The 57671-nt window shown below is 60.1% G+C and carries 50 protein-coding genes, 1 tRNA gene and 3 pseudogenes (1 of these 54 running past the window's edge); 23 read left to right on the forward strand and 31 right to left on the reverse strand.

Annotation, left to right across the window (positions count from 1 at the left end):
* Nucleotides 1-79: 79 nt before the first annotated feature.
* The 9 genes and pseudogenes from tnpC to EFR00_RS16160 form a co-directional block, all read right to left on the reverse strand.
* Nucleotides 80-1344: pseudogene (gene tnpC, locus EFR00_RS34230) on the reverse strand (IS66 family transposase).
* A gap of 68 nt (nucleotides 1345-1412) precedes the next feature.
* Nucleotides 1413-1592, reverse strand: coding sequence for an IS66 family insertion sequence element accessory protein TnpB (tnpB, locus tag EFR00_RS16125; RefSeq protein ID WP_245435262.1), 180 nt, complete (start codon nucleotides 1590-1592; stop codon nucleotides 1413-1415).
* Nucleotides 1593-1683: 91 nt separating this feature from the next.
* The gene (locus EFR00_RS16130; RefSeq protein WP_125864849.1) at nucleotides 1684-2025 is read right to left on the reverse strand and encodes a transposase; all 342 of its coding nucleotides are present in this window, start codon (nucleotides 2023-2025) and stop codon (nucleotides 1684-1686) included.
* Between the two features lie 175 nt (nucleotides 2026-2200).
* Nucleotides 2201-4210: an acyltransferase family protein gene (locus tag EFR00_RS16135; protein WP_077991114.1), complete on the reverse strand. Its 2010-nt coding sequence runs from the start codon at nucleotides 4208-4210 to the stop codon at nucleotides 2201-2203.
* Nucleotides 4211-5121: 911 nt separating this feature from the next.
* A pseudogene (locus EFR00_RS34235) lies at nucleotides 5122-5288 on the reverse strand (IS3 family transposase); the annotation flags it as partial.
* A gap of 650 nt (nucleotides 5289-5938) precedes the next feature.
* A complete protein-coding gene (locus EFR00_RS16145; protein WP_077991113.1) occupies nucleotides 5939-6289 on the reverse strand; it encodes a hypothetical protein in 351 nt (116 codons plus the stop codon).
* A gap of 60 nt (nucleotides 6290-6349) precedes the next feature.
* Entirely contained in the window at nucleotides 6350-6706 is a 357-nt protein-coding gene (locus EFR00_RS16150) for a hypothetical protein (protein WP_125864850.1), read from the reverse strand.
* A 198-nt stretch (nucleotides 6707-6904) separates the two neighbouring features.
* Nucleotides 6905-7564 (reverse strand): class I SAM-dependent methyltransferase, encoded by a 660-nt coding sequence (locus tag EFR00_RS16155; protein ID WP_077991111.1) that lies wholly within the window; start codon nucleotides 7562-7564, stop codon nucleotides 6905-6907.
* A 72-nt stretch (nucleotides 7565-7636) separates the two neighbouring features.
* Nucleotides 7637-8068, reverse strand: a complete 432-nt coding sequence (locus EFR00_RS16160; RefSeq protein ID WP_167482291.1) for a GtrA family protein — start codon at nucleotides 8066-8068, stop codon at nucleotides 7637-7639.
* 127 nt (nucleotides 8069-8195) lie between these two features.
* Here EFR00_RS16160 and EFR00_RS16165 point away from each other — a divergent pair, with 127 nt between their 5' ends.
* The gene (locus EFR00_RS16165; protein ID WP_167482292.1) at nucleotides 8196-9104 is read left to right on the forward strand and encodes a glycosyltransferase family 2 protein; all 909 of its coding nucleotides are present in this window, start codon (nucleotides 8196-8198) and stop codon (nucleotides 9102-9104) included.
* 232 nt (nucleotides 9105-9336) lie between these two features.
* On the opposite strand, the gene EFR00_RS33035 is transcribed toward EFR00_RS16165, so the two are convergent.
* Nucleotides 9337-9474, reverse strand: a complete 138-nt coding sequence (locus EFR00_RS33035; protein ID WP_167482293.1) for a hypothetical protein — start codon at nucleotides 9472-9474, stop codon at nucleotides 9337-9339.
* Nucleotides 9475-9684: 210 nt separating this feature from the next.
* Here EFR00_RS33035 and gmd point away from each other — a divergent pair, with 210 nt between their 5' ends.
* The 3 genes and pseudogenes from gmd (at nucleotide 9685) to EFR00_RS16185 (ending at nucleotide 13928) form a co-directional block, all read left to right on the forward strand.
* Nucleotides 9685-10746: a GDP-mannose 4,6-dehydratase gene (gene gmd, locus EFR00_RS16170; RefSeq protein WP_077991108.1), complete on the forward strand. Its 1062-nt coding sequence runs from the start codon at nucleotides 9685-9687 to the stop codon at nucleotides 10744-10746.
* Complete coding sequence (gene fcl / locus EFR00_RS16175) at nucleotides 10747-11700, forward strand: GDP-L-fucose synthase (RefSeq protein ID WP_077991107.1); 954 nt, start codon at nucleotides 10747-10749, stop codon at nucleotides 11698-11700.
* A gap of 1006 nt (nucleotides 11701-12706) precedes the next feature.
* Nucleotides 12707-13928 (forward strand): annotated as a pseudogene (locus EFR00_RS16185) (IS3 family transposase).
* On the opposite strand, the gene EFR00_RS16190 reads toward EFR00_RS16185, so the two are convergent.
* From EFR00_RS16190 to EFR00_RS16225, 7 genes are all read right to left on the reverse strand, one after another.
* Nucleotides 13866-14834 (reverse strand): IS481-like element ISRel2 family transposase, encoded by a 969-nt coding sequence (locus EFR00_RS16190; protein WP_077991138.1) that lies wholly within the window; start codon nucleotides 14832-14834, stop codon nucleotides 13866-13868. The pseudogene EFR00_RS16185 and the gene EFR00_RS16190 sit on opposite strands and share 63 nt — an antisense overlap.
* A gap of 144 nt (nucleotides 14835-14978) precedes the next feature.
* Nucleotides 14979-16943: an acyltransferase family protein gene (locus EFR00_RS16195; RefSeq protein ID WP_077991105.1), complete on the reverse strand. Its 1965-nt coding sequence runs from the start codon at nucleotides 16941-16943 to the stop codon at nucleotides 14979-14981.
* Nucleotides 16944-17158: 215 nt separating this feature from the next.
* Nucleotides 17159-18607, reverse strand: a complete 1449-nt coding sequence (locus tag EFR00_RS16200; RefSeq protein ID WP_077991104.1) for a hypothetical protein — start codon at nucleotides 18605-18607, stop codon at nucleotides 17159-17161.
* A 571-nt stretch (nucleotides 18608-19178) separates the two neighbouring features.
* A complete protein-coding gene (locus EFR00_RS33910; protein ID WP_281040127.1) occupies nucleotides 19179-19310 on the reverse strand; it encodes a hypothetical protein in 132 nt (43 codons plus the stop codon).
* A gap of 263 nt (nucleotides 19311-19573) precedes the next feature.
* Entirely contained in the window at nucleotides 19574-19768 is a 195-nt protein-coding gene (locus EFR00_RS16210) for a hypothetical protein (RefSeq protein WP_125864851.1), read from the reverse strand.
* A 48-nt stretch (nucleotides 19769-19816) separates the two neighbouring features.
* Nucleotides 19817-20107, reverse strand: coding sequence for a CopG family transcriptional regulator (locus EFR00_RS16215; RefSeq protein WP_077991103.1), 291 nt, complete (start codon nucleotides 20105-20107; stop codon nucleotides 19817-19819).
* Between the two features lie 1974 nt (nucleotides 20108-22081).
* Nucleotides 22082-22155, reverse strand: a tRNA-Gln gene (locus EFR00_RS16225).
* Nucleotides 22156-22401: 246 nt separating this feature from the next.
* Between EFR00_RS16225 and EFR00_RS16230 the strand changes: the two genes are divergently transcribed.
* From EFR00_RS16230 to EFR00_RS16240, 3 genes are read left to right on the forward strand one after another with little or no spacing between them, the layout of a single operon-like run.
* Nucleotides 22402-23952, forward strand: coding sequence for a Ppx/GppA phosphatase family protein (locus tag EFR00_RS16230; RefSeq protein WP_077991101.1), 1551 nt, complete (start codon nucleotides 22402-22404; stop codon nucleotides 23950-23952).
* Nucleotides 23953-23962: 10 nt separating this feature from the next.
* The gene (locus tag EFR00_RS16235; RefSeq protein ID WP_039618056.1) at nucleotides 23963-24682 is read left to right on the forward strand and encodes an RlmE family RNA methyltransferase; all 720 of its coding nucleotides are present in this window, start codon (nucleotides 23963-23965) and stop codon (nucleotides 24680-24682) included.
* A 34-nt stretch (nucleotides 24683-24716) separates the two neighbouring features.
* Complete coding sequence (locus EFR00_RS16240; protein WP_077991100.1) at nucleotides 24717-25100, forward strand: VOC family protein; 384 nt, start codon at nucleotides 24717-24719, stop codon at nucleotides 25098-25100.
* A 5-nt stretch (nucleotides 25101-25105) separates the two neighbouring features.
* Here EFR00_RS16240 and EFR00_RS16245 read toward each other — a convergent pair whose 3' ends face one another.
* Nucleotides 25106-26530, reverse strand: coding sequence for a DHA2 family efflux MFS transporter permease subunit (locus EFR00_RS16245; protein ID WP_077991097.1), 1425 nt, complete (start codon nucleotides 26528-26530; stop codon nucleotides 25106-25108).
* 242 nt (nucleotides 26531-26772) lie between these two features.
* Here EFR00_RS16245 and EFR00_RS16250 point away from each other — a divergent pair, with 242 nt between their 5' ends.
* The 6 genes from EFR00_RS16250 (at nucleotide 26773) to EFR00_RS16275 (ending at nucleotide 34729) form a co-directional block, all read left to right on the forward strand.
* On the forward strand, nucleotides 26773-27765 hold the full coding sequence (locus EFR00_RS16250) for an MBL fold metallo-hydrolase (protein WP_039618062.1): 993 nt from the start codon (nucleotides 26773-26775) through the stop codon (nucleotides 27763-27765).
* Between the two features lie 209 nt (nucleotides 27766-27974).
* Entirely contained in the window at nucleotides 27975-29459 is a 1485-nt protein-coding gene (guaB, locus tag EFR00_RS16255; RefSeq protein WP_038687056.1) for an IMP dehydrogenase, read from the forward strand.
* Between the two features lie 2 nt (nucleotides 29460-29461).
* Nucleotides 29462-30016: a hypothetical protein gene (locus EFR00_RS16260; RefSeq protein WP_010060989.1), complete on the forward strand. Its 555-nt coding sequence runs from the start codon at nucleotides 29462-29464 to the stop codon at nucleotides 30014-30016.
* A gap of 86 nt (nucleotides 30017-30102) precedes the next feature.
* Nucleotides 30103-30519: an MAPEG family protein gene (locus EFR00_RS16265; RefSeq protein WP_010060991.1), complete on the forward strand. Its 417-nt coding sequence runs from the start codon at nucleotides 30103-30105 to the stop codon at nucleotides 30517-30519.
* 209 nt (nucleotides 30520-30728) lie between these two features.
* Nucleotides 30729-33827, forward strand: coding sequence for an autotransporter outer membrane beta-barrel domain-containing protein (locus tag EFR00_RS16270; RefSeq protein ID WP_038687059.1), 3099 nt, complete (start codon nucleotides 30729-30731; stop codon nucleotides 33825-33827).
* Between the two features lie 260 nt (nucleotides 33828-34087).
* Nucleotides 34088-34729 (forward strand): TetR family transcriptional regulator, encoded by a 642-nt coding sequence (locus EFR00_RS16275; protein WP_038692257.1) that lies wholly within the window; start codon nucleotides 34088-34090, stop codon nucleotides 34727-34729.
* 6 nt (nucleotides 34730-34735) lie between these two features.
* Here the strand turns inward: EFR00_RS16275 and EFR00_RS16280 are convergent, their stop codons facing one another.
* On the reverse strand, nucleotides 34736-35692 hold the full coding sequence (locus EFR00_RS16280) for a LysR substrate-binding domain-containing protein (RefSeq protein ID WP_038692260.1): 957 nt from the start codon (nucleotides 35690-35692) through the stop codon (nucleotides 34736-34738).
* 203 nt (nucleotides 35693-35895) lie between these two features.
* On the opposite strand from EFR00_RS16280, the gene EFR00_RS16285 reads away from it, so the two are divergent.
* Entirely contained in the window at nucleotides 35896-36195 is a 300-nt protein-coding gene (locus tag EFR00_RS16285; RefSeq protein WP_009991201.1) for a YjiS-like domain-containing protein, read from the forward strand.
* A gap of 88 nt (nucleotides 36196-36283) precedes the next feature.
* On the opposite strand, the gene EFR00_RS16290 is transcribed toward EFR00_RS16285, so the two are convergent.
* From EFR00_RS16290 to EFR00_RS16320, 7 genes are all read right to left on the reverse strand, one after another.
* Nucleotides 36284-37162, reverse strand: a complete 879-nt coding sequence (locus tag EFR00_RS16290) for a DUF937 domain-containing protein (RefSeq protein WP_038687061.1) — start codon at nucleotides 37160-37162, stop codon at nucleotides 36284-36286.
* A 175-nt stretch (nucleotides 37163-37337) separates the two neighbouring features.
* Nucleotides 37338-37826, reverse strand: a complete 489-nt coding sequence (locus EFR00_RS16295; RefSeq protein ID WP_077991095.1) for a GNAT family N-acetyltransferase — start codon at nucleotides 37824-37826, stop codon at nucleotides 37338-37340.
* Nucleotides 37827-37998: 172 nt separating this feature from the next.
* Nucleotides 37999-39372 (reverse strand): glutamate--cysteine ligase, encoded by a 1374-nt coding sequence (locus tag EFR00_RS16300; RefSeq protein WP_038687063.1) that lies wholly within the window; start codon nucleotides 39370-39372, stop codon nucleotides 37999-38001.
* Nucleotides 39373-39519: 147 nt separating this feature from the next.
* Nucleotides 39520-40257 carry a 16S rRNA (uracil(1498)-N(3))-methyltransferase gene (locus EFR00_RS16305; protein WP_038687066.1) on the reverse strand — a complete coding sequence of 246 codons (738 nt, stop codon included), beginning with the start codon at nucleotides 40255-40257 and terminating at the stop codon, nucleotides 39520-39522.
* 113 nt (nucleotides 40258-40370) lie between these two features.
* Nucleotides 40371-41870 (reverse strand): inorganic phosphate transporter, encoded by a 1500-nt coding sequence (locus tag EFR00_RS16310; RefSeq protein WP_038687068.1) that lies wholly within the window; start codon nucleotides 41868-41870, stop codon nucleotides 40371-40373.
* Between the two features lie 62 nt (nucleotides 41871-41932).
* On the reverse strand, nucleotides 41933-42463 hold the full coding sequence (locus EFR00_RS16315; RefSeq protein WP_038687070.1) for an NUDIX hydrolase: 531 nt from the start codon (nucleotides 42461-42463) through the stop codon (nucleotides 41933-41935).
* Nucleotides 42464-42754: 291 nt separating this feature from the next.
* The gene (locus tag EFR00_RS16320; RefSeq protein ID WP_077991094.1) at nucleotides 42755-43651 is read right to left on the reverse strand and encodes a LysR family transcriptional regulator; all 897 of its coding nucleotides are present in this window, start codon (nucleotides 43649-43651) and stop codon (nucleotides 42755-42757) included.
* Nucleotides 43652-43809: 158 nt separating this feature from the next.
* Between EFR00_RS16320 and EFR00_RS16325 the strand changes: the two genes are divergently transcribed.
* From EFR00_RS16325 to EFR00_RS16345, 4 genes are all read left to right on the forward strand, one after another.
* Nucleotides 43810-45249, forward strand: coding sequence for an FAD-linked oxidase C-terminal domain-containing protein (locus EFR00_RS16325; protein WP_038687072.1), 1440 nt, complete (start codon nucleotides 43810-43812; stop codon nucleotides 45247-45249).
* Nucleotides 45246-46445, forward strand: coding sequence for a glycolate oxidase subunit GlcE (gene glcE, locus EFR00_RS16330; protein ID WP_038687074.1), 1200 nt, complete (start codon nucleotides 45246-45248; stop codon nucleotides 46443-46445). Before EFR00_RS16325 ends, glcE begins: the two co-directional genes overlap by 4 nt.
* A 237-nt stretch (nucleotides 46446-46682) precedes the next feature.
* Nucleotides 46683-47993, forward strand: coding sequence for a glycolate oxidase subunit GlcF (gene glcF / locus EFR00_RS16340; RefSeq protein ID WP_039618068.1), 1311 nt, complete (start codon nucleotides 46683-46685; stop codon nucleotides 47991-47993).
* 46 nt (nucleotides 47994-48039) lie between these two features.
* Complete coding sequence (locus tag EFR00_RS16345; RefSeq protein WP_077991093.1) at nucleotides 48040-48480, forward strand: hypothetical protein; 441 nt, start codon at nucleotides 48040-48042, stop codon at nucleotides 48478-48480.
* Between the two features lie 122 nt (nucleotides 48481-48602).
* Here the strand turns inward: EFR00_RS16345 and EFR00_RS16350 are convergent, their stop codons facing one another.
* From EFR00_RS16350 to EFR00_RS16360, 3 genes are all read right to left on the reverse strand, one after another.
* The gene (locus tag EFR00_RS16350) at nucleotides 48603-49277 is read right to left on the reverse strand and encodes an outer membrane protein (RefSeq protein WP_009991158.1); all 675 of its coding nucleotides are present in this window, start codon (nucleotides 49275-49277) and stop codon (nucleotides 48603-48605) included.
* A 122-nt stretch (nucleotides 49278-49399) separates the two neighbouring features.
* Nucleotides 49400-50086 carry a L,D-transpeptidase gene (locus EFR00_RS16355; RefSeq protein ID WP_039618071.1) on the reverse strand — a complete coding sequence of 229 codons (687 nt, stop codon included), beginning with the start codon at nucleotides 50084-50086 and terminating at the stop codon, nucleotides 49400-49402.
* A 135-nt stretch (nucleotides 50087-50221) separates the two neighbouring features.
* Nucleotides 50222-50968: a L,D-transpeptidase gene (locus EFR00_RS16360; protein WP_039618072.1), complete on the reverse strand. Its 747-nt coding sequence runs from the start codon at nucleotides 50966-50968 to the stop codon at nucleotides 50222-50224.
* Nucleotides 50969-51196: 228 nt separating this feature from the next.
* Here EFR00_RS16360 and EFR00_RS16365 point away from each other — a divergent pair, with 228 nt between their 5' ends.
* Complete coding sequence (locus EFR00_RS16365) at nucleotides 51197-51826, forward strand: DNA-3-methyladenine glycosylase I (RefSeq protein WP_009994503.1); 630 nt, start codon at nucleotides 51197-51199, stop codon at nucleotides 51824-51826.
* Nucleotides 51823-52329 carry a hypothetical protein gene (locus tag EFR00_RS16370; protein ID WP_039618076.1) on the forward strand — a complete coding sequence of 169 codons (507 nt, stop codon included), beginning with the start codon at nucleotides 51823-51825 and terminating at the stop codon, nucleotides 52327-52329. The genes EFR00_RS16365 and EFR00_RS16370 overlap by 4 nt, the downstream gene beginning before the upstream one ends.
* Before the next feature lie 13 nt (nucleotides 52330-52342).
* Here the strand turns inward: EFR00_RS16370 and EFR00_RS16375 are convergent, their stop codons facing one another.
* The gene (locus tag EFR00_RS16375) at nucleotides 52343-53047 is read right to left on the reverse strand and encodes an HAD family hydrolase (RefSeq protein ID WP_039618078.1); all 705 of its coding nucleotides are present in this window, start codon (nucleotides 53045-53047) and stop codon (nucleotides 52343-52345) included.
* 253 nt (nucleotides 53048-53300) lie between these two features.
* On the opposite strand from EFR00_RS16375, the gene EFR00_RS16380 reads away from it, so the two are divergent.
* A complete protein-coding gene (locus tag EFR00_RS16380) occupies nucleotides 53301-54350 on the forward strand; it encodes an aldo/keto reductase (RefSeq protein WP_039618080.1) in 1050 nt (349 codons plus the stop codon).
* A 146-nt stretch (nucleotides 54351-54496) separates the two neighbouring features.
* Here the strand turns inward: EFR00_RS16380 and EFR00_RS16385 are convergent, their stop codons facing one another.
* Nucleotides 54497-55246, reverse strand: a complete 750-nt coding sequence (locus tag EFR00_RS16385) for a hypothetical protein (protein WP_038687093.1) — start codon at nucleotides 55244-55246, stop codon at nucleotides 54497-54499.
* Nucleotides 55247-55384: 138 nt separating this feature from the next.
* On the opposite strand from EFR00_RS16385, the gene hisS reads away from it, so the two are divergent.
* Nucleotides 55385-56908, forward strand: a complete 1524-nt coding sequence (hisS, locus tag EFR00_RS16390) for a histidine--tRNA ligase (protein ID WP_077991092.1) — start codon at nucleotides 55385-55387, stop codon at nucleotides 56906-56908.
* Nucleotides 56909-57082: 174 nt separating this feature from the next.
* A protein-coding gene (locus tag EFR00_RS16395; protein ID WP_039618084.1) for an ATP phosphoribosyltransferase regulatory subunit crosses the window boundary here: on the forward strand, nucleotides 57083-57671 show its 5' portion. The gene runs 533 nt beyond the window's last position; the window shows 589 of its 1122 coding nt (coding positions 1-589); its start codon is at nucleotides 57083-57085; the stop codon falls past the right edge of the window.

Below are 57671 nucleotides of genomic sequence, written 5' to 3' on the forward strand. Positions count from 1 at the left end.
GAAAAGTTCTAGTTCCAGAGCTAGGCGCAGACATAGAAGCTCACAGCAGTTCATCGTGTCCGCTACCGATAGCCGACCGCTAAGCTGCTTCGCCAGATGGGGTCTGCTTGTCGCTTACGTTCTTGCGGCTGTCAATCGGCGTCCAATATTCACCCCTTATCGGCATCCAATTTTGACCCCCTTGGTGGCGGATAGTCTTGCGCCTGTCCGGCGGCGCTCCGCGGATGGCATTCTCGATGTCGTAGAGCTCGCCGATCCGGACAAGCGTTTCCTGGGCGATCGAATGCGTTCCGGGGCTGGTGGTCAGATCGAAGAACTTGCGGCGGACATGCGCCCAGCACGCCGCCTCCTGGATGGCGGCGGGTTTGTCGGGTTGGGTTGCTTCATAGAGGTTGCGGAACCCGGCATAGCCATCGGCATGCAAGATGCCCGAGAAGTCTGCGAGGTGGGCTTTCGGATGCTCACCCTGCGATCCGGACTGTAGAAGTAGGCGACGCTGGGTGGCGTCTTGTCTCCCCAAGGGCGACCGTCGCGAACGTAGCTCCACAGTCGCCCCGTCTTCGTCTTGCCCTTGCCAGGCTCCAGCACCGGTGTGTCGTCGCCATGCAAACGGCTGCCGGCGAACACGTGCGCGCGCAGTTTGGCGACGAGCGGCTCGAGCAGCGCACCCGCCTTGCCGACCCAATCGGCCATGGTCGAACGGGAGAAATCGACGCCTTCCCGTGCATAAATCTCCGATTGCCGATAGAGAGGAAGATGATCGCAATATTTGGCGGTGAGCACCTGCGCGACAAGACCAGCTCCCGGCTTGCCGCGCTCGATCGGCAGCGACGGCATCGGCGCTTTGATGTCGGTGTCGCAGCCCTTGCAGGTGAAGCCCGGCTGCACATGACGCACGACCCGGAAGGACGCCGGAACATAGTCGAGCACCTCGGTGACGGCCTCACCGTTGCGGATGAAGTCGGCCCCTCCGCAGGCCGGGCAGGCGCAAGCCGCCTGGTGAACCACCTCCTGTCGCGGCAGATGATCCGGCAATGGCTGACGGCTCGGCTTCGCCTTTTCTCGGCTGCCCGAGACGGAACGCGCAGAGACCTCAATCTCCGCCTCCGCTGCCTCGATGTCTTCCAACGCCAGCTCAAGCTGCTCGATCGAGCGTTCGATCTTCTCCGACGAGGTACCGAAGCGGGCCCGTTTCAGGACGGCAAGCTGGGCCTTCAGCTTCTCGATCAAAGTGTCTCGCGAGCGCAGCCTCTGGCTTTGACGCGCCAGTTCTTCGGCCTGCGCGGCGATGATCGCGCGCAGGCTCTCGACGTCATCCGGCAGCTCGGAAAGGCCTTGTTCCATGGCCGGAACGTATAGCTGATTTGGCCACAGATCACCAGCTATAGCAATGGAAACATTGCATTTTTACCTCATGCGCTGCGCGTCGGCGCAGCGGTCCATGACGGCCGCCGCCAGTCGATCCCTTCCCACAGCATCGCCAGTTGCGCCGCCGTCAGCCGGGCTGTGCCATCGGCAGCCGAGGGCCACGGAAAGCGGCCCTTCTCCAGGACCTTGTAGTAAAGGCAGAAGCCCTGGCCATCCCAGAACAAAAGCTTGATGCGTCACCCCGGTCCTATCATGCCTCTTCCACCGACCGGATCAGCGCCTTCAGCGTTTCTGGCGCAATCGAGGCATCGACTTTCAGGACGCGGCCACCTTTGCAGCCGATCTCAATGCGCGGCGGCTTTGCCGGCCGTTTCGCTGTGGCCTTCTCTGCTGCCGCGGCTCGATCTGTTCGCTTTGCGCATCCGGCCCGATCAGAGCCACCGGCAACAGCCTCACGCCTGATCCACCCGACGACCTGATGTCCCGGCCAAGCTTTTTGCGCCAGGTGTAAATCTGCTGCGGGAGAATATCGTGCCGGCGGGCAATCTCGGCGACGCCAGAACCGCTCGTCTGAACCTCCTCCAGAATCCGAAGCTTGTCCTCGTCCGTCCAGACACGGCGGCGCTCGACGCCCGTCAGAATCTCAACCCGCCCCATAAGTTCACCCTTGGCTACGTCGCTAACTACGGAATTAGCGACTAACTTCAGTGCAATGGGCGAAATCTCAAAGGCTGCTTCACCGGACGCTTACTGTCTGGCAGTACAGCTGCTTGGAACTCGCAAGATGCAAGCGAGCGGACGCGTGCCTACTATCGCATCGTTCCTGGCGGAGCTACCGGAAGTCATTGGGCGGTAAGGGTTGAGCATTCCGGTCAGAATGAAAAATGGCATCGGCCAGCAAGGGCGCCACGAAGGCGGAGCCATCGCGCGACAGATGACTGTCATCGATGTAAAGGCTTTTGTCGGCAACTATGATGGGACAACTGCCATTGCGGCAGAGCACCTCAAAAGGATCCACTATTTTAACCACGGGGTAGCTTCTGGCGAGCTTGGTGATGAAATCCACCTGTGCGTTGCGCAGAGTAAGCGGTTGTGAGGCATCAACGAGGCAGTTCGGTGTGCCCCAAGGCAATGATCTTACGCAAGCGTGCGGATCAAGTGGCAGCTCTGGAAAATCAAGAATGTAAATGATTCTCTTGTTGGCTAATCTCAGGCGGTTGAACGTGGCACGGAAGGCTTTCTCGACGGCAGCGCTCTGTTCATCTGAAAGGGGGTTGACGAAGCGCCTGCCTGCCAGCACGACCGTGGAGATGTGAGGGTTCCCTACTACTTCGGCTAAAGCAGCGTTGATTACGTCGACGCATTCGGTAGTGCGGAATGGATAGCCATGGCTATGGATCGGTGCATCGAACACAGGCATGCAGGAGAAGCCGCCGATGTTCAGAAGGTTGCCATCACGGGCCGACACGAGAGGTGCCAACCCATCGTAGAACGACATGGCATGGGAGTCGCCGATCAAAGCCACAGTTGGGGGACGCTCTTCGGCGAGGTTGCAGAAACGGGATTTGATGTCGGGGTACGTTTTCCGGCAGATGCCGTTTTCAAATCGACCATCGAAGGAGAAATTCTCGGTATTGTTGATGAGCGCTGGAGGTCGAAACCGATCTAGCAATCCAGCATTGCCAATAGCCGCTACGGCGGCAACGCAGCATAGGCTGATCGCTAGCGTGCATGAGCTGGCCGAAGGATAGTGCCTGAAAGTGACGTTTCGCAGCGGTCGCTCAACGGCTTGATATGTAGCGTAAGCAAGGCCGATGCTGATTGCAACTGCGATGAGTCTAGTGGTCGACGGCGGAGTGTTGCCGACGACTATCCTAAGATATGTGAGGATCGGCCAGTGCCAAAGATATAACGGATAGCTGATCAAGCCGGTCCATACGAACGGCCGGCTGGCCAGAACCCGTTTGTTGAAGACGTTCCCTGTTCCGGCCGCGATAACACAAACGGCCCCTAGAACAGGCCAGAGTGCCGCCCGGCCGGGAAATGGACTTGTGCTGTTCAGCGCGTAGATTACGTGCAAAATCATCCCGAGCCCGATCATTGCGAGGATGTGCGGCAGCCAACAATGAAGAGAAAGGATTTGCTTTATCCTGGCTTCGGTCGCCATTAACAGGGCGCCGGCGAGCAACTCCCAGGCGCGGAGATATGGCAGGTAAAACGCCTCTTCAGGGCTCGACTTCAAAATCTGATGGCCCCAAATATATGATGCAATGGCGAAAGCCAACATGAATACAGGGATACATACCCGGAGCCGCGCCGCGCTGAGGGACACAACCAGAATCGGGAAAAGAATGTAAAACTGTTCCTCGACGGAAAGAGACCATAGATGAAGCAGCGGCTTCATGTCTGATGCGCGATCGAAATATCCTGCCTCAGCAAGTAGTGAAAAGTTCTGCGCGAAAAAAGTCGACGCGACAATATGCTTCGTCAGCTGATCGAACTCCGGCTTCAGGAGGGCGGTATTCCCAGCTGCCAGCGTGACAAGCAGAACTATTATCAGTGCCGGAAAAATGCGGCGGATCCGCCTTCCGTAAAAATTGAGAAAGCTGAAAGAGCCATTGGCCGTTTGGTTCATTATGATTTTCGAGATCAGATACCCGGAGATCACGAAAAAGATGTCGACGCCGACAAATCCTCCCGGGGCAAGATCGGGGAAGGCGTGGAAAACGACCACGGAAATGATCGCGATTGCTCTAAGGCCGTCAATGTCCGGTCGGTAACTTGGTTCGTTCACCGAGAACGTCTTTGTCTTTCCATAATCAGCAGTCGAAAGATCATCCATGCACGGTCCCTTCCGCTAGAAGCTGATCGTACAAAACCCGCAGAAGATCAATCTTCTTTTTTGACGGCAAACGGCGTCTTCAGCGCAAATCCGCATGTAATCTGTAGACCACCTATGAAGCGAGCGGATTTTTATGCCGGCCGCGGCTCGTCGTTGTACGCCGGCTCGCTTGCCCAGTCTCAGGTGGGAGGCATCAAAGCCACGAGACAAAGCAGATAAGTCGTCCATCGATCCGTGTTGCCTAGGTGGCTGCTTACCACGGCTTTCTATGAGATGGGGGCGGACGAAGGCGGCGCAGAAAAATGTGGAGGCAACGGCGTCGGCGCCCTCGCGGTAGGGGCCGTCGCCGTCATTCACGGGCGAGCAGCCCGTAACTGCCGGAATTGCCGCTCTATACCCATGCACCAGCCGTGTAGACTAGGCTATCTGATCCGATTACAGCGAGCGTCGTTAAGGATCACCATATGCGTGCGCTCGCCCTCGAACCCAATGCCGGTGACCACGATACGGTCGCGAGTGATGGAGGCGATTCTAACTCTTCGCATTCCATACTCTCGGGCATGATCCAATGCAACTTCAGGGTCACACGGACCTAATCGAGGGTTGCGGCGATCAACGCGCTGCCGGCCCCGGCCCCGCTCCCCGCCCCGGTCCCAATGACGGCCGCCATCCCAATCACGGTCGCGATACCGATCTCCGTCGTATTCTCGATGTCCACGCGGTCCCACATAGATCTCGAAATCTTGCGCCTGCGCGGGAGCTGCGAAAACCGTCAGGCACACGGCAATTGTGAGAAGTGCTTTCTTTGCGATCATGGCCCTTCGTGGCCTCCAGTTTGTCTGCTCATTTTCCAATTTTGCCTTTAGGTGCTTGAATGGAATCTGAACGGCCTGTGTTCAGCCCTTCGTAACTCGTGGCCGCTTCATCTCCGACGGCATCAGGCCGGCGTATTTTTTGCGGCAGTCGTAAAACGTCGCGTCCGAAATTCTCTTACTTGCAGCACACCGATCGGAGTTGCGTCCTCTGCCTGCTTTAGTACCAACGCGATTTGCGCTTCCGAAAACTTCGAGTTTTTCACCGAACTCTCCTCTTCTTCCCGCCAGGGATCATAAGTGGAAAATTCCAGTTCCAACTGGGCTAGTGTGCTGGGGCACGTCATTGGATTCCCGCATTATGCGGGGTGACGAGACGATGCCATAGGTCCTTGCCACAGAGTGAGGCAGGGGGCTGATGCAGAGGCCTCGCGACTTCCATGTGACGGATAAGATCCGTGCCGATTCTAGCCAGGGCGGCCTCGGACCAACATATGGAAATGTAGTACCCGACCCCGCGCATGAGAGTATTCCAGTGGTAGCGTAAATGCTCTGCTCCTTCTTTGCTCAACAGTCCGTCTTCAAAAGGCGAAAGACTCCTGCGCCGCCCAAAATGCTCTATCAGCAAAAGCGCCTCGCACCTTAACACCCGCAGGCCTTGATTTATTACCGGCAGGCAAATGACTGGAGCGGCGCCGACCGGCTTTGCTGAGAATGGCTGAGGATCTGGGTGTAGTAGAATATTTGCTCTTGATCGCGGGTGAGGTCGGGCTTTACCTGCGTCCAATACTCACGCGTAGCAGCATCGACATCAGCAACCTTTGTTGTATGGCCGCCGAAAGAATTTCATACTTCGCCGCGCGTACGACGTGAGGCTGAACAAAGATGTCGAAGATTGCCACGGCGATCAGGAGTGTTAGCAAAAATGCCGTCTGCCGTCGCTGTGCAAAGGATCACAAGCTTTATAGGCCAAACCACCAAAGATTACAGCCAAGAATAGTGAGCCGTAGCGGGTGTGGAGTTGCCAGAAAACATATCTGCCAGAGAACTGATCGATGAGCTCATGAGCGACCGCCGCATGCAAAAACGGTATCGATCCCAGCCACACCGCAATGATGGTGCAGATGTTCAATACTTCGGTGGTGAGTGCGATGCCACTTACCCGACGTACGCGGGCGGAAACGTGTTCGTATAATTGGATCCTGCTTGAGGGAAGGGCGACGGCGACAAAAATGACGATAAGCGCCGCGAGATTGGTGACGCCCACGGTACTAAAATAGCTCGGCGTTGAACGAACAAACTTCAGGGAGAGGAGAGGGTCGCCGAGTCAACCGGTCGGCTTTTCGAAGAACGCAGCAAGGGCGGCACATGTCACCTCAGTCGCTGCAACGGCAATAGTTCTCCTGCCGCCGCCTCGACCTGTGGCGACCAGAAGGATAGCCAGGGTAAAGATGAATGCCTGCGACCACCGGAAAGCCGAAATGAAAGCGTCGGCATCGAAAGCCAATTCAGAATCTGGCAGGAGCTTGAGTCGGAACAACCCGCCCCAGATAGCAGACATAAGTGTGTAGATGCTGATGTAGTTATATAGTAGGATCATCCGGGAAGCGAAGCTCGCTTCAGTATCCCCGGCATCGTTGATCGAAACACAGGAGACGAGGGTGTGGTATGTGGATTTGAACATATCAGGCGTCGCTGCCGTCAAACCGGAGATCACGTAGTATAAATTATCGTCGCCAGCCGAAAGGTTGTCAGAAAATTGAGTGTCGCGAAATACGACACAAAAGCTAAAAGGCCGAGCGTCAATCCGACTCGGGCGAACTTATTTTGCCAGGCGGCGTAGGTGGGGTGGTCCACTTGATTTTGCGCGCCCTGCAACGGACTATTCCGGCCGCTGCAAAACGGCTACGAGGCTGAGGCCTGGCCCCGGCAGTATTTTATCGACTGCGGCTATTACCGGTATGAGCATGTTAATCAGTTTGAGCTGGCTGCTTTTAAACGTCTTTGAGAAATTACTTTTATGATTTTTCCTGCGCTTGTATGCCATTGAGCCAATAACGTTGATGTGGCGCAAGAGGCACACCTCCAAACCTGAAGAAGCCGCAAGCGCTCTTAGCGTCTCTTCTTCGTATCTGCGGTAATGGCCAGAGGCGAGGTCGATTTGGCTGTAGAGGGCTTCCTGCGCGGGAACTTTTATAAGCGCATGTCCGCCGGGCTTGAGTTTCGAGTGGACCTTTCTGAGAAATGCCAAGTCATCTTCAAAATGCTCTACGACGTCCATCATTACGATCGCGTCTGCACCGCCATCCAGTTCCTCCCAGTCGCCCAGTAGATCAACATTCAAAGTTTCGACATTGCCATATCGAGATTTCAATACACGCAGCAGATCGGGATCGTGATCGACTGCAATGACTCTCGAGGCCCGATCGATATATGTTCCAATCCCGAACCCCGCCCCAGCGGCAAGCTCCACGACCTTGCCTCGCAAATATGGTCTCAGCGCAGCGTAGGTCCATTTGTAATAATTCGGCAGCAGGGCCATTTTGCTCTGCGCAGAAACATATGAAGCATTACTTGTGGCGAAATCAGTTTGGTTTGGGGACGTCACGTCTGTCTACCTTCTCTCGAGAAGCGGATGATTATCGCCGCGATCCGGACGTGTAAATATAAGATACTTCTGCACAGCGAATTTTGCAGCGAAGGAGCATACCAGTGTGATAATCAAAGCAACGGCGTAATTGGTGCCCAATTTCGTCAGGAGCAAAAACACCCACAATTCCGCGAGGCGAAAGAAGCCGCTCGATATCAGAAACCCAATAAGCTGTCGCTTGATAACTCCGTCGCTCCTGAACACGAACAGGCGGATGGACACAAAGTTGAGTGCGAAGGCGCAGATGAGACCGATCCCAACGGCCAAGGTATCCCCTAGCCCAACTATCTCGTGAAGGGCGACCGGCAAGCCGAAGGATACCGCGGCGCTGGCGATGGTTGCGAGGCCATAGCGGACTAATTCTTCGAGCCGGCGCCGCTGGTGCTGTGCGCCCATCTTTTGCCTGCTCGATCTGCTCACGCCTTCGTATCTCCAACTGTTGACGACGCCACCGTTAGCAGTTGAGCCTATTATCATCAATCGCTATAGGATTGCGCCCACAGATTCAGCGAGAGAGAAAACTTTGGAACAGAAGAAGCTCGTCGTCATAGTCCCCGCTTATAATGAAGCGGCATCCATCGATGCTACTGTGCGAGGGCTTCAGACATGTGCCCCGGCACTGCGAGATATTGGAATCGCGCTTGCCATATTCGTCATCGATGACGGTTCACGGGATTCGACGGGAGCGATCGCGACGGCTGCTGGGGCAGACAGAGTAATCCGCCACGCAAAAAATCGAGGTTTAGGCGCCGCAGTCCGCACCGGCCTGCGCGCCGCTAAGGCAGCCGACAGCGATATCGCTGTTAAGTTCGACGCCGACCTACAACACGAGCCGCTGGATATTGTCTCATTGATACAGCCGGTATTGCGTGATGAGGTCGACGTCGTTTACGGTGACCGGTTTGAACAAATTTCTTACCGCATGCCTATCGTGAGGCGCATCGGCAACAAAATGTTCACGTGGCTTATGAGGACTTTGACCCGCTGGGATGTTACAGACAGCCAACCCGGGATATTCGCCGTCAACAGAGAATATCTCGGGGTCTTCCGTCTGCCAGGCGACTACAACTACACCCAACAGATCCTGCTTGACGCCTATCACAAGGGGATGCGGTTCGCTCAAGTCCCGGTGCAATTCAACGTGAGGAAAACAGGCAGGTCATTCGTGTCTTTGAGGTATCCTGTCAAAGTTTTGCCGCAGTTGGTCATGGTCCTTATCGGGGTTGCTCCGCTTAAAATCTTCGGCACGATCGGTTTATTCTTTCTGTTCATTGCTGGCGTCGTTTCGGTTTCGCAAGTCACTGATTACTTTCTTTCCGCCGCTTCGAAGCCGATCGAAAATGTAAACCTGGTTCTGGGGTTGCTGTTTTTTGGTCTTCAGTCTTTGTTCTTTGGGCTCTTGGCGGCGCTTATAAATGAGAGAAACGGCTAGTGGAGGCTTGCCGTTTGTGAGAAGTGAATAACTAAGAGGCTCTCGCTTGCCGTGTCCTGACTGTATCGCATCGGCGCTCGTTCGCTGCAGCCTACAACGGTCCTCGATGGCGAACGTCGGGGCTTTCGGAGAGCGGGGCGGGCAATTGCGATTCCCGGCTGTAGAGAGCGGCAGAAGACGCGCCCATAAACGGCCGCCTGCCGTGTTGCCTCAAGAGGGGCACCGTCCTCTGTCAGAAATCAATGGCTTTATCGTTCTTTTGCGACCGGCGAAACTCTTCTTCCCGAAGATCAAAAGACTTCTGTCCGTTCGAAAGCAGCGGCGTAGTCGGCCGATTGGACGCTTTGCGCAGGTCGCGAGTCTCCGTCATCGATTCACCTCTTAGTCAGATATAACCATATGAGGCCCGCGCGCGTCGAGTCCAGGTCGGAGATGATTTTGTTGACATCGACAGATTGTGTGATTGGATCGTGAGCGACGTGGAGGTTCGGACTGGTGTCGGCTTGAACCTATGCGGCTAGAACGTTTTTCAATATGAGGTAGTGGTAGACGTAGGATGTACCGAAAGACGACGTGAAAAATGACAAAAACTGCACTTATCACCGGGGTGACTGGTCAGGATGGTGCCTATCTGGCCGAATTGCTTTTGAGCAAAGGCTACACGGTGCATGGCATCAAGCGGCGATCCTCGTCTTTCAACACCGGCCGTATCGAGCACATCTATCAGGATCCGCATGAAGCCCATCCGCGCTTCATCCTCCACTATGGCGATATGATCGACTCGACCAACCTCCTGCGGATCGTGCAGCAGACGCAGCCTGACGAAATTTACAACCTTGCCGCACAAAGCCATGTTGGCGTCAGTTTCGAAACGCCTGAATATACGGCGGATGCCGATGGCATTGGGACGCTGAGGCTGCTTGAGGCGATCCGTATCCTGGGTCTTGAGAAAAGGACCCGGTTCTACCAGGCATCGACATCGGAGCTCTACGGTCTTGTGCAGCAAGTGCCGCAGAACGAGAAGACGCCATTTTATCCACGCTCTCCCTATGCCGCCGCCAAGCTCTATGCCTATTGGATCGTGGTGAATTATCGCGAGGCCTACGGCATGCATGCGTCCAATGGCATTCTGTTCAACCACGAAAGCCCGCTTCGCGGCGAAACCTTCGTCACCCGCAAGATCACGATGGCGGTGGCTGCCATCCATCTCGGCCTCCAGGATAAGCTCTTCCTCGGCAATCTCGACGCCAAGCGCGACTGGGGCCACGCGCGCGAATATGTCGAGGGCATGTGGCTGATGCTGCAGCAGGACAAGCCGGAGGACTACGTATTGGCGACAGGTGAGACGACCAGTGTGCGCCAGTTCGTCCAGTGGGCCTTTGCCGACGTGGGCATTACTCTGGAATGGAAGGGATCCGGCGTTGATCAGAAGGGCTATGACGCTGCCTCCGGCCGATGCCTTGTCGAAATCGATCCCCGGTATTTTCGCCCGACCGAAGTCGATCTTTTGCTTGGCGATCCGACCAAAGCACGTCAGAATTTGGGCTGGCACCACAAGACGCCGGTTCGCGAACTCGCCGCCGAAATGGTGCGTGAAGATATCAAACACTGGAAGGCCCTGAACAGCAGGAAAGATAGCTGAGTGTCCGACTTGTCGAACAAGAAAATCTGGGTGGCCGGTCATCGGGGCATGGTGGGCAGCGCCCTTGTGCGCAGGCTTCACTCAGAAAATTGCACTGTCGTTACGGCAACACGGCAGGAGCTCGATCTCAAGCGGCAGGACGAAGTCGAAAGGTTTGTCCAGACGAACAAGCCGGATGCGATCATCCTCGCGGCTGCGAAGGTTGGCGGTATTCTGGCGAACGACACCTTTGCGGCCGATTTTCTCTACGACAATCTGATCATCGAGGCCAATATCTTCGAAGCCGCGCATCGAAATGGCGTCGACAGGCTTCTGTTTCTGGGCTCGAGTTGCATTTATCCTAAATTTGCGCCGCAGCCGATTTCTGAAGATGCGCTTTTGACCGGCCCGCTCGAGCCGACCAACGAATGGTATGCCGTCGCGAAGATTGCCGGCATCAAGCTGGCGGAAGCCTACCGTAAGCAGCACGGGCGCGATTATATTTCTGCCATGCCCACCAATCTTTATGGTCCGGGCGATAATTTCGATCTGCAATCCAGTCACGTCCTGCCCGCGCTAATTCGCAAAGCCCACGTCGCAAAGGTGACAGAGGCACCCGAAATTACCATCTGGGGAACCGGAACGCCGCGACGGGAATTTCTTCACGTCGACGATTGTGCGGATGCGCTCGTTTTCCTGCTGAGAAATTATTCCGACGCGCAACATGTCAATGTTGGTTCGGGAGAGGATATCGAAATCGTTGAACTGGCGCGCTTGGTTTGCGACGTAGTCGGTTATGAAGGAACAATCGCCCACGACCTCTCCAAGCCAGACGGTACGCCGCGCAAGCTCATGAGCACAGACAAGCTGAAGAGCATGGGCTGGAAGCCCCGTATCTCGTTGGAGGACGGCATCCGCGCCGTGTATAACTGGTTTCTACAGCTCGAGGGTAACGCCGGCGCGGTGCGACAGTAGCGTCGATCCGTTCCGAATCGTGTCGACAATAAGGACGTCGCGAACCGTCGGCGCAGCAAGATCGGCGTGCCGTCAGCATGGCGCGGCGCTGGTGCGACGGCTAGCCGCAAGCGGCTCTGTTGATTGAAGCACGCGACTACGCCCCGCCTTACACCAGCCATTCAGCTGCTTGGACAAGCAGCAGGTCAGACATCCGCATCGACGCCTGTCTTTTCATCAATTTGGGAGAATTGGCTGGGGAACCTGGATTCGAACCAGATCAACGAAGTCAGAGTGTTTTCGCGCGTGTTGTTTCTATTAGCAAATCTCCTTACATGTTGCGGCTATGTCACGTTGACCGCGAACAGCGCCTTTTCGGCGGCTTCCATCTCGGAGGCCTCATCAGCCGCCGGGAACAGGTGTCCGTAGGTATCGAAAGTCACGTGAATTGAGCTGTGACCCATACGCGCCTGAACGGCCTTGGGCGTAAGCTCCAGCCCTCCAGTCCGCCTTCCGATTTATGCACCACGCCGCATACCAGTGACGCGGCGCTGGATACTTTGGCGCCAAGATCGCGTTGCCGTCCTTGCACTTTTTGTGGGTGACGACAGACAGGCCAGCTGCAATCTCGGTTTCCCAAAGTCCGCGATGAAGCATGTTGTTGTGAAACTCGATGTTGCCTGCCTGATTAGCGAACGTTAGCCCTAGATCGTTTCAGCTTCCATTTCTTAAGGGTGTTCACCGCTATCGGTGGCGGGGGCACCGTCCGCTGTCCCGCCTCGCTCTTTGGCATCCTGACCTTTCCGTATTGATCGGCGCGCTGGCGCACGTGAAGCTGTCCCTTCTTCAGGTCGACGTCTTCCCATCTCAATCCCCGCGCTTCGCTTCTTCGCTTGACCGAAACCCCGTTAAGATCATGGTGATGAGCAACGGTCGGTATCTGCCAGTGGCGGCTTTGAGGATTTGACCTGCCACGGGTAATTTCCTCCAAATTGGATTAGAGTCCGGCCTATTGAAGGACGGACGCATGAAGAAGCAGAGATTTACGGAAGAGCAGATCATTGCTGTGCTGAAGGAGCAGGAGGTTGGCGCGAAGATGGCCGATCTCTGCCGCAAGCATGGGATTTCAGAAGCGACTTTTTACAACTGGAAAGCCAAATACGGCGGCATGGAGGTTTCCGAGGCGAAGCGCCTGAAGGCGCTCGAAGAGGAGAACGCCAAGCTGAAGAAGCTGCTGGCCGAGCAGATGCTGGACGCCGCCGCACTACGCGAGCTTCTTGCAAAAAAATGGTAGGACCTGCCGCCAAGCGTGAAGCCGTCGCGCATCTGAAGGCCGTCCTGGGTCTCTCGGAGCGGCGGGCCTGCCAAATCATATCCGCTGACCGAAAGACGGTGCGCTATCGCTCATGCCGACCGCCGGAGATCGAGCTGCGTGCAAGACTGCGAGAACTCGCAACCGAGCGACGGTGCTTCGGTTATCGGCGGCTGTTCGTGCTGCTCAAGCGGGACGGAGAACCGTCCGGGGTCAACCGCATCAACCGGCTGTATCGCGAGGAAGGGCTTTCGGTCCGCAAGCGAAAAGCCAGACGGCGTGCCGTCGGCACGCGTGCGCCGATCCTCGTCGAAGCGAAGCCAATGCTCGCTGGTCGCTGGATTTCGTCCACGACCAGTTCGCCTGCGGCAGACGCTTCCGCGTGCTCAACGTCGTCGATGACTTCACGCGCGAATGATCCCCGACACCTCGATCTCCGGCCGTCGCGTCGCACGGGAATTGACAACCCTCCTCGAGCGGCGCGGCAAGCCTGGCATGATCGTCTCTGACCATGGCACGGCGTTCACCTCGAACGCGGTCCTCGCCTGGTCGAAGGAACACAAGGTCGGGTGGCACTACATCGCGCCGGGAAAGCCGATGCAGAACGGCTATGTCGAATCCTTCAACGGCCGCATGCGCGACGAGCTGCTGAACGTGAGCCTCTTCTTCGGGCTCGGCCACGCCCGCAGTGCCATTTCCGAATGGATAGACTCCTACAATACGTTCCGGCCGCACTCTTCGATCGGATACCGTACCCGGAGCCTATGCCGGGACCATCGCCGCAACCGGCTCCAACGCTGCGCAAGGTGAAGGCTACGCTTTTCCGCCGGTTGCTCCCGCCACGTCAATTGGCGTATCGAAAACCGCCGAGGCTCTAATTGTGGAGCCTCAACAGGTTGTCCTGGGTAAGAGCGAGCCTAGTGATTGGTGGTTTTGAGTTTAGACTTCCGTGAGGCCTGTGCCAATTGTAGCGATGAAGCCATCGTGGCAGTTCGGCGGCGCGCATGTCCGAGTTGGGATAGGCGACGGCGTAGGCCCACTCTCTGAGGGCGGTCTGGATGAAGCGTTCGGCCTTTCCGTTGGTTTTAGGCGTATATGGTCTGGTGCGGACGTGCTTGAGGCCGTTGTCGCGACAAGCTTGGCCGAATGGCTTTGATGTGTAGCAGGGACCATTGTCGGTCATAACGCGCTCGACCGCGATCCCGAGGCTGGCATAATAGGCCAATGCCGCCTTCAAGAGGGCCACGGCGCTTTCTTTCGTCTCGTCCGGCAATATCTGTGAGAAAGCGATGCGAGAGGCATCGTCGATGGCCACATGAACGCATTCCCAACCGGCGCCCCAACTCTTGCCTCTGCGCGAACTCTGGCGAGTGCGATCGCCGGTGATGCGGTGGCCGACCTCATGAAACCGGCCGAGCTTCTTGATGTCGATATGAATCATCTCGCCGGGAGCCTGGCGTTCATAACGACGCACAGGCTCGGCCGGCTCGATATCCTTGAGGCGGGAGAGGCCTGCGCGCTTGAGAACCCGGCTCACCGTCGCTGCAGATACACCGGTTTCGATCGCGATGTGCTTGCCAGTCAGGCGCTGGCGGCGAAGCGTGATGATGCGCTCCGCCAGCGCCTGACTGGTCTGCCGGGGCATGGCATGAGGTCGGGAGGAACGATCGAGCATCGCCTCTCGACCACCGGCCTTGAAACGCTCGACCCAACGGCCGACGATCTTGGCCGCGACGCCATAGGCCTGTGCTGCCTGAGCCTGGGTCAGATGCCCTTCGATAACAGCAAGCGCCATTTGTTCCCGGCGCAACGGCGTCAGTCGGGCATTCTTATGAATGTTCAGTCGCGGCGATCCTTCCGACTCGAGGTGTGATAGCTCCAGTCTCCTAAATCCGCTTTGAATGGACAACCTCCCGAAAGCTCACATCTAATCGCCGCTGGATGAAAGTTCAGTGGCAAGTCAGGGTTTCGAAAAATCCCGCAGGTGCTATTGAACCTTCCAGACTTGAGTGAGTAGGTGTCCGATCTTTGCTGCGCCATACGGGGACACATGATCGTCGTCGAAGTAGTAGGGTAACTCTTCCCCCACAGAGCTGCACAAATCGTTATCGCAGAATGCCCGATGAGACGGAACCAATTGCGCAATATCTCCAACGATCGAGCGCAGCTTTTCGTCAGTGAAAACTATGCCCTTTGCGTGGCTGTCGATCCTGAAGACGTTCGAGTTCTCGCGCCCGAAATGCAATCGCCTCGCTGTCGGATTTGGAGCGTTGCTCCCCACGTTGGGCGGCTCCTCCACGACGATTACATTCAGCCCATGGTTTGCGAGCGTTTCCACAGTTCGCCGAAGAGATGAAGCAAAGTCGGTCTCGAGAGACGACAGATCGCCACCACCTGCTGCATCTTGCCACCAACGGGGGTACGCTGACCATCGAGCAACCAGCAGAGCGGTCTTAATGTCCGACCGCGATATGAAATCTGTGACCGCCGACGCGTATGCGGCGCATTGATCCGACAGATGGTTAGCCACAGCGGTCGGCATGCAACCTGGCTTGGTAAAGAGGTAGCCAGAAATTCCCCGGCTTTTGGCGATGTCATCAACGGCGGGCGAAAGCGCTCGTGCATGAGAGTCACCCCACAGGACAAATGAAGCGCCTGAGGTTCCTGCACCTAGTTTGAAGCCATCTACCGGTAATTCATGCAGATTAGCTGGCGGAAGTTCCCTGCCTTTTGTCGCGGCGAGCAGATTTCTCACCTCCGGTGTCAACCGCCAGGCCATGCCGCTCGAACTTGCGGCCAGTCCAAACAGGGCGATTGCAGCGGTACAAACTGCAATGCAGCCAAAGTAGACACCGCGGCTGGTCATCGACCTAGCGGTGCGACGGAAAGGCACCTCAATATAGCGCCAAGAAAGGTAAGAGATGGAGACCACAATTACGGCGAGGGCTGCTGTCTCGTACCCACGTAATTCTCTGATTGCAAAGTACTTCGCGAACACGAGCACAGGCCAGTGCCATAGGTATAGGGAGTAGGACATCAAGCCCACGAGCACCAACGGCTTGCAGCCTAACGCTCGCGCGACCCCATGGGGAGCGGCGTTGTGGGTTCCTGACCATATGATCAAGGCTGCCCCGATGGTCGGCACCAGGGCCCATGGACCAGGGAAAAGCAATACGCTGGTCATGAGGATGCATCCGCCCACTATCATAACAATTCCTATGCTCCCTGCCAAGTTTTGCAGCGCGGCGGTCCGCAGTGTCGGAAGGACGCCAAGTGCAAGGACTGCCCCAATGAGTAATTCCCAAGCACGAGATCTGAGCAGGTAGAATGCGGCGTCTTTGCTCACGTATGTTACGATTTCGGTGCTGTACAAAAACAAGAGTACAGCGCCTGCCGCCACTCCTGCGGGGATCAACCGGGGAAAGAGACGCGCAGCGACTGCGAAGCACAGTGGGAAGATTAGGTAAAATTGGCCCTCGATCGAAAGAGACCACGTATGCAGCAAAGGCTTTGTCGAAGCTGACACATCGAAATAGCCCGCTTCCCGCCAGAAATTTATGTTGGACCTAAGTATCGCTATGGAAGTGGCGCTTTTCCCGAATAGTTTCAGGTCGTCGGTCATAAAAAGTGTGAAAGCGAGAACGCTCGATACCGCCACAACCACGAGCAAAGCAGGATATATCCTGCGAATTCGTCTTTCGATGAACCCTATTAGGGTCAATTTTCCTGAAAGATATTCAGTGCGCAATATGGTTGTGATCAGGAAGCCTGATATAACGAAGAATACGTCGACGCCAATGAACCCGCCCGGCGTGGCGGCGAAGCCAAAGTGGTAGAGGATTACTATGCCAACCGCAATCGCACGCAAGCCATCAACATCGGGTCTATAAGAATGCTTTGTCACTCCGCCAGCCAGCGGCTCGCGTGACGCCGAACGATTATAAAGGTTCATCTGCAATCCGTGTTAGAACGTGCCCGATCGACTGATAAAGCTCGACAGATAAATCACCCGAAATACCGCAGCTCATCGATCCTATTCGGAAAATCGCTGGCGAGCACCCTATTAGGCTTTTACTCGGTAAAATGGAATATGTGGGACTGAGTGAGGCGATCATCCGCTGGGAGAAACTGAAACCACCGCAGACCAGCCCGGGCTTGTCGCGCCCGTCACTGCGCGTTGGCTGCGCATGCGGTTTCCGGCATACTCGGAATCTTGTGGCCGAGCAGCAGGGCGATTTGGCTGTAGTAGAAAATCTGCTCCTCATCCCGCCCGAATAGCCTGTTGGGCCGTGCCCAGTACGACGATGTCGTTTGATCTAGAGCGAGAAGCGCCGTCTGCATATCCGCGATCATCTGACTTTCGGGACCAGGGCGTTCTTTGTATAGGGCCGCGCCTACTTGGGCGACAGCCGCGGCGGCAACGACCAAGCATACCGCCGCTTTCGACAACTGCCACTTCGCGGCTAGACGGTAGATAAAGAGCGCTATGCCCGCAATCACAACCGCCAGGAATAACGAGCCGTAACGCGAGTGCAATTGGAAGAAGACGTATCGACCAGAAAACTGGTCGACATACCCCTTTGCCATTACAAATCTTAACACGGACATCGATCCCAGCCACGTCATGGTAATGATGACGATATCCGAGAGGCTCCCCGGTGGGACTGGAATGCTTACCCTTTTGAGCAAGCGCGCCGCTCGACCGAATGGGTCCAGCCGGTAGGAAGCCACGGCCAGTGAGATAAACGCGGCCAGCACCAACGCAAGCACCCCCAGACCCACGATTTGGGTCAACTCTTCCCTCAGTATGATGCATGCCGCGGAAATTCCGCATAACAACAGCGTCGGCCGGTCGGTGAAAATCCGCGGCCGGAATAGCGCATCCATCCCGAGGAACGTGAACACGATCAGCGTCGCGTTGCTTTGATGGACGAAGCCTAGAACCGCCAGGACAGCGTAGAAGACACGGTAGTTGCCCTGCCAACGCCACGTGCACGCCGCCAACAGCAGAAGTGCCGACAAACCTCTAGGTGCGAAATTGAAGATGTTAAAATTCTGGTGCGCCGAGAGCACGAACTTCACGGAGAGGAGCCGATCGCCGGTGGTCAGCCGATCACCACCGGCATGCATGCCCGCGAGCGCTGCGCACACGACTGCCGCCACCGCGAAGATCATTAGCCGTTCAACGGAATTCCTACCGAAGGAAATAAGACAGATGGCGGCAAGGGTTGTCAGGATCTGCGCTATCTGAAAAGTGCCAATAAAGGCTGCGCTATCGAAGGCCGACATACCGCTGGCATGAGGGAGCACGGAGAACACTCCATTCCAAACCCACGATAGCAAGGTGTAGTTCCAGATGTAGTTGTAACGAAGATCAAGCCTCGACACGAAACTTGCCTCCGTGTCTCCATTTTCATTGACCTGCACACACGACAGCAGCGTATGGAAAGTCGACTTGAAGGAATTCGGAGTGTGTGAAACCAGGCCGGATAGCAGGTAGTAGAGATTGTCGTCATCGAGACGGAACGTGCTCAGGAAATTAAGTGTGGCGAAATAGATAATGAAAGACGCCAGAGCTACGGCGGTTATGCTTTTAAAAAATACGGCTTTGTTCATTGCGAAGATTTTTTGCCCGCTACCCCAGACTCAACCCAATACCATTGATTGCCCGTTCGCCATAGACCCGCCGACGTTTGCGGCAAAGCAGCGTAGCGGCATAGCCTTCTCGTCAGTGAAGTTATCCACACATTGCGCAGAAAGCGCGTCCGACTGTAGATGTTGGTGATGCGGAAACGACGAAAACATCACCGTATTCCTATCTGAGAATTTATTCTGAGGCGACCGGTCACGGGGCTGCATTCTTACCGACACACTATGTGACGCGGATTACCTCATTTGACATCAGCAGAAGGAAGCTGCCCTCATCGAGACGCTCGGCAACCTCGCCGTCTTCCGTGACGTAGTCCACCCGTGGACTTGCCGAAAACCTAGGCGCCCGCATTTGTTCAATCACAGTGTAGTTGCGGCCTGCCGCGTTAGAACAGTGGAACCGCTGAGTCTCGACGTAATTTGCCATATTCATCACTCGGAACGATTTTTATCTTCCGGATATTTTGGCAATTGTTCCGCAGAGTCAAGAAAAGTGGCGTGCGAATTGGTCCACGAGCAGCGGGCGCCGAGGTGCATTTCAGAAATCGAAGCTCTTGTCATCCTTGTAGGATCGACGGAACTCCTCTTCCCACGGATCGTAGAACTTGATCGCTTTGGGAGGCGGGGGCCGCTTTTCCGGTTCGTCGTTCTTGTCTTTTGATTCAGTCATGGCGTCACCTTTTATGGGCGCCTTTTACTCACCTGACGCACATGCGTCGACCCTCGCCTGAACACGTTTTGTGGACATCGTCAGGATGCGTGGCTGGAGTGGAAAGGGTAACTTGCCTACTTTTTACGAAGGTGCCAACGGCAGCGCCAAGAGCCTAAAGCAACTGAGATTGCTGTATCATCAAATATCACTTGACCAGGCCGCGCCCAACCCAAATCCGATCGCGGCACCCAGAGCCACCGGCCAAACCTTCGTCAGCCGCCTCACCCCTCCGCATCCTTGTTGGCGATATCCTCGGCCAAGGCCACGGCGTGCTCTGATAGAATGGCAGCAACGTTGTCGAGAAGCATAGCCAGTTCAGGGTCGCTGTCAAAAAGCTGCTCCTGCTTGGCTTTCAACTTCTCGGTATAGAAGTTGTGGATATGCAATGAACCGGTCATCTGCGCGAGACTTGGCATGCTGATGCTCCTAACAAAGGACGGGCGGTCCGCCAAGGATAGCGTGGCTCAGGCATTACCATCCACATCGCCGTCTTCATCGAGCTCGTGGACCGGCAGATAGGTGTTCTTCTCCAACCACTCCCGCACGATAAACCTGATCGTGTCGTTGCGCGTAAGTCCGAGCTCGCCGACCAGGTCGCGGAGCACTTCCTCGACATCATCATCCATCGAGGCAGCCGAGGCATTGCGCAGGCGTAGGGCGGCCCGACGAAGCATGATCTGCAGATCAGCTCGCGAGATATCTGCGATCCGATCGGCGGCATCCTCGAGGAGGGCGGCGGTGTCGGGCATCGTCATGGCTTCAATTCGCCGTTGTCTTTGAGCACTCCACAGCGAAAATCGTGTTTCTCCACAACTTGCTGCTCGAAGGGACATCCGGCCCAAGCGCGGGGATACGGATAATCGCGGCCACCGAGCAGCGCGCTTGCCAAAAATAGCGCGAATAGGCGTTCTATGCTCAACTGCGTTGTTCTCGTGCCGATTGTTTCTGCCAAGTATCGAGCCCTGCCTGGGTAAGCATATAATAGCCGATCTGATCGGGGAATTTCTCCTGCGGGAATGTCTCCAGGAAGCCGCTGGCCTTCAGTCTTTCCTCGGTCTCGGGTCCGCAGTCCTTTACCTCTCGCCACCCTATTTTAATGTTTGGTCCAACAGAGGATAGATATCTCAGAGCCTTGATCTCGCGGTTTCTCAACGGAGTTCCAGAAGCTGCCCACTCGGCATCGGCCTTCGCCCGGAGCCTCTTATCCTCGCGTCCTCTGGTGGATCAAAGCCTAGTTTGTCGTACCATTGTTTAAGAGGATTGTCGGGATCGTTGATGATCGGATAGCCCCCAGGTCCATTCTTCGGTTTAGCTTCTGACGAAGCCCTTATCCGTTCACCAAATCGAGGATTGGCTTGACGCTTTCGGAGATGGTTGGCGAAAACGCCGGTGTCGACATCTCCCCAATCCTCATCGCCATCTGGCTGAAGCGCGAGAGGGGCGGCGGTGGTTGGCCTAATTCCGGCCCCAGGGAAAATCGTCATGATTAGTGATCTGAGATCAACTTGAACTGCCGCGCCAGTCTTCTCGGCGGCATCGAATGATGCGCTCGACATCGGCTTGCCTGAGTGATCTTCGAGTCATCACCACGGCTCCATTCGTAGCAAGGCCGGCCATGCTCCCGGTATGATCGATTTGCGCGTCATGAGCCGTTTCGCTTGTTCATTAGCCACTCCGCAAGGCTGGCTTCTGCCTCTTCTTCCCGAGATGGTTTTCGTTTCGCGGCGTACGACGGCCTGAATGGCATCACGCAAGGATACTTCCCTCGGGCTCAAGCTCAATGGTGACGTCCTCGGCATTTGAGACATCAGCCAACCGCTTAATCTCAGAAGTCGAGAACAAGACTCTCTTGGTCATAGCGTAGCTTTCGATCCACCGCGCGACTCCTTTTTGGTCAGCCGTTCGATGAGCGCATCAGTATCAGCTTCGCTCCAAAAAGAGGCCGATGGCGCCGCATCCTTCTGCCTCTACGGCCTTGGCTTTGCCGCCTCGATTATCGTCTCGAAGTCCTCCGGCATGAGGAACATGGTTTTGCCCACCTGACGATAAGCACCAAGCTCTCTGGCCCTTTCGCACAAAGTCCGTTCGGATATTGAAATGCCGGCCTTGGCGAATCTCGCTACCAACTGCTCAGGCGTTATTGCACCTTCAATGTTAGGCATTTTATCGATATTTGATGTCTCGGATCAAACGGTAGCCAAAGCACACACCACCGTTCCACTCGCGGAGAACCTCGCCGCATACGCAGCTCCAGGAGTCCACATCCCGAACTGGCAGCCGCATTCGTTTCTCTTCGTAAACCCGACCGCACTTGCATCTCACTTCGTCCATTTTCAAGAACCCCTTTGAGTGCTCCGATGCTGCAAACTGCGCTGGCAGAGTCAAGCGTCTCGGCGATTTGTATTTTGGTTTGGGGAGGGTTGGCGGTTGCGATCGAACGCTGCGCAGCATCCGCCTCATATTCAATTCACGCTCGTCTCTTGGCTAGCACGCGCACCAAGTTAAGCATCGCTTCCTTACCTTGGGTAGCAGATCTTTGGACGTCATCCAAGTTCCTCGCAGGTGTCCCAGGTCATGTCGCATGTGGCAAACCATGTTGCATGGAGTCACCGTGTCTCGTTGGAAACGCCTAGAAATGCGGGGGACAGGCTGCGATACCATCCGACATGAAAGCCGTGACTACGCACTTATAGCAAGCGATTAATTAAGCAATTTCCCTAAGAAATAATTGGCTGGGGAACCTGGATTCGAACCAAGATCGACGGAGTCAGAGTCCGCTGTTCTACCATTGAACTATTCCCCAGCAAGGGCGAACCGGCGGGCGGTTCGGCTGGTGTGCGGCGCTTATAAACAAAAGCCCGCCGATTGCAAATACCTGTTTTGAAAAAAATCGGCCTTCTTAGCCAAGGCTGAAAATATTCCGCAAATCCCTCTCCCAAAAAAGAATTTGGTGATTTTGGCGGGCGCTGATATTCTTGCGGCAACGCAAAAATCGAACGAGCGCCTGCTGCATACCTCAGGGAGTTGCGCGGCGCGGTGGATAAACAACGTGGAAGACCCCGAAGGCGGCGTGAAGCCGCAATTTGACGGGGCGTCGGCGGCAGGGCGCAAGGACGGCAAAAAGTCCAGGCGCCGCAAGGGCAGGCGCGGCGGGCAAACCCGCAGCGCCGCTCATCCCGCTTCGCATGAGCTCTCCGGCAACGCCGGGCAGCCAGCGCGCCCAATGGAAGATACCGCCGGACATCCGGCGCGCAAGCGAAAGCGGCGCCGTCGCGGTGGCCATGGCGCTTCGCAGGAGGGCTCGCTTCAACTCCAGCCGATGGAACAGACGGGCGTCGCAGCCAATGCCGCCCGGGACGGCGGCGATTCGCCGTCGAGCCGGCGCAACCGCCGCAAGCATCGCGGCAAGCGCGGCCTGCAGGGCCGGCCGCTGACGCCGGCAAAGCCTTCGAATATCCAAGCGCAGGAAAACCGGGCTGAGGAGACGGCGCGTGCCGCCGTACCGCGCGAGATGCAGAACGGCGCCGGCCGCAAGGGCCGCCCGGAGAGCCACGCGCACCAGGGGGATCGCCAGGCGCCCGAGCATGCCTGGCCGGAAGAGCTTTATGCCGCTCTCGATCTCGGCACCAACAATTGCCGTCTGCTCATCGCCCAGCCGACCCGTCCAGGCCAGTTTCGCGTCGTCGATGCCTTTTCGCGTATCGTGCGCCTCGGCGAGGGCCTTGCGGCGAGCGGCCGTCTGTCCGACGAGGCGATGGAAAGGGCGATCGAGGCGCTGAGGGTCTGCGCCTCTAAGCTCCGGAATCGGGAGATCCGCCGCATGCGGCTGATCGCCACCGAAGCCTGCCGCCAGGCGGTCAATGGCGAGGAATTCCTCGGCCGCGTCGTTGCCGAAACCGGCCTCGAGCTTGAAATCATCGATCGGGAGACCGAGGCGCGGCTTGCCGTCTCCGGCTGCTCTTCGCTCGTCGGCCGCGAGACACGCTCCGTCGTACTCTTCGATATCGGCGGCGGCTCGTCGGAGATCGCCGTCATCCGCATCGGCGACAATCGCTTCAGCCGGCTCGCCAATCACATCACCCATTGGACGTCGCTGCCGGTCGGCGTCGTGACGCTGTCGGAGCGTCACGGCGGGCGCGATGTGACGCCGGAGCTTTTCGAAGGCATGGTGCGCGAGGTCGAAGGCATGCTCGGGAGCTTCGATTGCCCCGAGATCGAAATTGTCCAGACCGGAGATTTCCACCTAATCGGCACGTCGGGCACGGTGACGACGCTTGCCGGCGTCCATCTCGACCTGCCGCGTTATGACCGGCGCAAGGTCGACGGCATCTGGCTGTCGGACGACGAGGTCTCCGCCATGCAGGCAAAACTTCTCTCCTGGGATTTCGACAGCCGCGCGGCCAATCCCTGCATCGGACCGGACCGGGCCGATCTGGTGCTCGCCGGCTGCGCCATCCTCGAGGCGATCCGCCGCCGCTGGCCGAGCCCGCGCATGCGCGTTGCCGATCGCGGCTTGAGGGAAGGCCTGCTCACCGACATGATGGCTGATGACGGCGTGTGGCGGCGCAATCGCAATCGCCGCGGCCAGCGTGCGAAATGAGGGGAAGGGCATGACCAAGGCACCGATCGCGGGAAATCGCACCGGCCGCAAGCTCGGCCAGCGCGTCAAGAACAAGAAGATGAAGGCCTCCTCCCGCCAGTGGCTGCAGCGCCACATCAACGATCCCTATGTGCAGCGCGCCCAGCTCGAAGGCTATCGCGCCCGCGCCGCCTTCAAGCTGTTGGAGATCGACGAGAAATACCACATCCTGCGCGGCGCCAAGCGGATCATCGATCTCGGTGCGGCGCCCGGCAGCTGGTCGCAGATCGCCGCCAAGGTCACCGGTTCGACCGATGAGGATGTCCGTGTCGCCGCGATCGATTTCCTGGAAATGGCCCAGCTTCCCGGCGTCAAGATCCTGCAGCTCGATTTCCTTGATCCGAGTGCGCCGGAAAAGCTGATGGAGGCCGTCGGCGGCACGCCCGATCTGGTCATCTCCGATATGGCGGCGCCGACCACCGGCCATCACCGCACCGACCACCTGCGCACCATGCATCTGTGTGAAGTCGCGGCCCATTTCGCCATCGAGGTGCTGGGGGAGGGCGGGCATTTCCTCACCAAGACCTTCCAGGGCGGCACCGAGCGCGATCTGCTCACCCTGCTCAAGCAGAATTTCCGCCAGGTCGTCCACGTCAAGCCGAACTCGTCGCGCGCCGAATCGGTTGAGATGTTTTTGCTGGCCAAGGGCTTCAAAGGCCGCAAGGCGGAAGGTCAAGCAGAGGAAGCTTGATCTCCGGCCGATCCAGGCCGATGATGACGATCCCATGCTACTTTACGTCACGCTCGGAACCAACGACCTTGATCGCGCAGGGCATTTTTATGATGCCGTTCTGCCCGTGCTCGGCTATCGCCGCCAGCATTATTCGCAGGAGGAGATCGGCTATTCCGCCGACGGCGATACGCGCTGCCGCTTCTGGGTGGTGACGCCCTTCAATCGCCGCCGGGCGAGCGCGGGCAATGGCGCCATGGTCGCGTTCGCGGCTGAAACGCGGGCAGCCGTCGATGCCTTCCATGCGGCGGCAATCGCGGCAGGTGCTGCCGATGAAGGCGGGCCGGGTCTGCGCCCCTACCATGCCCATTTTTATGCCGCCTATGTCCGCGATCTCGACGGCAACAAGCTCTCTGCCGTCTGCGAGAGCCCTGAATAGGAAGCTTATTTCACGGCTTGCTGCTCGGCCTCGATCGCAGATGCCGCCACACGCTTTGAGCGGTGGCCGGAAACGAGCGTGCCGGCATTGCGGTCCATGCGGATGAAGGGAATGGTCGCAATCACCGTCAGTCCGGCGATGATGTAGAAGGCGAGGTGGAAATCAGCCACCTGCAGCGCCTCGCCCCTGATGTAGATCGAGGTTTCCAGGATCGCTGCCGCCACAGCGACGCCGAGCGCCAGGCTGACTTGTTGCATCACCGAGCTCATCGATGTCGCCTGGCTCGCTTGCGCATCGTCAATCTCGGCAAAGGCTAGCGCATTGACGCCGGTGAACATGAAAGAGCGGGAAAAGCCGCCGAGAAGCAGCACGCCGATGATGACGAGATGCGGCGTTGCCGGCGTGAAGAAGCCGGTGATGACGGTCACTCCAGTCGTCACCATGGCGGCGCCGATCAGCGTCGTGCGGAAGCCGGTTGCCGCGAAAACGCGCTTGGCCATGAACTTGGTGGTGATCGCCCCGATCGCCCCGGCGAAGGTGATGAGGCCGGATTGGAACGGCGTCAGCCCGAAGCCGAGCTGCAGCATCAGCGGCGTCAGGAACGGCATGGCGCCGACGCAGATGCGAAAGAGGTTGCCCCCGGTGGTCGAGGCCCGGAACGTCGGATTCTTGAAGAGGTTGAGGTTGAGGATCGGCGCCGGGTGGCGCTTTGCATGGCTGATATAGAGGACGCCGCAGGCAAGCCCGATCAAGGTCGCACTGATGCCGATGATCGGCGGCAGGGCCGGGAGACTGACAACCGACAGGCCGAAGACGACGCCAGCGGCCGAAAGCGAGGTGAGCACGAAACCGGTGAAATCGAGCTTCGGCGGCGCTGTCGCCTCCACCTCCGGCAGGAAGATCGTCGCCAGCCAGATGCCGATGATGCCGACCGGCACGTTGATCAGGAAGATCCAGTGCCAGCTGAAATAGGTGGTGATGAAGCCGCCGAGCGGCGGGCCGGTGAGCGGGCCGACAAGCGCCGGGATGGTGAGCAACGCCATGGCCGAGACGAGATCGCTTCGCTGTGTCGTGCGCACCAGCACGAGACGGCCGACCGGCGTCATCATCGCGCCGCCCATGCCCTGCAGGAAGCGGGCAAAGACGAATTCGACGAGGTTGGAGGAGGCGGCGCAGAAGATCGAGCCGATGACGAAGACCGATATGGCGAGGCGGAAGATCTTCTTGGCGCCGAACCTGTCGGCCATCCAGCCGCTGACCGGAATGAACACCGCAAGCGCCACCATATAGGAGGTCAGCGCCAGCTTCAGCGTGATCGGCCCGACATGGAGATCCGCGGCGATCGCCGGCAGCGCCGTCGAGATCACGGTTGAATCCATCTGTTCCATGAAGAGAGCGACGGCGAGGATCAGCGGGACGATGCGGTTCATAGGCGGGAGCCTTGAGGGCGCGAGATCAGGGCGGGAACGGCCCGTGTTGTTTAGTCCTGCCTGGTGGGCCTGCCAATCCCTCAATCGATTTCGCCGACACGTTTGGTTCACGTCTGCGTGAGGCGGCTTGTCCGACAAGGTCCGCTATCAAGATTGACCTATGTCTACGCTGCCGGGGCAAGAAATCCGGCAGGGTGTCATCGGTCGCAGAGCGACAAGAGCGCGTCATGGGGGATGGATATATGGCAATTTCAACGCGAATGACACGGCGCACGCTTTTTGCCGCAAGCCTCGGCCTGCTGGCGGCGCCGGCAATTTTGAGAGAGAAGGCCGAAGCGGCCGTCACTGGAGCAAGCAGAAGTATGGATATAACGCCTTTACCCGAAATCAATCAGTTCAAGCTCGGTTCTTATAAGTTCACCGTCGTCAGGGACGGTATCAACATCTCCGAAAAGCCTTTTGAGACCTACGGCACCAATCAGGATCCCGAATCCGTCCAGGCGTTGCTGACCGCAAACTTCCTGCCGGCCGACAAGCTCCTGAACGGCTATGCGCCTGTTCTTATCGACACCGGTTCCGATCTCATTCTCGTCGACACCGGCTTTGGCGCGGGTGGCCGCGCCCGCGGGCTAGGAAAGCTCACCGAGGGCCTGAAGGTGGCGGGATATTCACCCGAGGACGTGACCCTGGTGGCTCTGACCCATCTGCACGGCGATCACATCGGCGGGCTGATGGAAGACGGCGCGCCCGCCTTCAAGAATGCCCGTTATGTCATCGGTGAGGCCGAATATGATTTCTGGTCGAACACCGCGCGCGCGGGCACACCAGCTGAGGGCGGCCACAAGGCCGTGCTTGCCAATGTGACGCCGCTTGCCGAAAAAGCCACCTTCATCAAGGATGGCGCCAGCGTCGCGCCGGGCATGACCGCGATGCTGGCAGCCGGCCACAGCCCTGGGCACATGGTGTTCCACGTCGAATCGGAAGGAAAGCGCCTGGTACTGACCGGCGATACGGCCAACCACTATATCCTGTCGCTGCTGCGGCCGGATTGGGAGGTGCGCTTCGATATGGACAAGGCGCAGGCGGCCGCCGCCCGCCGCAAGGTTTTCGACATGATCGCGGCCGAGAAGATCGCCTTCCTCGGCTATCACATGCCGTTCCCGGCGGTCGGTTTCGCCGAGAGGCAGGACGGCGGCTATCGCTTCGTGCCGAAGACCTATCAGTTCGATATCTGATCGCAAGCGGTTCCGTTTTTCCCGGAATTGCTCTTCGTGCATGGCACCCATGACGAGCCCGGCGGATATGCCGGGCTTTTTGCTATTTCCTTCCTGTCATAGACGTGTTACCAGCCCTCGCCAACTTCCAAGCAACTCATGCACACCGCCGGGGCGGACGATTCGTTTCCGGGACGGGTTGCATTTTTCTTAACTGAAGGAATTTGGCCATGGCCCGCATCATAGAAACGGCAACCGGCGCGGACGCGCTCACCTTCGACGACGTGCTGCTGCAGCCCGGCCATTCCGAGGTTATGCCCGGCCAGACGAACATCGCGACCCGCATCGCCCGCGACTTCGACCTCAACATCCCGATCCTCTCTTCGGCCATGGACACGGTCACCGAAAGCCGGCTGGCGATCGCCATGGCTCAGGCCGGCGGCCTCGGCGTCATCCACCGTAACCTGACGCCGGTCGAGCAGGCCGAAGAAGTCCGCCAGGTGAAGAAGTTCGAAAGCGGCATGGTCGTCAATCCGGTCACCATCGGGCCGGATGCAAAGCTTGCCGAGGCGCTCGGCCTGATGAAGTCGCACGGTATCTCCGGCATCCCGGTCGTCGAGAAGTCCGGCCGCCTCGTCGGCATCCTGACCAATCGCGACGTTCGCTTCGCCTCCGATCCGGAGCAGAAGATCCACGAGCTGATGACCAAGGACAATCTGGTCACCGTCAAGGAAAACGTCGATCAGCAGGAGGCCAAGCGCCTGCTTCACTCGCACCGCATCGAAAAGCTGCTGGTCGTCGATACCGAAGGCCGCTGTGTCGGTCTGATCACCGTCAAGGATATCGAGAAGTCGCAGCTGAACCCGAACGCCTCCAAGGATGCGCAGGGCCGGCTTCGCGCCGCCGCCGCCATCAGCGTCGGCGATGACGGCTTCGAGCGCGCCGAGCGGCTGATCGAGGCCGGCGTTGACCTCTTGGTCGTCGATACCGCCCATGGCCACTCGCAGCGCGTGCTGGATGCCGTCACCCGGGTCAAGAAACTGTCCAACTCGATCAGGATCATGGCCGGCAACGTCGCCACTTATGACGGCACCAGAGCGCTGATCGATGCGGGCGCCGATGCCGTCAAGGTCGGTATCGGCCCGGGTTCGATCTGCACGACGCGCATCGTCGCCGGCGTCGGCGTTCCGCAGCTCGCCGCCATCATGTCGGCCGTGCAGGCCGCACAGGATCAGGATGTGCCCGTCATCGCCGATGGCGGCATCAAATTCTCCGGCGATCTTGCCAAGGCGATCGCCGCCGGCGCTTCCGCCGTTATGATCGGCTCGCTGCTTGCCGGCACCGATGAGAGCCCGGGCGAGGTCTATCTCTACCAGGGCCGTTCCTTCAAGGCCTATCGCGGCATGGGCTCGGTCGGGGCCATGGCCCGCGGCTCGGCCGACCGTTATTTCCAGGCTGAGGTGCGCGACACGCTGAAACTCGTGCCTGAGGGCATCGAGGGCCAGGTTCCCTATAAGGGCCCAGTCTCGGCCGTCGTCCACCAGCTCGCCGGCGGCCTCAAGGCGGCCATGGGTTATGTCGGCGGCAAGGACCTGAAGGATTTCCAGGAGCGGGCGACCTTCGTGCGCATCTCCGGCGCCGGTCTTCGCGAAAGCCATGCGCATGACGTGACGATCACCCGGGAAAGCCCGAACTATCCGGGCGCCGGTCTCTGATCATGAAGACGGGCAGCGGGATTCCGCTCTGGATCATCGCGCTGCTCGCCGCTCTTTGCCTGGCCGTGCTGGCCTGGACGACCTTCGGCTTCGTCGTCCCCTTCGAGCATGAAACCGGCCAGGCGGTGCTCGATACCTATTTCGCCGGTTACGACGAGTCGGCCGTCTTCCACATGCAGACGCTGCTCGACGAGAACGAGACGGCGGCGAGACTGCTCAGCGCCATGTATTTCGGGCCGGAGCTGGTCTTTCCGGCATTGTTGACGGCGCTGCTGTTCCTCGCCTTCCTCAGGCTCGGGCCCGTCGGCGCCTGGTTTGGACGATCGCTGCATCCGCTCGTGGGCCGCGCGGTCTACCTGCTGCCGTTCCTCTACGGCCTTGCCGACTACGGCGAGAACATCTCAAGTCTGATCGCCTTCGGCGATGGCGGATCCGCGAGTCTTGCAGCGTATCTGCTGCCGTGGATGACCCGGCTGAAATTCGCAAGCCTCGCCATCTGCTTCATCCTCCTTGCCCGGCTTGCCATCGTCCGCTGGCTGTCGCCGCGCCAGGACTGAGACGCGGCCTCAGCCGCTGGCATCCTGCTCCCCTTTCGGCTACTCCTCGCAACGAATGCGGAAACGGAAAGGACTTGAGGGAGCATATGACCGGCTATCAAATCTTCTGGCCACTGCTTGCCCATGTGGCCCTGGTCTATGGTCTTTATGCGCTTCTTGGACAGCGGCGCGCGAACATGGTCCGCGCCGGCAAGATCGCGAAGTCGGATTATCGCGAAAATCGTGACGAGCCGGCCGAAAGCCTCGCCGTCAAGAATTGCCTCGCCAATCAGTTCGAACTGCCTGTGCTCTTCTACGCCTGCTGCATTCTTCTCTATGTCACCGAGGCCGACAATCTTGTCGCCGTCGCGCTCGCCTGGCTCTTCGTCGCCCTACGCTACGCCCATGCCGCCATCCACGTCACCAGCAATGATCTGCGCTACCGCAGCCCGATCTTCGCCGCCGGTTACCTCGCGCTCGCCGCCATGTGGGTCTGGCTGGCCGGGTGGATGGCAATGGGATAACGCGCGGCGACCCACGGCAGAACTCCCTGAACTGGAATCGATCCAGCAAAATCGTGCATAAATTCAAAATGTTGCAGCATCATTGGCGCGTCTGAAAGACACGCGCGCTGTCGTCGAAGAATAATCTCAGGAACATGGTTACCAATATTTAAATTGATTCGTCTATTTCTGCGCGAGCGAGTGATGGCGGGGACGATTTGCGGGCGAAGATGGACGAGAGGACAGGCGGGGCGGCGATCCATCGCATGGCCATGCTGCGGCTTGCGGGCTCGGCGAGCACTGCGGCGCTGGCGCTGATGCTGGCAGCAGAGCCGGGATGGGCGCAGCAGGTCATTACCGGCAACGACACGGAGATCGTCGACGGCAACGACCCGGGCGGCACCGGCTCGGGCACGCAGCCGGCTCCCTGGACCATCAATACCGATCTCGTCATTGGCGATCAGAATGGCGACGATGCGACCCTCATCATCCGCAATGGCGGCGCAGTCAGCAATGATACCGGCGTGCTCGGCGTCGATCCCGGCGCCAGCGGTACGGTGACGGTCACCGGGTCGGGCTCGAGCTGGAGCAATTCCGACGACCTTTATATCGGCCATCAGGGCACCGGCGCACTGACCATCGAAGACGGCGCTGTGGTCGACAACCAGTTCGGCTATATCGGTTATTTCTCCGGCGCCAGCGGCACGGTAACGGTGACCGGTACAGGTTCGAACTGGACGAACTTCCAGGATCTCACTATCGGCGACAGCGGCACCGGCACTTTGATCATTTCGAATGGCGGGACGGTCAACAGTGCATCCGGCTATATCAGCAACGATTCCAACGCCATTGGCGAGGTTATCGTTACAGGCGCAAACTCGCTGTGGAGCAATTCCATCGAGGTCTCGGTCGGCGCGGCCGGCGCGGGAACGCTGACCATTTCCAATGGCGGCTCTGTCACCGGCAGCTTCGGTTATGTCGGCTTCAGTTCGAACGGCAGCGGCGTGGTCAGCGTGACCGGTGCCGGATCGAGCTGGATCAGTTCCGGCGCGCTCGTCGTCGGCCAATTCGGTTCAGGCAGCGTGAGCATCGACGATGCCGGCATGGTATCGGCGTCCGAGGTCGTTATCGCCGATGATTCCGGGGCTACCGGCACTGTGGAACTTGCCGGAAGCGCCGGGAGCGGGCGCGGCATCCTGGAAACCGGCTATGTCGAGAGAGGCGGTGGCAGTGCCAGCCTCGTCTTCGACGGCGGCATTCTGCGGGCTACGGGCAACGAGGCGAATTTCCTGCGCGGCTTCAGTGTCGGGGAAGTGACGCTCGACGCCGGCGGCGCCTTTGTCGACACCAACGGCTTTGCTGTCGGCATAACCACGGATTTGCAGGGCGTCGGCGGCCTGACCAAGCAGGGCACCGGCACGCTGACGCTGTCCGGCATCAACGCCTATACCGGCGTGACGACGGTCGAGGCCGGCACGCTGGTCGCGGGCAGCGCCGGCGCCTTCGTGCAGAACGGCGCCTATACGGTGAATGGCGGCATACTCGATCTCGGCGGCTTCGACCTGACCATGGGTGAGCTTTCGGGAAGCGGCGGGGAGATCGCGCTCGGCGGCGCCGACCTCACGCTCGATCAGGCGAGCGACAGTATCTATGGCGGCACTCTCTCCGGCAGCGGCGACTTCACGATGGCCGGCAGCGGCACCCTGCGTCTGACCGGCGACAATTCCGCCTTTACCGGGACGACGACGGTTTCGGACGGCCACCTGATCGTCAATGGCAGCCTTGGCGGCATCCTGACGATGACGGGCGGCAGATTGGGCGGCTCAGGTGATATCGGCGCGTTGACCGCCGGGGCAGGCGTCACCATCGCGCCGGGTAATTCGATCGGAACCTTGACCGTTGGCGGCAATCTCACTTTCGATTCGGGCGCTACTTATGAGGTCGAGGTCGATCCCGCCGGCACCGCCAGCGATTTGATCTCGGTTACCGGCATCGCCTTTCTCAACGGCGCGACCGTTTCCCATATCGGAATGAATGGCCACTACAAGCCCTTCTCCACCTATACGATCCTCACCGCGAGCGGCGGGGTGAGCGGAACCTTTGGCGCCGTCACCTCCAATTATACCTTTCTGGCCGCCGACCTCTCCTATGATTTGAACAATGTCTACCTGGAAATTGCCCGCAATGATGTGAGCTTCAGCGACATGACGGCCACGCGCAACCAGTTTGCCGTGGCGCAGGCTACCGAGACGCTTGGCGTCGGCAACGACATCTACGATGCCATCGTCACCTTGCCTGACGACGAGTCGCAAGTTCAGGCGAGCTTCGACGCGCTTTCCGGCGAAATCCATGCCTCGATCAAGACGGCGTTGATCACCCAGAGCCTCTTTCTCCGCGAGGCCGCCAACGACCGTCTGCGCTCCGCTTTCGGCGATCCCGGCGCCGCCATGGTTCCGATACAAGCCTTCTGGCCGGGCGCTCCGGCAGTGACCGCCGGCGAAGCTGCGGACGGGCCGGTCTTCTGGAGTACGGCCCTTGGTGGTCTGAGCGAGACATTCACGGATGGCAATGCCGCCACATTCCGCCATCAGACGGGCGGCTTTCTTGCCGGTGTCGACAGCAATTTCGACGAGGTCAGGTTCGGCCTGATGGCCGGCTACAGCAATTCCCGGTTCGATCCCCGTCACCGTGCTTCGTCGGGTTCGAGCGACGATTATCATCTCGGCCTCTATGCCGGTACGCACTGGGGCGGTCTCGCCTTCCGGTCCGGCCTCTCCCATACCTGGCATGACATCGACACCAGCCGCCGTGTCGCGATCGGCAGCTTCGAGGACAGGCTCGACGCGAACTATGGGGCCGGCACGCTGCAGGGCTTTGCGGAACTCGGTTATCGGTTCGACAGGGCGGCAGTCTCTTTTGAGCCTTTCGTCAATCTCGCCCATGTGGGCATTCGAACGGAGGGCTTTTCCGAAAAGGGCGGGGCGGCCGCACTCGACGTCTCCGGCCGCACGACCAACACCACCATCACCACGCTCGGCCTGCGTGCCGAAACGGAGATCCGCCTGGGAGAGACGAGTGCCGTCCTGCACGGCATGTCAGGCTGGCGCCATGCCGCCGGCGATATCGTCCCCCTGTCAACGCAGGCTTTCGCAGGAAGCGATGCCTTCACCGTCGCCGGCGTGCCGCTGGCTGAGAACGCCTTCGTTCTCGACGCCGGCCTTGACGTCGCCCTGAACGAAGGTGCTGCGCTCGGGATCGCCTATTCCGGCCAGGTCGCGGAAGACGCCCAGCAGCATGGGGTTAAGGCGACGCTGTCTGTGAAGTTCTAAAACTTCTGGACGGTCATTCCCCCGCAACGAAGGGTCGCGACATCAGCCTTTTCCCGTCGACGAGAATTTCGCAACTATTTCAAGGATTCTTCAGTCCGGCGCAACCGGTGGGAACGGCTGGATTCCCGATTTTCATACGCGTTTGCCGGTCGTTAAAATGCGAGCCTTTCTGTTTACGCCTGATGAAGACCTGCATGTCATATCCGCTCGACGCGCTGGTGGCAGAAGCTGCCGCGCGCAACAATAAGAATGGGAACGACATGGGCGCGGAAAGCATGGAGCGCATCGGCTTGCGCAGGAAGCCGAAGCAGGAGCGCAGCATTCAGAGGCTGGATCTTATTCTCGCCGCCGCTGCCCAGATCATCGCCAAAAAGGGCGTCAGCGCCATGCGGATGACCGAGCTCGCGATCGCCGCCAAGGTGCCGATCGGCTCGGTCTACCAGTATTTCCCGGAGAAAGCGGCGATTGTCAAAGCGCTGTTCGATCAGCACGCTTCCGCAATCCAGACGAAGACGGCGGCGATGTTCTCCGACGTTCAGTCGCTCGACCAGGCGCTCGATCTCGTCTGCGATATCATCGATTGGTATTACGATTCCTACCATGACGATCCCGTCTATCTCGGCGTCTGGATGGGTACGGAAACCGATCAGGATCTGCTTCGGCTGAATATCGAGCATAGCGGCCGCGTCGCCGGCATTTTTCATGACGCCGTGCGCAGGCTGGCTCCCGATCTTTGCGACGAGGAAATGTTCGCCCGCACTTACCTTTTCAGCCATCTGATCGGCGCTGTCATCCGACTTGCCGCCATCAGCGAAGAGACCGTAGCGCGGCGCATGCTCGGTGAGTGGAAACGCGTCATCCGCGCCTCCCTTTTCACCGAGGCCGCGCCGCGCGCGGCCTGAGAGCCTCTACCAGCTCGGCACCATATTGGCTGCCCTCAGCCGCGGCTGCAGCCGAGCCTGTGCGGATTTGACCTCGGCTTCGAGATTGTCGTCGATCACTGCCGGCGTGATGTTGTCGAGGCAGGCGGTGATATGCGCGGTGATCGCATTCATCAGCGAGATCGAGACGCCGGGCCGCTTCATGATGCCGATCTGCACCGGCGGCAGAGCGGGAAAGCCGTCCGCTTGGCTCAACACTTTCATGCCGGTCCGCAGCGCCGATTCCGGCATCACCGAGACAGCCATGCCGGCAAGCACGGCCGCGGCGACAACGGTGCAGGACCAGCTGGTGAACAGGATCTGGTGTTCGCGCCCCACCGCATCGAGCGCCGAGCAGGCGAGCTGACGCCACTGGCAATCGCGCCGGCCTACGGCAAGCGGCACGGGCGCGTCGTCGCGAATGGGGTGGTTGGCCGAGCCTACCCAGCAGAGCGGCTCGGTTCTGACGACATCGGACATGCGCTCGCGCGGATTGTGGGTGACGAGCGCGATATCGAGCTCGCCCTTGTGCATGCGCTCGGCAAGGTCTACCGATGGCTCGCAGACGATATAAAGCTCGACGTTCGGATGGGTCTTGGCGAAGCGACCGATGATCTCCGGCATATAGCGGTCGGCGTAATCGTCGGGCGTGCCGATGCGCAGCGTCCCCTCCAGCCTGTTGTCGTCGAAGGCGGCGATCGCCTCATTGTTGAGGCGGATGATGCGCCGGGCGTAATTGAGCAGCTTCTCGCCCTCGACCGTCAGCCGGTTGCCGCGCCCATCCTTGATGAAGAGCTGCTTGCCGATGCGCTCTTCGAGACGGCGCATCTGCATGGAGACGGCCGATTGAGTCTTGTAGACCTTGTCGGCCGCCTTGGTGAAGCTGCCGGAATCGACGATGGCGATGAAAGTCTGCAACTGGTCGAGATCAAGAGGCGCGGACATGGTGTCACCCATAAAGATAGCTGATGATAATCATTAGAAACATTCGTTGGACTGATCAATAGGTCTTTGGCATCTTCGGGATGCAAATCAAGCAAAGTGAAGGACAGACACCCTGCCTGTCCAAGCAAATTCAGCCTTATCCCCTCCCGCACGACCTCGCGAGAGGGGTGGGTTGTTGCGTGCCCCAGAGAAAGGAGAGTTCGATGCTTATGACAAACCGGACAACAGAACTCGACTGCAGCAAGCTTACTCCGACGCTTTACCAGCGTCTGGTGGCAGGCCTCGCTCCGCTGGTCTCCCTCTTTCGCGGGTTTCGCAATCGAATGGAGGTCAACGGGCTGCATGATCTGAACGACAGTCAGCTGAGGGATATCGGCCTCACCAGGGCCGACCTGACCTCCGCCTTCCTGGCCTCGACCTTTTTCGAGGACCCGTCGGAACATCTGACGCGTTCGGCGCGCAATCGCTGGCGCCTGCAGCTCTTCCGCCCTCACGAGGACTAGGAGCGTCGAGTTTCCCCGCAGGGTGACAGCCAATAGCCCTGCCGCTTGACCCGGTGATCGGCTTTTCCCAAGCCATCACCGGGTTTTTTTATGCCTTGGGTTCAGGGGGCTTCGGCCGGTAGGTTTCGAAGATCGCTTCGAGATTGCGCTGGTAGCTCTTCTGCACCTCAAGCCCGCTGTCGAACATGGTGTTCAGAATGTTGCTATAGCTCTCGATATTGGCTTTTGCCTCCTCCTTCGGCGCCTCCGGCGCCTTGGTCGCCGGTTGTTTGGGCGCCGGCTGTTTGGCTGGCGGCTGCTGGCCGAGCCCGGTCATCATTTCCTGAAAGGCCTTGGCGAAGGGATTGTCGAGGAAGGGGTTCGGCTGAGGCGCCGGTTCCTGCTTCGGCATCGAAAACATTAGCTGCATCGCCTGGGTGAAGGGATTGTCGAAGATGTTGGGTTCCGGAGCCTTCGGTTTCGGCGCAAAGCCGGTGCTCTCGAGCCATTTCTGAATGGTCTCGCCCATTGCCGTGTTGACGAAGGGGTTGACCGGCGAGGCCATCTGGCCGGTCGTCTGCTTGAAGAGCCCGCCCATCAGCGTATCGGCCAAAACGGGCAGCATCTGCTTGTAGATATCCTGGCCGATCCCGGTCATCTGCGCCGCTTGGGCGGCGACCGCCCGCGAAACCTCTTTGGAGCCGAAGAGCTGGGCGAGGATGTTGTTGCCGTCGGAAATGCCCTCCGGCGTGAAAGCCCGGCTCATATCCTCGAAATATCGTGCATAATTGCCGGAGGCGACGGCCTGCATCAGCCCGACAAAATCGTAAGGATTGCTGGTGCTGCGCTTCAGGCCGGCGGAAAAGGCCGGCATCAGCGCCGCCATCGCCTTGGTCGCCTGTTCCTGCGCCAGGTTGAACTGCCGGGCGACCGCTTCCATCGCCGCACCGTTCTGTGCCTGCATCATCATGTCGAAGAGTGGCAGCATGGAGGTCCCTTTCCCCGAGTCGTGACGCGTGTAACGCCAATATATCCGGAAAAGGTAATGTGCAAACCGCTTTTTGCCATAAGACCTTAAAGCCGTTCCAGCAAAGAACCGGAGCGAGTTTTCCAATTGGAGAAGCCCGCAGATGCGGACGAAGCTGCGAATGATGGTATGCCGCTTACCGCCTCGCAAGCATTGGCAAAATCAAGCCCCACCGCGTCTCTTGAGGTGATCCGGACGGCTTAAAACCCAGTTTCCTGTAAACGGCAATCGCCCATTCATTGGCAGGGTGAGGATCGGTCGCTATATCGGGTACGCCCGCATCGAAGAGAGCCCCCATTCTCGCCCCGATAAATGCTGATCCGTGCCCAACGCCGATCATTTCGGGGTCTCCTATATATTGATCGATTCCCCGCGATCCCGTGGGAAGCTTGGCGAAATGGTGATCTTCCCAGCCGTGGACGGTATAGTCCTGCATGAACGCAAAGGGGCGTCCGGCGGTTGAAACAATCCAACGCGCGACCCTGGGATCAGCCAAGTCTTCTGCATCGTACGGCTCATCTGAGTCCCACCATACGCGGACATGCGGGTTCGATTGCCATGCTGCAAGCAACGGGAGATCATCCAACGTCGCTCTGCGAAAACTGTATTGGGTGGCGGCCGTCATTTGACAAGCTTAGCACGCTGCCAGCCGGTAGACATAGGCTCTTCCAAAACGATTCAAGCTGCGGCGCCTACCGAAAGCATTGCGACCTGCTACGGCAAGCGCGCTGCCAAGTGTCTCGCTTTCGTCAAGCTGGCAGCCATACGGCTCTGGCTGGCGTTGGTGAGTCCACGTCCTAGTATTGGTAGTCCTCGAAGACCGGTTCCACCGAGCCGTGCCAGCGGCCGTGATAGAGCGACAGCAGATCCTCGGCGAGCGTCGCCTTCTTGGCGAGCACCTCGTCGAGCGGCGCCAGGAAGATGCTTTCGTCCTGGCCTTCTCGGTTGAGCTTGCCGCGCGTCTTGAGGCCGGTCCTCGATATGCCGACCACCTCGCGGGCCACGTCAAGAAGCGCATGCCCGCGAAACTCAGCCTTCAGCCCTTCGGCGGGGACGGCGTCGCGCAGCGCGGCGATCTCGGCAAAGCTCCAATTCCTGGTCAGTTCGTCGGCCGCCTGGAGGGCCGCATCATCATAGAGCAGGCCGACCCAGAAGGCCGGCAACGCACAGATGCGCCGCCACGGGCCGCCGTCGGCGCCGCGCATTTCGAGGAAACGCTTCAGCCGCACGTCGGGGAAGAGCGTCGAAAGATGGTTCGTCCAGTCGCCCATCGTCGGCGCCGGATCGGCGACCTCGCCCTTCAGCGCGCCGTTCATGAACTGGCGGAAGGTGACATGGGTGCAATCGTGATAGCGGCCGTCGCGGACGATGAAATACATCGGCACGTCGAGCGCCCATTCGGCATAGTCACGGAAACCGAAATCGTCGCGGAACGTGAAATCGAGCAGGCCCGAGCGCCGGTTGTCGGTATCGCGCCAGATATCGCCACGCCAGGAGAGCAGTCCGTTCGGCTTGCCCTCGGTGAAGGGCGAGGATGCAAAGAGCGCGGTCGCCAAGGATTGCAGCTTCATCGAGACGCGCATCTTCTGGCGCATGTCGGCTTCCGAGGAGAAATCGAGATTCACCTGGATCGTGCAGGTGCGGTACATCATGTCGAGACCCTTGCTGCCGACCTTCGGCATGTAGCGGGTCATGATCTCGTAGCGCGATTTCGGCATGTGCGGCGTTTGCGCATAGGTCCATTTAGGACTGCCGCCGATGCCGAGGAAGCGGATGCCCATCGGTTCGGCGATTTCGCGCAGCGTCGCCAGGTGCTGGTTCGATTCCCTGCAGGTTTCGTGGAGCGTCTCCAGCGGCGCGCCGGAGAGTTCGAACTGGCCGCCGGGCTCGATCGAGATGGCGCCCATGCCGCTCTGTTCGGCCAGGCCAATGATGTTGCCGCCGTCCATGATCGGCTCCCAGCCGCTCTTTTCCTGGAGGCCGGTGAGCAGGGCCGAAATGCTGGCATCACCGAAATAGGGAACCGGGCTGTTGTCGGCGCGGAAGAAGGCGAATTTCTCGTGTTCGGTGCCGATCCGGAAGCGCTCCCGCGGCTTGTTGCCCGCGGCGATGTAATCGGTCAGATCCTGAACCGAAGAGAGCGGTGTCTGGTCGGTAGTGTCGCGGGCCATGCGGGTACCTGTATTCGAAAAAAGCGCCCAGGGGGCAGGGCAGCTGGAAGGCTGATTAGGACCCAAGTCAGGTCTGTTGCAAGTGAAATTCTTTCAACGACGCATCAAAAAAATAGCAGCGATTTCCATGTCCACCCGTTTTCGCCGTCAGCTCCAGTCGCCGATCGTCGCCTGCACCACGGCGAGGGCGGCAACGGCTGCCGTATCGGCCCGCAGGATGCGCGGTCCGAGCGGAATGGCGGTGACGAAATCGAGGCTTCGAAGCCGCGCGCGTTCCTCTTCGGAAAAGCCGCCCTCCGGCCCGACGAGCAGAGCGAGATGCCTTTCCCGGATCGCCGAGAGCACCGGTAGCGGGTTTTGCCCGGCATCGCCCTCGTCGCAATAGATGATGCGGCGCTCTTTCGGCCAGCGGTCGAGCAGGTCGGAGAGCTTCACCGGTTCGGCCACAGCGGGAATGCCGAGAACGCCGCATTGCTCGGCCGCCTCGACGACATTGGCGCGCAGCTTGTCGAGGTTGGTGATCTTGCCCTGCACGTGCTGGGTCATGACCGGCTGCAGCAGCCCGGCGCCCATTTCCACCGCCTTCTGCACCAGATAATCCATGCGGCCGACTTTGAGCGGCGCAAACAGATAATGCAGGTCGCAGGGAGAGGGCTGCGGCCGCGTCTCTTCGATTGCCGTCAGCAGGATGCGTTTGCGCGTGGGGAAGCTGAGGCTGGCTTTCCACTCGCCGTCACGGCCGTTGAAAAGCAGAATCTCGGCATCCGCCTCCATCCTCAGTACATTGGCGAGATAGTTGAACTGCTCGGCGCTCGCCTCCACGACGGCGCCGGCAGAAAGCGGCGCGTCGACGAAAAGACGTTGCATGCGGAAATTGGCGCGCATTCGAAAGCTCGGGTATTGAGCATGTCTCGCAAAAGTGTGCAGGGTTTTGCGTCGAAGACATGCTGGAAAACAAAGACCTAAAGCGCAGCACGCGAATCTGAACGCGACGCGCTTTAGACGAAGAGCGCGAACATACCCCAATAAATCACGGCCGCAAGCGCTCCCGAGACCGGCACGGTGACGATCCAGGCGGCGACGATCGTCATGAAGTGCGAGCGGCGCACGAGATAGCGCCGGCGCCTCTCATGGATGTTCGGCTCCTCCGGCTCGTCGATGTCGAAGCTCTCGGCCTTGCGCCTGATATAGGCGATGCGGCGCTTCGAATGGCGCGTATACCATTCGCGGAAGAAGCCGACGCCGAAAACGGCGCCGACGGCGATATGCGTGGTGCTGACCGGCAGGCCGAGCCAGGAGGCGACGATGACGGTGAAGGCGGTCGACAGCGCGACGCAATAGGCCCGCATCGGATTGAGCCTGGTGATCTCCTCGCCGACTAGGCGGATCAGCCGCGGTCCGAACAGCAGCAGGCCGACGGAGATGCCGAAGGCGCCGATCAGCATCACCCAGAGCGGCGGATGCCCGAGGCCGTCGCCGCCGCCGATGCCGACCGAATGGACGATCGCCGAAAGCGGCCCGACTGCGTTCGAAACGTCGTTGGCGCCATGCGCGAAGGAAAGCAGCGCCGCAGAACCGATCAGCGGCAACCGGAACAGCACCCGCAGCGAGCTGTTGCGGTTTTCGAGATCCCGCGCCTGGGCGAGCACGAGCGGCCGGGCGGCAAGCCAGCTGACCAGCCCAATGCCGATGCCGATGAGGATTATGGTGAAGGACGGGAACTTGCCGGCGGGAGAGAGCTGCAACACCATATAGGCCATGAAGCCGCCGGCCATCACCGCGACCAGCACCGGCACCCAGCGCTGAGCCGCGGCGATCTTGTCGTCGCGATAGATGATCAGGGTCTTGACGAGGTATAGCAGGCCGGCCGCGATCAGGCCGCCGATCAGCGGCGAGGTGATCCAGCTCGAAGTGATCTCCAGCATCACCCGCCAGTTCACGGGCTCGGGGCCTACGGCCGAGATGCCGGCGCCGATCACCGCTCCGACGATTGCGTGTGTGGTGGAAACGGGCGCGTTCATCCAGGTTGCGAGGTTGATCCAGAGGGCGGCCGCCGTCAGCGCCGCCATCATGATCCAGCCGAGAAGCGCCGGCGGCACCTGGGCGGTGTCAACAATATCGGAGGAAATCGTCTTGACGACCTCGCCGCCGGCGATCGTGGCGCCTAGGACTTCGAAAATCGCGGCAATGACGAGTGCCTGGCCCATCGTCATCGCGCGTGCACCGACGGCCGCACCGACATTGTTGGTCACGTCGTTGGCGCCGATATTCATTGCCATGTAGCCGGCAAGGGCCGCCGCCGCCACGACGAGCACCGCTCCAGGGCGATCGAACACGTAGACCCCGGCAAAGATCATCGTCAGGCCGACGAAGATCAGCCCGAGGCCGGGCGCCACCAGCCGCCGCAAGACGTGCTTGGCCACATCCTCGGCATGGGTGATCTTGGCGAGGTCCTTGTCGAGCGTGCGTTTGGTGAGGACGGCGGGACGTGGCGGCATTCTTTTTTCCAGGGACAAATCTGCGTCTGGGCTGCTTTCTTAGCAGCGCAAGATGGCAGGATTCATTCCGCCGGAATTTGTTTCGCCGTGGGAGCCTGCTTTGCCGCTTTGGGCGAAAGCCTGTCGCTCATCTTTCGCTTGAAGGTGAGGAAAAGGCCGCGCAGCTCCGGCTCGCGCACACGCCCGGCTGCTTCGTCGAGCGAGACCCATTCGATGCGGCGCTCGCCTTTTTCCTTGAAGTTCTTCGCCATGTCGGTGACTTCGAGCGCATAGACCTGCACCTTGCAGACCACCTGCACTCCGTCGCGCAGCAACTTCGGATAGGTGTAGGCGCCGAGCGTCTCCATCTCGGCGACGCCGCGAACACCGGCTTCCTCGAAGGCTTCCTGCGCGGCGACCTCATGAGCGGATTTTCCGCTCATCGGCCAGCCCTTGGGAATAACCCAGCGGCCGGTGTCGCGGCTCGTCATCAGGAGCACCTCGACCTCACCGCTCTTCTTCTTCACCCGGTAACAGATGGCACCATATTGCTGTCGCGGCGGGCGCCGGAACATCAGTTGCACATCAGATGCCAGTCGGGCGAGAAGAGTCAATTGTCGGGTCACCTTCGCAGTGGTTGTTAGGAATCACTCATATACGTTACTTGTATCACACAAAGCTTACGCAATCCAAAAGCGGCAGGACGATCCGAACAGCAATTTTATTACCGTTCATACGGGAAATCGAGCTGGGGCAGGCTCGAAATAACCGTCACGACCTGTCTCGAATGCGTCCTGTTGCACAGGTGTACAATATGATGCTGCTGTGCCACCTAATCAATGGCGGCGCCAATTGTTCCACCAGGATTTTTGCAAATGTGGTAACTGTGCATCGCCTTCGCGCAATCAGCGCTCCCAATAGGGGACAGGCCCGTAAAGCTCGGCGAAATAGTCGATGAACAGCCGCACCTTGGCGGGCAGGAATTGCCGGCTGGGATAGACGGCCGACAGCGTGACATTGGGCGAGCCCTCATAGGCCGGCAGCACCTGCACCAGACGGCCGGCCTTGAGCTCTTCGCCGATATCCCAGGTAGAGCGCAGCGCGATGCCGAGTCCAGATATGACAGCCTCGCGGATCACTTCGCTGGAGTTGGTGACCAGCATGCCTTCCGGCCGCAGGCTGAGCGCCCCATTCGGCCCGTTCAGCCGCCAGTTGTCGCCATTGTGTGCCGGCAGGCAGCGATGGTGTTTCAGATCGTCGATATCACGCGGCTCGCCATGTGCCGAGAGATAATCCGGCGAGGCGCAGAGCAGCCGGCGAACCGGCGCCAGCCGCCGGGCGACGAGGCTGGAATCGGTGAGTTCGGCGATACGGATCGCCAGATCAAAGCCGCCACCGACGATGTCGCTGAATTCGTCGGTCAGAACCAGGTTGATCGCCAGCTCCGGATGCGCCTGCATGAAGGCCTTCAGGTGCGGCGCGATATGCATGCGGCCGAAGGAGGTCGGTGCCGAGATCTTCAGCGTCCCGTGCATCTGCGCCGCGCGGCCGGAAATATAAAATTCGGCCTCTTCCAGCCCGGCTAGGATGCCGAGAACGCGGTCGTAGAAACCCTGGCCGGCCTCCGTCAGCGAGATCTGCCGCGTCGTGCGCTGCAAAAGCCGGGTGCCGAGCCGGTCCTCCAGCCGCTTGATGCGCTTGGAAACGACGGCGGGAGAAAAGCCGAGCATGCGCCCGGCAAGCGACATGCTCCCCGTCGAAACGACCTTGGCAAAGAATTCGAGATCGCCCAGATTGGTCATAAGCTTTTGTGACTTTTCCCCTTTTGGCATAAGTGCTTAGCATTTGCGCCAGTTTCGAGAAAGTGCTAAGCCGATCTGCCCGCGGCAGGGAGGTTCGCGGCCGGCTTCCGCTGTCGTCTTCCCGTGTCATTCCCGTCGCCAGGGCTAAGGAGAACGCCATGTCCGACGCCATTTCGTTTCTCGCCCCGCGCGCCGATGTGCTTGCGCGCCGAGCTCAAATCGTCGCCGATCTCACCGATCTGCTGCCGCCGGAATGCCTGGTTCATGAGGCGCGCGAACTGGTGCCCTTCGAGACCGATGCCTTCGTTTCCTATCGCCGCCTGCCGCTCGCCGTCGCCCTGCCGCGCACCACGGCCGAGGTTGCAGCCGTCATGCGTTATTGCCATCGCTACGGCGTTCCGGTCGTGCCGCGCGGCGCCGGCACCTCGCTTTCCGGCGGCGCCATTCCGCAGGAGGATGCCGTCGTGCTCGGCCTGTCGAAGATGAACCGCATCCTTGAGATCGATCTGCCGAACCGCGTCGCGGTGGTGCAGGCGGGCGTGACCAATCTCAGTATCTCGGAGTCCGTGTCGGCGGAGGGGTTTTTCTACGCGCCCGACCCGAGTTCGCAGCTCGCCTGCACCATCGGCGGCAATATCGGCATGAATTCCGGCGGCGCCCACTGTCTGAAATATGGCGTGACCACCAACAACCTGCTCGGTGTTCGGATGGTGCTGGTCGACGGCACGGTGATCGAGCTCGGCGGCAAGGCGCTCGATGCAGCCGGCTATGACCTGCTCGGTCTCGTCTGCGGCCATGAAGGCCAGCTCGGCATCGTCACCGAGGCGACCGTGCGGCTGATCGCCAAGCCGGAAGGCGCCCGCCCGGTGCTCTTCGGCTTCGAAGCTTCAGAAGAGGCGGGCGCCTGCGTTGCCGATATCATTGCCGCCGGCATCATCCCCGTTGCGATCGAATTCATGGACAAGCCGGCGATCGAGATCTGCGAGGCCTTCGCCCATGCCGGCTATCCGCTGGATGTCGGCGCGCTCTTGATCGTCGAGGTCGAGGGTTCGGAGGCGGAGATGGACGCCATGCTGAAGGACGTGGTCGACATCGCCCGCAGGCACGGTGTCAAGACCGTGCGCGAATGCCAGTCGGCCACCGAAGCGGCGCTGATCTGGAAGGGCCGCAAATCTGCCTTCGGCGCCACCGGCCGCATCGCCGACTATATCTGCATGGACGGCACCGTGCCGCTCAGCCAGCTGTCGCACGTCTTGAAGAAGACCGCCGAGATCGTCGATCATTACGGCCTGCGTGTCGCCAACGTCTTCCATGCCGGCGACGGCAACATGCATCCGCTGATCCTTTTCAACGCCAACGATCCGCAGGATGCCGCCCGTGCCGAAGCCGCCGGCAACGATATCCTCAAGCTCTGCGTCGATGCCGGCGGCTGCCTCACCGGCGAGCACGGCGTCGGCATCGAAAAGCGTGACCTGATGCGGCATCAGTATTCGGAGGCCGATCTGGCCCAGCAGATGGCGGTGCGCGCCGCCTTCGATCCCGGCTGGCTCCTCAACCCGTCGAAGGTCTTTCCGCTGGAAGGACGCCCCGCCGCATGATCGATCTGATGCCGACGAGCGAGGAACAGGCGGCGGCGATCGTCCGCGCCCATGCGGAGATGAACCGGCCACTCGCGATCTGCGGCGGCGATACGCGCTCGGGTTTCGGCAATGCCGTTGCAGCCGAAGATCGGTTGCGATCGACCAGGCTTGCCGGCATCATCGCCTACAATCCCGGCGAGATGGTCATGACAGCCCGTTCGGGTACGCCGCTTGCCGAGGTCGAGGCGGCGCTGTCCGAAAATAGCCAGATGCTTGCCTTCGAGCCGATGGATCATCGCCCCATTATGGCGAGGTCCGGCGAGCCGACCATCGGCGGCGTCTTTGCAGCCAATGTCTCCGGCCCGCGCCGGCTGGTTGCGGGCGCTGCCCGCGACAGTCTGCTCGGCGTGCGCTTCGTCAACGGCAGCGGCGAGATCATCAAGGCCGGCGGCCGGGTGATGAAAAATGTCACCGGCCTCGATCTCGTCAAGCTGATCGCCGGCTCGCATGGTACGCTGGGTTTTTTGACCGAAGTCACCTTTCGCGTGCCGCCGCGCCCGAAGACGGAGCGGACGGTGGTTCTCTCAGGCCTCAACGACGCCGAGGCGGCAAAGGCCATGGCCGCGGCAATGGCGCTGCCGGTCGAAGTCTCGGGTGCGGCGCATCTGCCCTTGACGGTGACCTGGAAATTCCTCGCCGGCAAATTGCCCGAGGGCGAGGCGACGGTTCTGCGTATCGAAGGTTTGGCCGGATCGGTCGATGCGCGTATCGAAAAGCTCGCGGCGGCGATGTCGGCTTTTGCAACGGTGGCGCGGCTGGATGAGCCGGAGAGCCGCCGACTCTGGCGGGAAATCCGCGATGTGATGCCCTATGCCGACGGCACGGGGCGGCCGGTCTGGCGCGTCTCGGTCGCCCCCGGCACCGCCCATCAGCTGGTCGCAGCGCTCCGTCTCGAAGCCGGCGTCGATGCCTTTTATGATTGGCAAGGCGGCCTCGTCTGGATGCGCATGGAGGCGGAGCCGGAGGCTGAGCTGGTCCGCCGCTTCATCAAGGCGCTGGGCGGCGGCCACGCGACGCTGATCCGCGCCTCCGCTGCGGCGAGGGCGGCAACGGCCGCCTTTCATCCGGAGCCCGAGGCGGTGGCGATGCTGTCGCGGCGGGTGAAGGAGAAGTTTGATCCGGCTGGGATTTTCAATCCGGGGAAGATGGGATGAGAAGATGAGTGCGCGCGCGGAGTACCCCCCTCTGTCCTGCCGGACATCTCCCCCACAAGGGGGGAGATCGGCAAGAAGTTGGACGATCGCTTCTTATCTGGCGTATCGCAGTTACAGCACTTTCGTTGTTTGGGGAGGCCGTCAATCCCATCCGATCTCCCCCCTTGTGGGGGAGATGTCCGGCAGGACAGAGGGGGGTGCCCCAGGCACAGCGCCCCCGAAGCGGAGGCCCCGCTAGTGCAAACCAACTTCACCCCTACTCAACTGCTCGACCCCGATGTCGCCGCATCGGAAAAAATCCTGCGCAAATGCGTCCATTGCGGCTTCTGCACCGCCACCTGTCCCACCTATGTGACGCTCGGCAACGAGCTCGACAGTCCGCGCGGCCGCATCTATCTGATCAAGGACATGCTGGAAAACGGCCGGCCCGCCGATGCCGAGGTCGTCACCCATATCGATCGCTGTCTCTCCTGCCTTGCCTGCGTCACCACCTGTCCCTCCGGCGTCGACTATATGCATCTGGTCGATCACGCCCGCGCCCATATCGAAAAAACCTACAGGCGCCCGCTGATGAACCGGCTGACGCGCGCCCTTCTGGCCGCCGTGCTGCCCTATCCCGGCCGTTTCCGCCTGGCGCTCCGTCTCGCCCGTCTTGGCCGCCCCTTCGCTGGCCTGATGCGCGGCGCGGCACTCAAACCCTTTGCCGCCATGCTGGCGCTGGCGCCGCGGCGCCTGCCGGCCGCCTCGGATCTTTCAAAACCCGGCATCTATCGGCCAACGTCAGAGCGGCGCGGCCGAGTGGCGATCCTGACCGGCTGCGCCCAGCCGGTGCTTGATCCCGGCATCAACGAGGCGGCGATCCGGCTCCTGACGCGGCTCGGTATCGAGGTTGTGGCGCCGGAAGGCGAGGTCTGCTGCGGCTCGCTGGTCCACCACATGGGCCGCGCCGAACAGGCGCTCGAAAGTGCGCGGATCAACGTCGACATATGGACGCGCGAAATCGAGACGCAGGGGCTCGATGCGATCATCATCACCGCTTCAGGCTGCGGCACGACGATCAAGGATTACGGCCACATGCTGCGGCTCGACCGCGCCTATGCGGCAAAGGCGGCCAGGGTCTCGGCGCTGACAAAGGACATCACCGAATATCTGGCAACGCTCGAGCTGCCGGCCCATATGCCGAGGGGCATTACGATCGCCTATCATTCCGCCTGTTCGATGCAGCACGGCCAGCGCATCACCCTTGCGCCGAAGTCATTGCTGAAAGCGGCAGGCTTTACGGTGCGTGATCCGGCCGAAGGCCATCTCTGCTGCGGCTCGGCAGGCACCTACAACATCATGCAGCCGGAGATCTCGGCGGCGCTGAAGGCACGCAAGGTCAGGAATATCGAAGCGACCAAGGCCGACATCATTGCCACCGGCAATATCGGCTGCATCACCCAGATCGCCACCGGCACCGCGATCCCGATCCTGCATACGGTCGAGCTGCTCGATTGGGCCTATGGCGGCGCTATGCCGGAAAAATTAACAGGTTTGCCATTAGGCTGAAGAGAATGCAGCCGGCCCATTCGGGCCGCTCTCGGGAGGTCGGGCGATGTGGCGGGGAATGATTATACTTGCGGGACTGCTCGCGGCGGCAGGCGCGGCCCATGCCGACAGCCGCTTATTCTGTTCCGCAGATGATGCTCAAGCGCGTTTTACCCTCGAAAGCGGTTTCGCAAGCGATGCCGGCCACAGGCTCAACCATTTCCGCGGCGCGCTTATTGTCAAGGATCCCGCGCAAGCGCCCGCCTTTTCAAAGCGCGTGTTCGAATCGCAGCATCTGAGCAACCACTGGGCGCGCGATGGCGAACTGCTCCTGGAAGTCTTTGATGGCGGCGGTGACGATACCGAAAGGGCAACGCTCGATCTGGTGGTGGTCGCTGGCGTGCGCGGCAAGCCTTCGGCAAATTTCAGCGGCACCTGTTCCCTGACGATCGAGGGCGGCAGCAAACCTTACGCTGCCGAGGGCAAGGTCAGCTGCGGCACGAAATAGAGCAATTTCAGGAAAAGTGTAAGCGGTTTTCCGTCCGAAATTGCGCCCAAACAAAAAGTTAGAGCGGTCCTGCTTTCATGAAAAGCAGGACCGCTCTAACGCCGCAGCAGAAATTCAATTCATCACCAGTGGAACGAGACGCCGACATTGACGGCGTTGGTGAAGATGTTGGTCTTCAGTCGGTCGCCGCTGTCGATCGGAACGTCGATGCGCGAATAGGTGCCCTTGTATTCGACGAAGGTCGACCAGCGCTCGGTTACCTTGAAGTCGACGCCGGCCTGCGCCTGCAGCGTCACGCCGCCGAATTCGTAAGCCCAGGTCTTGCCCTCGGGGCGAATCACTTCGACATGCGGAATGTTCACGCCGATACCGGCGCCGAGATAGGGCGTCCAGCGGCGGGCCGGATCCTGGAAGCGATAGAGCCCGTTCACGGTGAGCAGGTTCAGGCCGTCGGTGAATTCGAAATGCGACCAGCCGGCCTTGGCGAGCGTGTCGTCGTCGGCATAAACCTTATCATGGGTAAAATCGAGCGAGATACCCCAGTTCGGCTTGTTGAAATCCTCAAGCCACCAGGTGACGCGAGCGCCGTAATAGGGCGGCGAGCCGAAGGATTTGCCTTCCCAGCCGGCGGTGAAACTCGTGCCGTCCGAGACGTCGACGCCGCTATGCGGCGCGGTCTGGTAACCGCCGTAAATGGAGAATTGCAGATCTTCCGCCGAGGCGGAAGCTGCCGAACAGAATGTGAAAAACGCGATGCCCGCAAGCAGGGAGGCGGAAGAACGCAGCGCATATGTCATTGAATAGCCCCGATATTGCAAATATGTCGACTCTTAGGCACCTCTGCCAGCTTTCCGCCGCAAAGTCCAAGAGAAATAAAAGGCGCTTCTAAAAAGCGCCTTCGTTTTTTAGCAGGTGTTGCTCAGCCGCCGAACATGGTGCGCAGCACGTCGATGCCTCTGTCCTCGAACGCCACCTTGCCCTGCTTATTGCCGGGGCCGATGACGATCACCTTGGTGCCGACGGCGGCGCGATCATAAAGATGCATCACGTCCGCGTTCATCATACGGATGCAGCCGGAAGACATGTTGAGGCCGATCGTCCAGGGCTGGTTGGTGCCGTGGATGCGGAAGATGGTGTCGCGGCCGCCCTGATAGAGATACATGGCGCGGGCGCCGAGCGGATTGTCCTCGCCGCCTTCCTGGTAAGCAGGGATGATGTGGCCTTTGGCGGCTTCGCGGCGGCGCATTTCGGCCGGCGGCGTCCATGCCGGCCATTCGGCCTTGCGGCCGATCTTGACGATGCCCGACCAGCCGAAACCGTCACGGCCAACGCCGATACCATAGCGAGTGGCCCGGTTGTTGCCTTCGACGAGATAGAGATATTTGTTATTGGTATCGATGATGACGGTGCCGGCTGCTTCCGTCGTCACCAGGCGCACTTTCTTGCGCTTGAACTGCGGCTTCACATATTTCGGCATCTGCGCAACGCGCACGACCTGAGCCGGGCGCTGTGCGTTGTCGGAGCCGGCCGGGGCTGCGAAGGCGGACGTGGACATCAAGGACAGAACAAGTCCGGCCGCGGCCAGACCTGGCATCAATTTGATCATGATCGATTCCCCTCAAGCAAATTCGCCCGAAGCTACATGAACTTCTGCCCAATTCAAGATCGGCCCGGCCGGATAAAGCAATTTCGGCGAAAGAAGCCGCCTGTTCTTGCGGCTTCCAAGATAATGTATGTGCCGTTACATGACGATGACGCGGGTTCCGACGCTGACGCGGTCATAAAGATCGACGACGTCTTCATTGCGCAACCGGATGCAGCCGGAGGAAACGGCGCTGCCAATCGACCAGGGCGCGTTGGTGCCGTGGATGCGGTAAAGCGTCGAGCCGAGATACATGGCGCGGGCGCCGAGCGGATTTTCCGGGCCGCCGTCCATGCGCGCCGGCAGGTAGTGACCCTTGGCGGCTTCGCGGCTGATCATCTGGGCGGGCGGCGTCCAGTCCGGCCATTCCTGCTTGCGGGTGATCTTGTGGGCGCCGGCCCATTCGAAACCGGGCTTGCCGACGCCGACGCCGTAGCGCCGCGCCTTGCCGCCTTCCATCACCAGGTAGAGAAAGCGGTTGTTGGTATCGATGACGATCGTGCCGGGCTTTTCCTGGGTGTCGTAGTCGACCGTCTGCGGCAGGAATTGCGGCTCGATCGGATGGCGGATCGCCGGGATGCCGGGATTGATCACCGAGACGGTCTGCGGTGCCGGCCGCGGCGCCTGACGAATGACGCGGCGCTGGAAAAGGCCGCGCTGCTGCGGCTGGACGACCGGCCGCTGGTAGACCACGGGGCGAACCTTGCCGCCGAGCTGGTTGATCCACGGCGCCGTCAGGTCGGGGCTCAGCACGACAGGCGGGCGGGTGGCGTAGCGGTCGTCGGCAAGGGCGGCCGTGGTGAAGGCGCCGAAGAGGGCTGCGGCAAGAACAAGCTGTTTCATCATCGGACGGACTCTCTACAAATGGCCGAAAATGGTTTGGCGGGACATGTCCGCCCGATGAGACGCTGCCACCTGATCCGCCAGCGAATGGTAAAGATCGATTCCTGAAAAGCCGACCGATCGCATAAACTTTTCGTCAGGGTTACCGTTCGGTTTGGAAAGACGGTTGGCAAATGGTAAAGCCGGAATCAAGACCGGAAAACGAAACGGCCCCCGGCAGAATGAAGGATCATGAGCGCGACTGGCATCATTATCGGCGAGGACGGCAAGAGCCGCTGCCACTGGCACGCCAATCTGCCCGATTATCTCAAATATCATGACGAGGAATGGGGCCGTCCTGTTACCAACGACATTCGCCTCTTCGAGAAGATCTGCCTCGAAGGCTTCCAGTCCGGCCTTTCCTGGCTGACCATCCTGCGCAAGCGGGAGAATTTCCGTGCCGCCTTTGTCGGCTTCGATTTCGACAAGGTGGCGCTATTCGGCGAGGCGCATGTCGATCGTTGCCTTGCCGATGCCGGCATCATCCGCCATCGCGGCAAGATTGTTTCGACCATCAACAATGCCAGGCGCGCCATTGCGCTACGAGACGAATTCGGCTCGCTCGCCCATTATTTCTGGCGCTACGAGCCGGGCCATAACGAGCGGCCGGCGGTAGTCGACCGCGAGCATATCGTCGCCAATCCGACGACGCCGACCTCGGTGGTCATTTCGAAGGATCTGAAGAAGCGTGGCTGGACCTTTGTCGGCCCGACCACAGTTTATGCTTTCATGCAGGCAATGGGTCTCGTCAATGATCATCTCGAGGGCTGCTTCTGCCGGCCCGAGGTCGAGGCGATGCGCGCCGCCCTGGTTCGACCATGAAAGATCTGTCCGTGAAAACAACGATTGCTGCCCTCGTCCTGTTCTTTCTGCCGATGTCAGCCATGGCGCAGACGCCGCAGCTCGATCCCGGCGAGAAGCTGGAGAAGCTGCAATTCCCGGCGGTCACCATGCAGCTCAAGGGCTGGACGAAATTCGGCAACAGCCATGTCTACACGCTGCCGGTGCGCGCCGGCCAGCACGTCAAGATCAGCTTTGCCACCAAGAGCAAGTTCGCCTTCCTGGCGATTTTCGACCTGTCGAAGCCCGATGACGAGGCCTTCTTTGGCACCGACGAGGACGGCATGGATTTTCAGACGACGGTCAAGGAAAACACCACCTGGCTGCTGCGTCCCTATTATTCCAAGGTCTCGCCGCGCCGCGGCCTCGGCGCGCCTTTCAGCATCCTGATCGAGCCTTTGGCTGCCGCGCCGCCGCCGCCGAAACCGCCGGCCGAGCCGGAGCCGCCGTCGCTGTTTCCGAAGGCGCCGCCCAAGCCGCAATAGGGCAGGGCCCGGCCTATGCCAGCCGGTCGATCAGCTCGCGCAATTCGCCGAGATGGCCGATCTTGCGGAAACGCGGCGCTTCCGTCGGTTCGTCCACATGTTCCAGCACCCAAGTGAGTTCGTGCGGCACGAAGACGCCGTAGCTGCCGGCGGCGATTGCCGGCACGATATCCGATTTCAGTGAATTACCGACCATCATCGCCCGCTCCGGTCCGTCGCCGACCTTGGCGAAGATGCGCCGATAGGTGACGGCGGTCTTGTCGGAAACGATCTCGACGGCATCGAAGAAGTCGCCGAGGCCGGATTGGGCAAGCTTGCGCTCCTGGTCGAAGAGATCGCCCTTGGTGATCATCACGAGCAGATATTTGCCGGCAAGCGCCTCCAGCGTGTCGCGCGCATGCGGCATGGTCTCGACCGGATGGGAAAGCAGGTCGCGGCCGGTATCGAGGATCTTGGCGATGACGCTCGCGGGAACCTTGCCCTCGGTGATTTCGATCGCCGTCTCGATCATCGACAGCGTAAAGCCCTTGATGCCGAAGCCGTAATGGCGAAGGTTGCGCTTCTCGGCTTCCAGCAGCCGCTCCGAAATCTTCGGCCCTTCTGCGAAATCGGCAAGAAGCTCGGTAAATTGGGCTTCCGTCAGTCGGTAATATTGTTCGTTCTGCCAAAGCGTGTCGTCGGCATCGAAGCCGATCGTTGTCAGTCCTCGCGTCGTCACATGCGCACCTCTTGAACTATGGCCGGCAATCTATCGGCCGCCTGTGTCGAGACAAGGGCTGCAGCTAAAGAGGGCGTTCGCTTCCGATGCGGCAGGCTGCCGCGTTGAAAAGCGCTGCCGCCGCACTACATCGAATTGGCCTCACCCTGCAGCCAGCCACGGCTGTGCCTGTCGCGCGCAGGCCAATAATCAAAAAATGAAGTTCTGAAGTTCGCAAGCCCCCTTGCGGCAGACACAAAGGATTTTTTCGACCATGCGTTACAATCAACTCGGAAATACCGGACTTTTTGTCTCGGAAATCTGCTTGGGCACGATGACCTTCGGCGAGGCCCAACAGGGCAGCATGTGGGGCGCCATCGCCGATGTCGACCAGAAGGCCGCCGACCGGATCGTCGAGCGCTCGCTGGCGTCAGGGGTCAATTTCATCGACACGGCTGACGTCTATTCATCCGGCGAATCCGAAAGGCTGCTCGGCCAGGCGCTGAAGAACCTCGACGTACCGCGCAAGGATGTCGTCATCGCCACCAAGGTCTACGGCGTCATGGGCGACAAGCCGAACGACCGCGGCGCCTCGCGCGGCCATATCATGGATTCCGTCGAAGCGAGCCTGAAGCGGCTGCAGACGGATCACATCGATCTCTATCAGATCCATGCAACTGATACGGTGACGCCGATCGAGGAGACGCTGCGTGCCCTCGACGATCTCGTTTCGCGTGGCCTTGTCCGCTATATCGGTGTCTCCAACTGGCAGGCCTGGCGCATTTCCAAGGCGCTCGGTCTCTCCGAACGGCGCGGCTTCGCCCGCTTCGAGACCGTGCAGGCCTATTATTCCATCGCCGGCCGCGATCTCGAACGCGACATCGTGCCGATGATGCAGGAGGAAAAGCTCGGCCTGATGGTCTGGTCGCCGCTGGCTGGCGGTCTCTTGTCCGGCAAATATGGTCCCGGCGCGCCCGGCAACGGCGAAGGCCGTCGCGCCAGCTTCGATTTCCCGCCGGTTGACAGGGACAGGGCTTGGGCCTGCGTCGCCGTCATGCGCGAGATCGCCGAAAAGCACGGCGCCGGCGTCGCCACCGTCGCGCTCGCCTATATTCTCGCCAAGCCTTTCGTCACCTCAGTCATCATCGGCGCCAAGCGTGTCGATCAGCTCGACCAGAATCTCGCCGCCGTCAAGCTGAAGCTCGACGACGACGATATGAAAAGGCTCGACGAGGTGAGCGCTCTTGCCCCCGAATATCCGGGCTGGATGCTGTCGCGACAAGGCGCCGGCCGCCGCCCGGCCGATTTCGAGCCGAAGGACTGAGATCGCCGGTGCAGCGCCACTGCTGTCCGGGCCCGGAAATCTGCCCCTCAGCCTAACCCTTGCCGGGGTCGAGCCACTGGTCTCGACCCCGGTTGGTGGCGGCAGCCGGTTGAGGGGCTGCTGGTCGAGCACCGGTCATATCTAGATCACCAGGCCGCAATGACCTTGTGCTCGATCCGGTAATCCCGGCTCTCCTCGCCGAGCGGCGCGACCGGCCATGTCCAGGTGGCTTTCGCCGGCGGCGGCGGAACGCCGTGCAGCAGGTCGGCCTGCTCATGCGTCTTGCCGTTGCGGTCGATGATGGCATAGCCGATGTCGGTCACCAGGCAATGGCGGCAGGCTAGACCCGAAAGGCCTGCCAGATGCGCCGAGATCAGCCTTTCCACTGTATCGGCAGGCATTCCGGCCGCCTCGGCTTCGTAGCGCCGTTTCACGCCGCGGCCGATCTGCGACAGGAGATTGGCCGAAACCACGAAATCGAGATAGGGCACCGTGCGCAGGAAGCCGAGCGGTTCCGGCTCTCCGCCGGCGGCGAGCGCGTCATAGCCGGAAAGATCACGCTCGATCAGCCGGATATTGCGGGAGGCCTTCGCCGATAGCCGCACCGAGGCGAGATGGACAAGATCGACCAGAACGACGGTGTCGAAATCGCGGGCCAGCTCTTCGATCGGCACGTCGCGCAGCAGGCCGGAGCCGAGCACGACGGCCGTCCGCTTCTGCCTGAGATCGGCTGTCGCCGCGCGGATCGCATTGCGGCTCTTCTCCTCATGTTCGGCCCATTGCCGGGCGCAACGCCCGGCCCGCGACCAGAGATTGACGGAATAGCGGATGAACTTTCGATGCCGCTTGCCGGTCAGCGGCCATGTCGCGGCATAGAGAAGCGCTTCAGCGATCATGATGCATATCCCCGCGTTTCGGATGGCTACCCTCGTTCCATCGATTCTGGCAGCGACATCAAGACCCCTGCGCCCTTGCCGCTCCCCGCCCAATCCGCTAGGACACCGCCACTGTCACAGTCAGCGGAATTCCCGGAAATGAACGACAAGCAGAAGAAACCGCAAAAGCTCAAGGCCCGCCTGCCGCGCGGCTTCGTCGACCGGACGGCCGGCGATATCCGCGCCGTCAACGAGATGACGGCAAAGATCCGGGAAGTCTATGAGCATTACGGTTTCGACCCCGTGGAAACGCCGCTGTTCGAATATACCGATGCGCTCGGCAAGTTCCTGCCCGACAGCGACCGGCCGAACGAGGGCGTCTTCTCGCTGCAGGACGACGACGAGCAGTGGATGTCGCTGCGTTACGACCTGACGGCGCCGCTCGCCCGCCATGTCGCCGAGAATTTCAACGAGATCCAGCTGCCCTATCGCACCTATCGCGCCGGTTACGTCTTCCGCAACGAGAAGCCGGGCCCGGGCCGCTTCCGCCAATTCATGCAGTTCGATGCCGATACCGTCGGCGCGCCGGGCGTCCAGGCCGACGCGGAAATGTGCATGATGATGGCCGATACGCTTGAAGCCCTCGGCATCAAGCGCGGCGACTACGTCATCCGCGTCAACAACCGCAAGGTCCTGGACGGTGTGCTCGAGGCGATCGGCCTCGGCGGCGACGACAAGGCGGGCCAGCGGCTGAACGTGCTGCGGGCAATCGACAAGCTCGACAAGTTCGGCCCGGAAGGCGTGGCGCTGCTGCTCGGTCCCGGCCGCAAGGATGAGTCCGGCGACTTCACCAAGGGCGCCGGCCTCGACCAGGCGCAGATCGACAAGGTGTTGTTCTTCGTCGGCATCAAGGACTATGCCGAAAGTGCTGCGCGCCTCGGCGAGCTGGTTGCCGGAACCTCGAAGGGCGGCGAAGGTGTCGAGGAGCTGAATTTCATCGGTGCGCTGGTCAAGAGCGCCGGCTACCAGTCCGACCGCATCAAGATCGATCCCTCCGTCGTGCGCGGCCTCGAATATTATACCGGCCCAGTTTATGAGGCCGAGCTGAGCTTCGACGTCACCAACGAGAAGGGCGAGAAGGTCGTCTTCGGCTCGGTCGGCGGCGGCGGTCGTTATGATGGCCTCGTCTCCCGCTTCATGGGCCAGCCGGTTCCGGCGACGGGCTTTTCGATCGGCGTCTCCAGGCTGATGACGGCGCTGAAGAACCTCGGCAAGCTCGGCGCCAGCGAAGTGATCGAGCCGGTGCTGGTGACCGTCATGGACGGCGATGTCGAGGCGATGGGGCGTTATCAGAGGATGACGCAGCAGCTGCGCGCCGCCGGAATCCGCGCCGAGATGTTCCAGGGCAACTGGAAGAAATTCGGCAACCAGCTGAAATATGCCGATCGCCGCGGCTGCCCCGTCGCCATCATCCAGGGCGGCGACGAACGCGCAACCGGCGTCGTGCAGATCAAGGATCTGATCGAGGGCAAGCGGCTGTCCGGCGAGATCGAGGACAATGCCAGCTGGCGCGAAGCCCGCGTGGCGCAGGTAACGGTGTCAGAGGCCGACCTTGTCGCCAAGGTGAAGGAGATCCTTGCCGCGCAGGCGGAGGATCGGAAGAGGGCGGGCGATGCGCAATAAACCCCTCCCCAACCCCTCCCCACAGGGGGGAGGGGCTTTACTTGGCGCCGGTGTGCCCAACTCAACATTTGCTTCATCGGAGGTCCTCTCGATTTCGTTCGACGACCGCCGCGAGTTAGTCCCTCCCCCTTGTGGGGAGGGGTTGGGGAGGGGACTTTTCCCAGGAGCGACACCATGCCCCTGATCAACCTCCCCGAATTCGCGAGCGACCTGCTTTCCGAATTTGACGCTCGCAAGGCCGAGCGTATTGATACGCCGGTCATTCAGCCGGCGGAGCCGTTCCTCGATATCGCCGGCGAGGATCTGCGCCGCCGTATCTTCATGACCGAGAGTGAAACCGGCGCCAGTCTCTGCCTGCGTCCCGAATTCACCATCCCAGTCTGTCTACGCCATATCGAGACGGCGACCGGCACGCCGAAGCGTTACGCCTATCTCGGTGAGGTCTTCCGCCAGCGCCGCGACGGCGCCAATGAATTTTATCAGGCCGGCATCGAGGATCTCGGCGATATCAACATACCAAGCGCCGATGCCCGCGCCATCGGCGACGCCACCGGCATTCTCGCCCGCCTGCTGCCGGGCCGGCGCCTGTCGGTGACATTAGGCGACCAGGCGGTTTTTGAGGCGGTCGTTCAGGCGCTCGGCCTGCCGCTCGGCTGGCAGAAGCGGCTGATCCATGCCTTCGGCAACATGACACAGCTGGAGGCGCTGCTGGCCGGCCTCGTCAGCCCGCAATTCGTTACCGGGCTGGACGACGATATCGCAA

This window comes from Rhizobium sophoriradicis (genome assembly GCF_003939025.1).
GTDB lineage: Bacteria > Pseudomonadota > Alphaproteobacteria > Rhizobiales > Rhizobiaceae > Rhizobium > Rhizobium sophoriradicis.

Coding starts and splice junctions, on each gene's coding strand:
- EFR00_RS16130 (WP_125864849.1), bottom strand. CDS start 2,025: ATGGGGCGGGTTGAGATTCTGACGGGCGTCGAGCGCCGCCGTGTCTGG.
- EFR00_RS16135 (WP_077991114.1), bottom strand. CDS start 4,210: ATGGATGATCTTTCGACTGCTGATTATGGAAAGACAAAGACGTTCTCG.
- EFR00_RS16150 (WP_125864850.1), bottom strand. CDS start 6,706: ATGTTCAAATCCACATACCACACCCTCGTCTCCTGTGTTTCGATCAAC.
- EFR00_RS16155 (WP_077991111.1), bottom strand. CDS start 7,564: ATGGCCCTGCTGCCGAATTATTACAAATGGACCTACGCTGCGCTGAGA.
- EFR00_RS16160 (WP_167482291.1), bottom strand. CDS start 8,068: ATGGGCGCACAGCACCAGCGGCGCCGGCTCGAAGAATTAGTCCGCTAT.
- EFR00_RS33035 (WP_167482293.1), bottom strand. CDS start 9,474: ATGACGGAGACTCGCGACCTGCGCAAAGCGTCCAATCGGCCGACTACG.
- gmd (WP_077991108.1), top strand. CDS start 9,685: ATGACAAAAACTGCACTTATCACCGGGGTGACTGGTCAGGATGGTGCC.
- EFR00_RS16195 (WP_077991105.1), bottom strand. CDS start 16,943: ATGAACCTTTATAATCGTTCGGCGTCACGCGAGCCGCTGGCTGGCGGA.
- EFR00_RS16200 (WP_077991104.1), bottom strand. CDS start 18,607: ATGAACAAAGCCGTATTTTTTAAAAGCATAACCGCCGTAGCTCTGGCG.
- EFR00_RS33910 (WP_281040127.1), bottom strand. CDS start 19,310: ATGACTGAATCAAAAGACAAGAACGACGAACCGGAAAAGCGGCCCCCG.
- EFR00_RS16210 (WP_125864851.1), bottom strand. CDS start 19,768: ATGCCAAGTCTCGCGCAGATGACCGGTTCATTGCATATCCACAACTTC.
- EFR00_RS16215 (WP_077991103.1), bottom strand. CDS start 20,107: ATGACGATGCCCGACACCGCCGCCCTCCTCGAGGATGCCGCCGATCGG.
- EFR00_RS16235 (WP_039618056.1), top strand. CDS start 23,963: ATGACCAAGGCACCGATCGCGGGAAATCGCACCGGCCGCAAGCTCGGC.
- EFR00_RS16240 (WP_077991100.1), top strand. CDS start 24,717: ATGCTACTTTACGTCACGCTCGGAACCAACGACCTTGATCGCGCAGGG.
- EFR00_RS16245 (WP_077991097.1), bottom strand. CDS start 26,530: ATGAACCGCATCGTCCCGCTGATCCTCGCCGTCGCTCTCTTCATGGAA.
- EFR00_RS16250 (WP_039618062.1), top strand. CDS start 26,773: ATGGCAATTTCAACGCGAATGACACGGCGCACGCTTTTTGCCGCAAGC.
- guaB (WP_038687056.1), top strand. CDS start 27,975: ATGGCCCGCATCATAGAAACGGCAACCGGCGCGGACGCGCTCACCTTC.
- EFR00_RS16260 (WP_010060989.1), top strand. CDS start 29,462: ATGAAGACGGGCAGCGGGATTCCGCTCTGGATCATCGCGCTGCTCGCC.
- EFR00_RS16265 (WP_010060991.1), top strand. CDS start 30,103: ATGACCGGCTATCAAATCTTCTGGCCACTGCTTGCCCATGTGGCCCTG.
- EFR00_RS16270 (WP_038687059.1), top strand. CDS start 30,729: ATGGACGAGAGGACAGGCGGGGCGGCGATCCATCGCATGGCCATGCTG.
- EFR00_RS16275 (WP_038692257.1), top strand. CDS start 34,088: ATGGGCGCGGAAAGCATGGAGCGCATCGGCTTGCGCAGGAAGCCGAAG.
- EFR00_RS16280 (WP_038692260.1), bottom strand. CDS start 35,692: ATGTCCGCGCCTCTTGATCTCGACCAGTTGCAGACTTTCATCGCCATC.
- EFR00_RS16285 (WP_009991201.1), top strand. CDS start 35,896: ATGCTTATGACAAACCGGACAACAGAACTCGACTGCAGCAAGCTTACT.
- EFR00_RS16290 (WP_038687061.1), bottom strand. CDS start 37,162: ATGCTGCCACTCTTCGACATGATGATGCAGGCACAGAACGGTGCGGCG.
- EFR00_RS16295 (WP_077991095.1), bottom strand. CDS start 37,826: ATGACGGCCGCCACCCAATACAGTTTTCGCAGAGCGACGTTGGATGAT.
- EFR00_RS16300 (WP_038687063.1), bottom strand. CDS start 39,372: ATGGCCCGCGACACTACCGACCAGACACCGCTCTCTTCGGTTCAGGAT.
- EFR00_RS16305 (WP_038687066.1), bottom strand. CDS start 40,257: ATGCGCGCCAATTTCCGCATGCAACGTCTTTTCGTCGACGCGCCGCTT.
- EFR00_RS16310 (WP_038687068.1), bottom strand. CDS start 41,870: ATGCCGCCACGTCCCGCCGTCCTCACCAAACGCACGCTCGACAAGGAC.
- EFR00_RS16320 (WP_077991094.1), bottom strand. CDS start 43,651: ATGACCAATCTGGGCGATCTCGAATTCTTTGCCAAGGTCGTTTCGACG.
- EFR00_RS16325 (WP_038687072.1), top strand. CDS start 43,810: ATGTCCGACGCCATTTCGTTTCTCGCCCCGCGCGCCGATGTGCTTGCG.
- glcE (WP_038687074.1), top strand. CDS start 45,246: ATGATCGATCTGATGCCGACGAGCGAGGAACAGGCGGCGGCGATCGTC.
- EFR00_RS16345 (WP_077991093.1), top strand. CDS start 48,040: ATGTGGCGGGGAATGATTATACTTGCGGGACTGCTCGCGGCGGCAGGC.
- EFR00_RS16350 (WP_009991158.1), bottom strand. CDS start 49,277: ATGACATATGCGCTGCGTTCTTCCGCCTCCCTGCTTGCGGGCATCGCG.
- EFR00_RS16355 (WP_039618071.1), bottom strand. CDS start 50,086: ATGATCAAATTGATGCCAGGTCTGGCCGCGGCCGGACTTGTTCTGTCC.
- EFR00_RS16360 (WP_039618072.1), bottom strand. CDS start 50,968: ATGATGAAACAGCTTGTTCTTGCCGCAGCCCTCTTCGGCGCCTTCACC.
- EFR00_RS16365 (WP_009994503.1), top strand. CDS start 51,197: ATGAGCGCGACTGGCATCATTATCGGCGAGGACGGCAAGAGCCGCTGC.
- EFR00_RS16370 (WP_039618076.1), top strand. CDS start 51,823: ATGAAAGATCTGTCCGTGAAAACAACGATTGCTGCCCTCGTCCTGTTC.
- EFR00_RS16380 (WP_039618080.1), top strand. CDS start 53,301: ATGCGTTACAATCAACTCGGAAATACCGGACTTTTTGTCTCGGAAATC.
- EFR00_RS16385 (WP_038687093.1), bottom strand. CDS start 55,246: ATGATCGCTGAAGCGCTTCTCTATGCCGCGACATGGCCGCTGACCGGC.
- hisS (WP_077991092.1), top strand. CDS start 55,385: ATGAACGACAAGCAGAAGAAACCGCAAAAGCTCAAGGCCCGCCTGCCG.